The organism is Halobacillus andaensis, from assembly GCF_014636475.1.
Classification (GTDB): domain Bacteria; phylum Bacillota; class Bacilli; order Bacillales; family Halobacillaceae; genus Halobacillus_A; species Halobacillus_A andaensis.
In genome coordinates this window covers 114,333-172,003 of record NZ_BMEL01000003.1, presented here as the reverse complement: position 1 = coordinate 172,003, position 57,671 = coordinate 114,333, and the positions used below count along the sequence as shown (strand labels likewise).

Sequence of the window (57,671 nt, the reverse complement as noted above, 5' to 3'; positions counted from 1 at the left end):
CTCTATTTACCAGAAGCGGCTGAAGTTGAACATTATTCTTTTGCTGACTCTTTACGAAACACGCCAAATAAAGCAGGACTTATAGCAGAAGTGAAAAAAGCCTCCCCTTCAAAAGGAATTATTCGTGATGACTTTAACCACGTAATGGTAGGTAAACAATACAATGACGCTGGTGTAGAAGCGATTTCTGTCTTAACCGATCAGCATTTCTTCCAAGGACATCGTGATTTTTTAACCGACATTAAAAAGTTTGTTCAGGTTCCTGTGATGCGTAAGGATTTCATTATTGATCCTTTGCAAGTGGAGGAAAGCAAGCTAATGGGAGCGGACGCTATTCTTCTAATTGGAGAAGCGCTGGAACCTAAGAAGCTGCACGAATTGTACCTTCAAGCGTATGAATCTGGGTTAGAGGTACTTGTAGAAGTTCACAGTGAAGCTGTTTTAGAAGGTGTATTGAATGAATTTACCCCAGAAGTACTAGGTATTAACAATCGCAACCTTCATACGTTTGAAACGAAGCTTGAGCAAACGGAAAGAATGGCAAAGCAGGCACCGAAGGAATCACTGCTCGTATCAGAAAGCGGCATTTTCACGTATGAAGATATTGAGAAAGTAGTCGACTATGGGGCACAGGCGGTATTAGTTGGCGAGTCATTGATGCGCCAAAACAATATTAAAAAAGCGGTGAAGGATTTAGTAAACGGGGTGAATGTATAATGCGTGAACCTCTAGTCAAGCTGTGTGGAAATCGTTCGGCTAGTGATGTGGAAAAGAGTGCAAACTCAAATGCTACACACCTTGGGTTTATTTTTGTAAGAAGAACGAAGCGGTATGTCCGCCCTGAACGCGTCGGGCAGTGGATTCGCCGCACGCAGCCTAAGCAGAAACTAGTCGGTGTATTCGTAAATCCAACCGTCGAACAATTAGAAGAAGTCCTCACCTTTGTCTCCCTGGATGTGATCCAGCTTCACGGCAGCGAAACCGTTTCTGAGATTTTAAAAATCAAAGAAGCCTTTGGCCTTCCAGTATGGAAAGTGGTCCATCATAGTGAAGATGCACTGGAGAAAATGGAGGTGTTTAAAGGAGTAGCGGACGGATATGTTATCGATTCAAAAGTGAAAGGTGCGCACGGCGGCACCGGAGTAAGCTTCGATTGGAGCACAGTGGAAGACTACGTGCGCGTATCGAATGAACAAAACGTTACTTGCTTTATTGCAGGAGGAATTACGCCGGAGAACGTCGATCAGCTGCTCGATCATGAGCCAGAAGGCATTGACATTTCCAGCGGTATTGAAACGAACGAACAGAAAGATCTATATAAAATTCAAGCGATCATGAAAGAGGTGGGCCGACATGTTGCAAGCATTTCCTGATATAAAAGGGCGCTTTGGAGATTTTGGCGGAAAATACGTCCCTGAAACGTTAATGGGACCTTTACAAGAGCTAGAAGCAGCGCTCGATGAAGCTATGAACGATCAAGCATTTTTAGATGAATATCATCACGTACTAAAAGAATATGCGGGCCGCCCGACGTCTTTAAGCTACGCTGACCAGCTAAGTGAACACCTTGGAGGCGCGAAAGTTTACTTGAAGCGTGAAGATTTAAACCACACGGGTGCGCATAAGCTTAACAATGCCATTGGCCAAGGTTTATTAGCTAAACGCATGGGCAAAAAGAAAATCATTGCAGAAACGGGCGCCGGTCAGCACGGGGTCGCTTCGGCCACTGTAGCTGCTAAGTTCGGACTGGAATGTAAAGTGTTTATGGGGGAAGAAGACATTCGCCGTCAGGAGCTTAACGTCTTTCGAATGAAGCTGTTAGGCGCAGAAGTGATTTCTGTGTCCAGCGGAAACGGGACGTTAAAAGATGCAACAAACGAAGCGATTCGTTACTGGGTAGCGAATTGCGAAGACCATTTCTATTTAATTGGATCTGTCGTAGGTCCTCATCCTTATCCACGTATGGTGCGGGACTTCCAGCGAGTGATCGGCGACGAGTCGAAGAAGCAGTTTTTAGAAGTAGAAGATGAACTGCCTGACCGTATCTATGCATGTGTAGGCGGAGGAAGTAACGCAATGGGAATCTTTTATCCATTCTTAGAGGATACTTCTGAGCTGATCGGAGTGGAAGCAGCAGGAAAAGGGATTGACACCCCAGAACACGCAGCTACCTTAACAAAAGGTACGCCAGGTGTCATTCACGGCTCCATGACGTATTTAATGCAGGATGTGAACGGACAAATCACGGAGCCTTACTCCATTTCTGCAGGACTTGATTACCCTGGAATAGGACCCGAGCACGCGCACCTTTTTCAGACAAAACAAGTACGTTATGAATCCATTACAGATAAAGAAGCATTAGATGCACTGAAGCTGTTAACGGAGCAAGAAGGGATTATCCCAGCAATTGAGAGTGCGCACGCATTGGCTCAAGCATTTAAAGAAGCTGGTGAAATGTCTTCTGACCAGACGATACTCATCAATCTATCAGGACGCGGTGATAAAGATATGGCGACGTTGATGGAACACTTTCAGGAGGAGGACTAATATGCTGACGCAAACATCATTTCAAGGGAAGCTGACAAAAACAGAAGACTTGTTCATCCCGTTTGTCGTAGCGGGCGATCCAACTCCTGAATTAACGATTCAATTTGCTTTAAAGCTGCAGGAAGCCGGTGCGGATATTCTTGAATTAGGTGTCCCTTATTCAGATCCGCTGGCTGACGGCCCAACGATACAGCGTGCGGCACAGCGTGCATTAAAGCAAGGCATGTCACTGACGAAAGCCATTGAGCTTGTACCTAAGCTGCGTGAAGCGGGAGTGAAGATTCCTGTAGTCATTTTTACGTATTATAACCCCGTGCTGCAGCTAGGCTATGACCGTTTCTTTGAAATACTTGAGGAGAACGGAGCAGAGGGTGTACTCATCCCTGACCTTCCTTACGAAGAAAGCGAAGAAATTCGCGGACTGGCTGAAGAAAAAGGGGTCGAGTTTATTTCACTTGTGGCTCCTAATTCTGATACGCGTATTAAGCAAATCGCCGAGCATGCCAAAGGGTTTCTATATTGCGTATCGACCCTAGGCGTTACAGGTGGAAGCAACCAAATGTCCGCTGAAACGTTATCGTTTATTAAAAAAGTAAAAGAACACAGTAATGTTCCGGTTGCCGTAGGATTCGGCGTCTCAACAAACGAGGACGTACAGCTTGTTAGAGATCATTCCGACGGTGTCATTATCGGAAGTAAAATCATTCGACTAATTGAAGGTGAGCTAGAAGCGTTTGAGAATGGAAAAGAAGAGGAAGCTCTCGAACGTTTTTATCAAGAGATTCATGAACTCGTAAAATGAATCTAGAGTAGAGGAGCTGAGCAGAGTGATTTATATGATCGACCACTACGATTCCTTCACCTACAACCTTGTCCAGTACTTAGGTGAGCTAGGAGAAGAAGTGATTGTAAGACGGAATGATGAAGTAACATTTGAAGAGATCGACGAACGGCAGCCAGATCTTTTGTTTCTATCCCCAGGGCCTTGTTCCCCGGATGAAACAGGAATTACGCTGGATGTGATTGATCGATATAAGACAAGTATTCCGATGTTTGGTGTGTGCTTAGGTCATCAGTCGATCGCTCAAGTTTTCGGAGGCAAAGTTGTACGTGCTGACCGCCTGATGCACGGCAAGAGCTCGGAGATCTTTCATGACGGACGCTCGATTTACAAAGATCTTAACAACCCAATGGAAGCGATGCGCTATCACTCCTTAATCGTCGACAAACAAGACGTCCCGGAGTGCTTTGAAATCACAGCAGCGACCGTCGAAGGAGAAATTATGGGCATTCGCCACTTGGAATACCCTATTGAAGGCGTCCAATTTCATCCTGAATCCATCGGCACAAATGATGGGATGCAGCTGTTGAAAAATTTAGTGGATCAGCTGAAGGAAGAAAAAGAAGAAGTGGCAGCGGATTAGACCGCATAAAAGAAGTCTATCATTGGATCTCTTATTGTTATGAAGAGGTCCTCTGGTAGGCTTTTTTGTGGATGAGAGGGAAAGGTGAAATGTCAGAATAAACTGCCCAAATGTCAGAAAAATAGCTTGAAATGTCGGAATAACTAAGTCAAATGTCAGAAAAACACGGTGAAATGTAAGAAATAATTTCTGAAATGTTATAATTAATTTTTAAAAGTATTGAACAGAAGAATGAAAAGCGATATAATAATTCTTGTCCAAAAAAATTATATATGGGGCATTAGCTCAGCTGGGAGAGCGCTACACTGGCAGTGTAGAGGTCAGCGGTTCGAGCCCGCTATGCTCCACTAATACAGAACACGAAAAACCCTTGCTATGCAGGGGTTTTTCTTATGTTTACAAATAGTACAGTCACCGTTTGTAATGGTGGTACAGCAGATTTGGGGACGAATTGGGGACAGTTTCAAAAAAAGTGATATTTTGTTGGTAAGAGATCCACTCATAATAAAAAATTCCCACTCTTAAGAATGTATCTGCAGCAAGCACTATTACTAGATTGATCATATATATAATGAATGCAATAAATTACTAACTAAACTGCCTTCATTTTAATAGTGGCATTAGTAGGGGGTTATTTACTCTCTTTTTTAGATAGAAAGTAAAGAATACTGTCACTTGCGTCACTACCGTCACCGTTGTTCTCTCACAAGAGGTTTAAAGGTGACGGTTATATTTTAGGAACGTCACCGAAGTCACCTTACAGTCAGAATATTAGTTGTTACATACAAGGGCAGGAGTGCTGAATATTTGATTTCGAGATAATTTATACCTTGGAAGATGTAGAGTTATACTTCCTACAACAAATGTTATTAAAAGAAAAAGGACATTTCCCACATTTTATCGAATTAATAATATAGATAAATTGGAGGGATAATTATGAGGAAATTGCATTGTGAAGCACTGATAGAGGATCTTGAAGAAATGATTCCTGAGATTAAAAATAAAACAGATTTACATGTTCAATCAAGTGAACCTGAAGTTATCATACCGAGAGTAAAAAGCTTTTTTGAGCATAATAGGAGTGTTTTAGAGTATTGTGCAAATGATGTATTTGAGTTATTGGTGAGTAAAGAAAATAGAACGAAAAAATTAAAAAGTCGATACAAAAATGTATATTTTCCTTATGGAGAAACAAAGGAGATATTTGAGCGAAATTTTAATAATAATTTACCGGGGTTAAGTCAACAAAACCATTCTATATACAAACTTATTTCAGGACTACAGGATTTTAACAGAAGGGATGATAAAAAGTTTTTAAACTACATGTGCAGAGTGACAAACAAAAACAAGCATGATCAACTCTCTACACAAGAAAGAAGAAGTGAGAAAACAGTTAACATTGGAAATTTTATAAGCTCAACAAACAGTAACGTAACAATTTCTGGTGGTACTTATAATGGACTTCCTATGGGAGATTTCAAGATTACTACTGATGGTGAAATAATTGGTAAAATTAATTTGCAACTCTTAAAAGAAACCGTAATTATTGAAAATGGTTTCTTAATATTTAAGGATTCTGGAAAAAAGGTTTTACCTTTCTTAGAGTTGTGCAAGGAAGAAGTAAAATCATTCTATATAGAATTATATAAATTATTAAACGATGCTGTAGAAAAGAACTAAAGGATAGTTTGAGATTTCATCATAGATATCTCGAACTCAGGTATTTTATATAGGGACAGGTTTGTTTAAGAGTGCAATCTGATTAACTTTTATGGGAGCAGAGTGATGATTAAGAAATAGAGAATACTGTACTATACTAAAATTGCTTATTAAACTCTCGTGATTATGCACTATTCATTTTGTAGGGAGTGGAAGAATATCTAGCTCATAAGATCTTTAGCCCTCGACTCGTCCAAATTCGTTCTTCTCTTAATTTTAAAATGTTATTTGAACCAATACCCACTTATGTAAAGAAGCTGTTTTAGACCGAGATATAACCTAAGAATTACCCTATTATAGAATTTAATTAGCGGGGAGGTTAATACAATGCCAAGAGCTGTAACATCAGATCACGTATTATTTAACGAATGTATTCCGATATTTCGTCCGAAAGAAATCAAGATGACTGAAAATGGTAATACCACTATCGGTTATTTACTACTAGATTTTAGACTTGATGAAGAGTTAGATTTTGAATATTTTAAGATTGATCCAACCTATGAAGTAAGACTTTCAGGAGCATATGCAAGTTTTATTGCACCTGTTCACTTACCTAAATGGTTTGAGTGGGAGCATAATACACATCTATTTACTATTGCTCTTGCGTCGGTTTTTTCTTTTGCTACGAGAAGACCGGTAAAAGCACCTCGTGATGGGTATATATCAAGAAGAGCGAATTTAGATGAGAGTTCACTTAACGAATTAGCTATTCAATTTCCAGTGTTAACTGCAGGACCAGGGGCACATGAAACCAGTATATCTAAAGAAACATTAAATAGGATGTATGAAAAATTAAAAGAAACATTCAAAATGCTTTATGGTATACCTTATGAATTCTATGAAAATTCAATGCAATCTATAAGACTTGTCCATTTATCCCATCTTAATAAAAGGGATGATTTCGGATTAGCATACTATCTCTTGGTTTCATCAATGGAGACTATAGCAAAAAAGGCTGTAAAGAGAAAGAGGTTTGTAATCAAACACCCAAAAGAAGATAAGTGGAAGGAAATGGCCAAGACAAATAAGGACATTGAAGATTTACTAAGGTTGTACAAGGAAGAACGTGGTAAATCCCAGTTTTTGGGTAAGAGAGTTGTAGAATTTATTATGAAATATTGCCCACCTGAGCAATGGCTAGACTTAGAACACCCAAGAGCGAATATGGCGAGTTATATAGAAGAACTTACCGGTCGCAAGGAAGAGTGGTATTTACAGAAACAATGGTATGAGAAATACCCTCAAGATTTTACTGAGGATGAGATAAGGAAAATTCTTAATGACCTCTATGTTCACAGATCAAAGTTTACGCATGAAGGTAAAAATCCTCCTCATCAAAATCCGGATAGTAGTAACAGATTTTTTGATATTCAAACATTGGTTACAGAAAAAAAGGATGAATATATAATTGAAGATATAACGTTACCTAATTTTCAACTTGTATCCTTTATTGCAAATCGCACAATACAAAATTATTTAAAGGATAAAGTTAATCCCTAATTTTTAAGAGATATGTAGATTTTGATGCAGAGTATAGGAATGAGTTTATAGTTGTTTCTAGTCTATTGCTGTTCTTAGGTTCTATTACTGTAATTGGGACTATTGTTTACCAGGTTATGGTTGAGAATGGCAGTGTAAATCATACTGTACTTGATATCACAAACGCAATATGGGGGGGTCTTATAGTATCCTTTTTTAGCTTAAAGTTAACATTTATATTTGTCTCATTTTTAATTTTCTTTAATAATAAAGAAGAAAAAGAGGAAAAAGTGGTCACCCCCAAATTAAAGGAAAATGATAACTTTTAATAAAGAACGATAGAAGGAGTTTTATAAAAAACTGTTATAAGCTTTTAATTATTGGGTATTTCCCGTTGAGAGGGAGTAGGTAGAAAATGGAGATACACTTACATGATAATTATAATTTAGGAGAAAACGAAATCGCTTTGAATAAGGATATAAAAGATGAAATAAGCGATTTTTTCATTAAATATATTCAAAATTTGACTCAGACTGAAAAGAATTTCGACTTATCATTGTTAAAACACATCTATGTTCCTAATGACTATACTACTGAATTATATGAATTTCAAAGGGCTCAAGGTTTGAGAGAAGGTCACACAAAGAACGAAAAAGCTGAAGGACAAGCTATGGTGCTTACTTATGATGTGGAAAATGATAAGAAACTGGCAATTTTTATAAGAGCAGAAATGTTTTTCGGAGTCTTCACCTCTTTAACGTCAGTAAGTAATGAATTTCCTGATGAGACTGCAATGTGTTTAAACGTGTTTTATCACGAGCTTGTCCATGTTAGTGATGATTTTGTGCTTGATAAAGTAATCGATTTTAAGTCTATTCAAAATAATGGGATTTTAAATTCCACATTAACAATTGAATCCTTAAAGGTTTGGCAAGAGTATTATGCCTATAGAAAAGCAGCCCAACGTTATCCATACGGAGATATTCAGAGCTCCCATTTAAAAGAAATAAGTGATTGGATTATTGATGAGACAGAAAGTCTTAAAGAACAATTTCAAGTAGATAATGATATGGAAAAATTCATGGAATACTTCACATATAAAACTAGGTACTTTTTAAGAGTGCTTGTTTCAGTAGTTGGAAATATACAAGGACTTAATATTAGCCAAGAAAGAAAAGGAGAAATGCTGGATCTTATCAAAGAAAAAGCAATAAATAGTAAATTTGCTTCCTTAATTGATGAGCTTGATCGAATAATGAATGAACTTTTTAATTCCTATCCTCAAAAATGGAGGGGTAACCACGTTTTAAATGACTTAATTAAATTCATATCAGATTTTTGGAATAAATTGGATGTATATCCTTCTGAAATCTCTGATAGCGAAGTATATGTGGGTATTGATTAACTGTAACCTGGATTATTAACATTATAAAAAGGAGAAGGGTTATATGCTTCCCTTCTCCTTTTTTTGTTCAAGTATAGCCATGTTTCAATGAATACTATTAGGCGAGGGTTGGAATAAGCTATTTAGTTTATCTGCTGCTTCTTCATCTGCTTGCCGTACATAGTGGCCATAAATATTCATGGTGGTTTTAATGTCTGCATGGCCTAGACGCTCAGAAATGACCTTTGCATGAACTCCCTGATTGATTAGTAAAGTAGCAGCTGTGTGGCGTAGATCGTGAAAGCGAATATGTTTGAATCCTGTTCGTTTAATAAATCTTCTCCACCAAGTGCCTGGCACAGTAGGGTAGAGGGGCTTTCCATTCCAAGTAGAGAAAACAAAGCTATGATTACCGCCTTCCCAATGTTCTGCAACTTGTAGACGTTCTTTATTTTTCACATGCTTATATTCTTTTAATTCCTCAATGAGATGAATAGGGGCAACTACTGTACGTAAAGAACTCTTTGTTTTCGGCTTTCTTAATTGAAACCCTTCTTCCTTAATATGCTGCAATGTGTGATTCACCTCAATTGTACGCTTATCAAAGTCAATATCCTCCCATTGAAGCCCCAGGAGCTCTCCTCGTCTTAACCCAGTAGTAATGGCCAATTTAATTATTAAACTTTGGTGAATAGGTTGGTTTTCAAGCATACTAAATAATTGTTGTACTTCATCTTGAGTATAAACCTCCGTTTTTTTGCTTTCTATTTTTGGCCGCTTTACTGTTTTAACTGGACTTTCTTTAATCAGTTTCCATTCCGCGGCTCTATTAAATATATCTTCAAGAATTCGATAATGGTATAAAATACTGGTGGAAGCCAAGCCGCCCTCTTTTCCGTCTTTCCGAACACCATCATGTCCTAACGAGTCCAAGTAATTAATAATACGAATTGGTTTAATTTCATCTAGTTTTAGTTGGCCAAATGTAGGTATCAGATAGTTTCTTAATGGATAACTATAAGTTTCAATCGTTTTCGGTGCTAAGTGTTTCTTTGCATACTTCTCTTTCCATTCAGAAACAAACGATTCAAACTTCATTTTTGATGGATCAATATATGCTCCAGCTTCTATTTCTGTAACGAATTCAGCAAGCAGCTTTTTAGCCTCAGTTTTATTCTTGGCTTTTACAGTTCTTGTTTTCTTAACCCGCTTTCCTGCTTGGTCATATCCCATGCTATAAATTAACCGCCAAGAATTGTTACCACGCTTCTCTATACTACCCGCCATGGTTAACTATCTCCTTTTTTTTGCTTCTTTTTCATTCGGTTGTAAGCCATCTCGCAGCTACTTCTTTTTCTAAACGGCAGTGGTGGACAAAAGCGACGCCCTTCAAAGTCAACTTCAAATACATGATTGCAATATTCACACTTTCTTAATTCTGAATTATTCATCAAAGCATTTAACATTTGAAAGTATGCGTACTCAAAAAGATCTTTGAAAAATATTTTAGGAATAATTTTACCATCTTCAAAATCAGGGAGAATTTGCAAAGCTCTATGGTTATTGTGGAAATGTTCAGTTAACAATTCTTTAGCAGAATAAATCAAAGAATCATCATGTTCAATAGCAATTGAAAAAGCTGTTGTAATGTTATCAATTGTTGTATTAGACATTTGGGCAATAATATTATGGTGTCTTTCTAGCAAACTTTTTATTTTATTAGTGTCTTCGAAGATAATGGCTTCAAATAACGAAAAGTAGTACCTATATATAGTTAATTCATAAAATAGATAGTAAATATCAGTAAATGGTATTTGTACGTTAATGTCCGGGGAAGAGTGCTGTTCCAGAATATCTTCCTGAAGACCATAAGGAAGGCCAAAAACCTTTGAGAACTTAATCAAACTTTTGAAGTCAAACGGAGTTAACTTAGCTAATTCAGTATAAAGTGATTTTGCGGTTTCAAATTTGTAATTTTTAGTCTGAGAAGTGCTTTTCTCATTAATTCCAATAATTAACGGATCTTTTGTAATCAACTCCTCATAACTAAGCGTTCTATCAAACAGTTTAACTTCTAACTCTTCCAAAGGTAATTCCAAATAATTAGCCCATAGCTCTAAATCAGATCTTAGTGAATTAAAAGTTAAATCTAGTGATAATTCTTTGAAGTCTTTTTCAATACCTCTTTTTTCCAATAATCTCCCTATCATCTCTCCATTATTATTACCAAGTGAAAGACCCTTAATCTTAGTTGCGTCCTTGTAAATATGGTAGCCATCAAAAACGACAACTTCTTGTTTTGTTTTGAAGTCATTTAAAAAATTTTTTCGCATTGTAGTTTTTCCTTTCCGAAGAGTATTATTTTTTTGGTTCTTTTAGGATATAGCCCGCTACAATCAAATTAAATATGTTGAATTTAAATAAAAACAACATGTTTTTGGGTTTAAAAATAAAAAATATGTCGTTTTTTACTTTACATATAAAGAGAGGTCTATTATATTTATGTTAAAGGTATCATCAATAACAACATAATACAAATTGATTTAAGTCTATTTATGTAGTTTAGGAGGGATTGTATGAAGAATAAGGATATTAGAGAAGCAATTAGTAAAGCTGGATTGAGACATTGGCAAGTTGCTGAAGCTTATGGAATACATGAAGGTAATTTCAGTCGTTTGTTACGCAAAGAACTTAGTCCAGATCAGAAAGAAAAAGTGTTCCTAGTCATACAGAAATTAAAATAGGAAAGTGTGTAAGTTTTTTTAAACAAAATAGAAGGTTTTAAAGCATTTAATAATAATTGGGGAGGTTTTTAATATGGAGAAAACAACATTAACCACGCAAGAGGTAGCAGATTATATAGGTGTTTCCAAAGATTTAGTATATGCAATGGTAAGGAAAAAAGAGGTTCCACATGTCCGAGTAGGAACAAGGCTTTTATTTAAGAAGGATTCAATAGAAAGATGGTTGACCACCAAAGAAGAAGAGAGCATAAAAAATACGCCTTAGATAAACAAAGGCGTAGAAAGGTGGTTAATAAAATTGTCTAAACCTATTATACCAAAAAATGAAACTGAGAAAACAAAAATGCTAGAATCCGCAATTGCTTATGCCAGGTTTTTTCATTGGTCTGTTTTTCCGCTTCATTCTATTGTAAAAGGTCAATGTACTTGTGGCCGTTTGAACTGTGGAAGCCCAGGAAAGCATCCAAGAGTTAAAAGTGGTGTCAAGGAAGCGACTACAGACGAAGGTGTTATAAAAAATTGGTTTACTAAGTGGCCAAACAGCAATATAGGAGCTGCTACAGGAGAGAAAAGTGGATTTATAGCTGTAGATATTGACCCTAGACATGGTGGTGAAGCTTCATTAGATGAGTGGATTAGTGAGTATGGCCACTTTAAAACCGTTGAAGCAATCACAGGAAGTAAAGGGAAGCATATACTTTTCAATTATCCTGGTCAGTTAGGGAATCGAGCCAATGTAAAACCAGGAATAGATATTAGAGGGGACGGGGGCTATATTGTCCTGGCTCCCAGCAATCATATAAGTGGCAATCAGTATGAATGGGAATTGTCTAGTCGACCAGGAGAGGTTCGATTATCCGATATGCCTGAATGGCTACTAAAAGAACTGCAAGAAACAACAAAATCAACTATTAAAAAACCTTCAAGCCATTGGTCACACATAATCCAAGGTGTGGGAGAGGGAGAAAGAAATAATTCAGCTGCTTCTCTTGCTGGATATCTGCTAAGAAGACGATTAGATGCGAGTGTGGCTTACGAAATTATGCTTATGTGGAATGACCGAAATAATCCCCCTATGTCTCAGGATGATCTGGACAAAACTTACATGTCGATTTTAAAAAAAGAAGTCGATCGACTAGGAAGGGGGTAAGCAAATGAACACCATGAATGACTTGATGGAGCAATTTCAGGAACTCACTGAAAAGAAATCTACTGAACAGAATGAAAAGAAAACGCAATCACAGCTCTTATTAGAAATGGCAAGTCATATAGAGCTCTTTCATACACCTGATGATGAAGCTTATGCGCTTATCCCAGTCCATGGCCATAAAGAAGTTAGAAAAGTGAGAAGTCGGAATTTTAAACGATGGTTACAGCACAAGTATTATGACAAATTTAAGAAAGCAGCTGGCAGCCAGGCTGTAGAGGATACATTAAGTGCTCTGGAAGGTAAGGCCTTGTTTGAAGGTGAGGAGCACGATGTTCATTTAAGAGTAGCTGAATATGAGGACTCTATCTACATTGATCTGTGTAACAAGGACTGGCAGGCTATTCAAGTTCATTCAGGAGGATGGAATATAATAGATCAGCCCCCTGTTTACTTTAAACGCACAAACAACATGAGGCCTCTCCCAATACCTCAAAAAGGAGGGAGAGTTGACGATTTAAAACCCTTCTTGAATTACAAAGATGATACGCAATGGAAAATGATAACAGCTTGGCTGTTAGCCTCTATTCGCCCTAACTCTCCTTACCCAATTCTTACTGTTCAAGGTGAGCAAGGAAGCGCGAAGAGTACAACTACTAAAGCATTAAGGGCATTAATTGACCCTTCAGAGATGCCGTTACGTACTTTACCTAAAGATGAAAAAGAATTGTCTTTAGCTGCAAATAGTACATGGGTATTAGCTTTTGATAATTTAAGTGGCGTTTCCAATGTACTGAGTGATGGCTTATGCAAGATATCCACAGGAGGTGGATTGGCTACAAGGAAGCTATATACAGATGATGAAGAAGCTACTTTTAATGTCATGCGTCCCACCATACTCAATGGTATTGACGATATAGCAAAGAGACAGGATTTATTAGACCGTTCGATTGTTTTATTTCTTCCTTCTATTCCCGAAGATGAGAGAAGTGATGAAAAGACCTTTTGGGCGAGTTTTGAACAAGTAAAACCTCAGATCATGGGAGCTCTTTTGGATGCTATCAGTGGAGCTCTAAGTGAGATTAGCAACACTTATTTAGATAGCAAGCCTCGATTAGCGGACTTTGCATTATGGGCAACCGCTGCAGAACGAACGTTGGGTTGGTATAAAGGGGAATTCATGGACGTTTATAACCGAAACCGTAGTGATGCAATTGAACAAGGATTGGAGAGTAATCCTCTTGCTGTGGCTGTATTGGAGTTTATGGAGTATAGATCAGTCTGGGAAGCTACTTCATCTGAAACTTTAGCAAATCTTTCTAATTATGCAGGGGATGAACGAGTTAAGAAGAGTAAAGCTTGGCCATCAGTTAACAAGTTAAAAGAATGGTTAAGACGAATAGCCCCAGGATTAAAAACTAAAGGAATTATAATTACTGAACTTCCAAGAACGAAAAAACATAGAGGGTTAATTCGTATAGAAAATCTAATAAATACAGATGAAGATGACAGCTCTAAAAATAGGGGTGACATAGTGAATAATCCAACCGTCATCAATGAACCTAGTCATAGAAGGGATAGTGACGGTGGTGACACATTTAACAGTCATAAAGGTAGTCTTTCTAAAAATGCCTATAAGGATGTGGAGATATGAGCGTAGCTCACCAAATTATTCAAGAAGTCCATAAGTCAGGATGTGAATTATGGCCGCTTCAAGGAAAGTTAAAAATTTTAGAAGGAGAACGGCTGAATCCCCACCTCATTAATAAAGTTAGAGCTCATAAGGCAGACATTTTAGAATTATTTAAGTATGACGAGCAGGTAAAGCAGCTAGGCATGATCGTAGCAATATCTGGAGAATTATATACCTGGACAGTGAGTCCATTCAGCACGGCTTATATGGAGCGTACAGACAATGAATGGACAGCATGGCGTGAATCATATCAAAGAGGGACAAAAACAGCTACCCATGTAAAGATCATAGCAGAAAAAGACAACTTTCAGAATGTACTAGGTCGAACGGCAAAATATATAAACTTTATTGAGGAAAAAAGGGGGATTTAATTATGACGGGGGAGCAAATAGCACTCGCTAGGAAAGCTAAAGGATGGACGCAGCTTAACCTTTCTATGAAAGTGCCTCTTTCAAGAGAATGCATATCTAAGTATGAATCAGGTGCACGAAAGATTCCACAAGACGTAATTTTACTAATGGAAGAGCTATTTGAAAAGCATGGTTTATTTATTAAGGAGGATTAGTAATGGATCAAGATACCTCACAAGCCTGGGAGAATCTCATAATTAGCTTGATAAATGCTACTAATTGCTACGATGTTGAATGTTCAGGAAAGGGAGCTATGGACGTGTGGAGTGAATTGTTAAGTAGTTTATCAGCAGAGACTTTAAAAGACTTAACTACTAAATTCAGTGATACAGAACCACAAGGGTTATTAAGTGATGTGAGGACGGCTGTATATGAAGAAATTGAGGAACGAAGCAATATTTTGACATAGATTCATAATCTCAGTCCAGGAAGATTCTTCTCCATTAAAAGAATATATGGGGGTGGTTTTATTGGAGAAAATATGAGTTATGTAATAGCACCTAATGAATACCTGAAATACTATGGTTACAATATTATAGAAAGGAAAATTGGATTTAATTTATTGCAGCTGCATTACTTGAATACTGGATCGTATGAGAGAGGGATTCGTTCACAATATATAGATGATGAGGGAATCCAGTATAACGGAATGCGAACGGATCAGTTAGCCATTTGGATTATTGAAGGGAAGGAAGCATGTATTGAGAATGTATCATTTTATCATGGCGTGCTAGGGGTGCAGAGGGTGAATACAAGAGAAGATCTAGAGCGTTATATTGATACAAGTAAATTGTCAGATCGAGAAGTTCAAACGTTATTACTACAGGTGAATGATACCAATAACAGGGGGATGAAGCATAAATGACAACAGTTCAGGAATTCTATAAATTTAAGAAAAATGGTAAAGATCGGATAGAGGAGTTAGAGAAGAAAATTAAAGATGGGGAAAAGCACTTACCTATAATGAGAGAGCAATACAAGCAATTAGTTTCTGATGGAGATGATAATAAAGCGGATAATTTATATCCTCAGATAAAAGAGCTGGAAGAAAGTCTAGAAGCAAATAGGTATAAGCTTTCTACAGTTAAAGAGGTTAATTCGAATGTTATAAGAGAGAAAGCTGGGGAGGTAGTAAAGCAGGCTCCTGCCATCTTGAATAAACATCAACTGTTAATAGATGATTTTGTAAAAGAACTGCAAGCAGATCGACAAGAATACGCTCAAAAAGTATTAAAACTCTATGATTTAAAGAGTGATTATGAAAGTGAAATAAGGAAATATGAAGGTATTTTCAACATGATTGATTGGGATAAATCCGAGCTTAATAAATATGGCGGCCATCAAGTTAGAGCAGTGTTAGATCGCTACTTTCATGGTGGGGAATTAAAATTGCATATCAATGATCTTGCTATAACAGCAAACAGCTTTAACAGTATCGCTAAAGGAGAGGTTTAATAATGAGTATTGACGTAGATAATGTAATCCAACAAATCCTAAAAGAAAGCTATCTTGATGATAAGACCTTAGAGGTAATACGTACTTCCCTGAATGAAGCTAATGAGGAAACAAAAAATAATAAGGAAGTCATTAAAGCTATCAATGAAGTAAAGGATGAGGTTAAAGAAAAACCAAAAAGCCGCTTAGAAATGGCAAGGAATGCTCGTATTATTAAGTAAATATAACGAGGGGATGGGAGGTGTTTCAAAACACCCCCTCTTTTTATTTGGATAAATGTAATGGAGTACTTTCCGTGTATTTACAAAACAAACGAAACAAACACAAAACAACCCGAATACTTGATTAAAGTGGCTTCATTACAAGAGTTGTGACTTTAAAACGCTCCTAAAAAGGGTGCAGCAAAAGGAGCGTTTTGCACTCATTTAATAATGTTTGATGCTAACAAAAGCTAACATTCTTATGCTTAATTTTGTAGGAAGGAGAGTATTGGTATAATTAAGGTGTTGTCACTATTAAGAGGAGGAATTAAATGAGTGTAGGTATAATTTTAAAATTTGTAGATAGCCAGTTTACTGAATCTACTTTAGATGGAGAGTTATTCTTTTGTCGTAGTGGATATTTTATAGATTTGGAAAAAAAAGAAAACAATAAAGGAATTGGAGATTCAAGAGAAGGTTCTTGGAGTGATAAAATGGGTGACAATAGTATGATATTAATAGAAACTGAAAATGGTGAGAAAATACCGCCTTTAATGGTAAGTTCTGGAGCATTTTTTAGAAGCTATGAAGGAATTAGAGGTATACCTATATGTTGCTTTGTTTACTTAACAATGGAGAATGACTTTTATGAGGAAAATGGGTTCAGAAAAATCAAACCTGAAATAGTTGATGAACTAGAAAAACAGTTTGGTGACAAAGATGTAATTTTTATAAATCCATCTCAATTTGCTGAGCGTCTTGATAAAGCTATAAAGGATGCTGGTTTTTCTATGAAAAGGGGGTTAGTTCATTACTATGATGAACGGAAAGAACCTCATCCTCTTGCTTTAGAGGACTATGAAAAAGATCCAGCAGATGCTTTATTCTATAAAAGAAAGTCTTTTGAATTTCAAAAAGAATTTAGAGTGGTTCTTAAGAGTATAGAAGAAAATGATGTGTTCATAAATTTAGGAGATATAAGGGATATTGCAAGGAAAATTGATAAGGATAAAATATCTACTTTGAGAATGAAGAAGGTTAATTACGAGTAAAACTGTTAGATCCTTACATGAATACTGAAATTCAATGCGAGAATATTACTTGTACGATTATTACCATACAATTAGAAATGTTGGAAAATGTGAGAGTGAAATTATATATAGTGACTCTGGCGCTGTCCCCTTAATAGTTGCAAATGTGAGCAATGAATTAGTTTTATAGGCTGTTGAAGAATGTTGAATTACATACGCGCGTAGTTATGGGGATCGGCTGTTAAACTTAATCATCCTTACATTTCTTACACCCTAAAAGGAAACTTCTGTAAAAGAACAACCAGGATATTAGAGAAGGACATATTAAGAGATAGTTGTGGTAATAAAAATGAATGGAGACTATTGGGGACGACATGGGGACGATTTCACACATTTCGTCCCCAATAATATAAAATGAAGCAGACGAGATAATAAAGTAGTTACTGTTATATCAACAATAATAAGTCGAAACTGTTATAGTCATATGTATTAACTCACTCTGGCAGTGTAGAGGTCAGCGGTTCGAGCCCGCTATGCTCCACTAATAAAACCCTTGCGGCGCAAGGGTTTTTCTTATGTCTTTTTTTACTACCTGTCTCGCTCAACATAAAACATCAGTGGAATTTGCTGGTATTATTATGTGTATAGACCTTATCGCTAAGCACCATACTAAACCCAATCTAAACAAGAGGCGGGGTGTACATGTGAACATAGCGATCATGGGTGCAGGGCTATCAGGACTTGCTTGTGCTCTGACTTTGGAAAAATACGGATATGAAGCGGATATTTATGAAAAGCGGAGTATGGTCGGAGATCGTTTTGTCATTGCAGAGGCGATGTTTTCCATGTTTCATACACCGTTTGATGATGCGGTTAAATTTCTGTCTGAAAATCACGATATTCACCTTAAACCCTCAAGTAACATTCAAAAACTGTACGTTTATTCAGAGAAAGAAACTTCTTGCCTTGAAGGACACTTAGGCTTTACTAATATGAGGGGGAAGCATCCTGAATCTTATGAGAAGCAGCTTGCCAGCCAGCTTAAAGGCAGCATAACATATAATCAGAATGCTAGTTATGATGAGATTTCCAAAGGTTACACTCATGTGGTTATGGCTACGGGAGACGCGTTGGATACGAAGAAGTTACAGCCGTATGATGTAGCTTTCAAGGCTAGTTTTAGAGGGGCAGTCATTGAGGGGGATTTTGATAAGACCGAAGTCCATGTTTTTTTTAACAACGATTATGCTCCAAAAGGAATGGGGTATATACTTCCCCATTCTGATCAAGAAGCGACAATTGTATTAGTGTACCCTCAGTATCCAGAAAATGAAGGGCTGGACAAAGAGCAATTGTGGGGAAAGTTTTTAGCTGAATGCTCAAGAAGGCTGGATCAGGATTTTAAAATTATTAATGACTATTCTCTTGAAGATTATCGAATAGGAACTACAAAGACTGCAAGGATTGGGAATACATTTTTTGTTGGGAATTGTTGGGGAGCGATTAAGCCTGTTTTTGGTTTTGGACAATTCGAATCGATGCTGACGGGAATTTATGCGGCTCATGACATCGCTGGGATAGGTAGCTATGAGAAACTTGTTCAGCCTTTGTATCAGTCTTATCATGACTCTCTTACCCTTCGCAGAGCGATCGAAAAAATGGATAACAAACAATTGGACCGTCTCAATAAGTCATTAGACCATGCATTGGTGGCTGACTTGATTACGAGTAAAAAGATTAACTTATTTAAAATTTTGAGTAGAGTGCTCCATCCTTTCAGTCGGCAGACCTAGGGAGATAAGACGTATATATGGTGGAAACTTTTTTTGCACCGTAAAGAAACTTTAGGTACAGCATCCTAGTATTGTGAAGAGACCTGACCCTAGGAGAAAAGTTTGTGGTGATTCCCGCACAGAGAGAATTACCTAAACCTGTAAGTCTTATCATGGGGTTAATAGATAAACTGTGATACAATTAAAGTTATAGTCATACTATTCGCTGAAGTTTATTAGCATAGAAGTGACAGGAGTTTTAAAAAATATAGTCGTATGTAAATAGAAGCGTAGTTCAAGGATTGAGCTGCCAGTTTTGATATCAATGGACGCTTTCGGGAAGATGGGGAGCGTCTTTTTTGTTGGGCTGAAACAAGTAAGTCGTTCTGTTTTGGACGAATCGACTGATTTAATAAATACAGGTGGTAAGGTTTTTCGGTTTTCATAAGGAGGACTTCTCAAATGAAGCAAATCTATGCTTTTGAAACAAAAGAAGAATATGGCAAGTACCGAGATGTAATTGAAAGGTTTAGCGGGAAATTAGAAGAGTACCAACACATTTTGGAAGATAAATATTCCTTAACCAATTTACCAAAAGGAGTTGTTTGGACATCAGAAGATATAGCGACCACTGTATTTTCTGATCTTCCAGTCCCGGCCTATACGAATAGGGATGTCATTTATGTTTCACCTGATTTACCTGCGTGGCGAAAGTTACTAATCAACCAAATAGAGGAACACAACATTCCTGAAATTAAAAGTTTTTATGAGAATTGTTCCGAGGACTATTTATTTACGATATTGGCTCATCAGTTAACCAGGTATTCAAATGTATTCGTGGATAAAGATAAAGTTGAAAAAGTGGACAATAGTTGGTTCGAAGAAGGAATGTGTGAGTATTTATCGAGGAAATTAGTCTTAAGTGAAGAGGAGTTTAAAGAAATAACAACGATTGAATTGGAATTAGTGGAAGTTTACAAGGAGCAATATGGCACCCACTCTTTAGAAGAGTTCGGTAGAGGTGCTTATCAAGGGAATGACTTAATCAATAAAATGTTCGATTATTGGCGAAGTTACCTTGCCGTTGAATTCCTGGTAGAAGTTCGAGCGAATAACGATGTAGATTGGATTTTAAATGAATATCAGGATTGGGATCGAGAAGGTAGAGTTCTCCCTTTAACAGAACATTTTGAGATGGAAAATTTCTTTAATTAAAAACTCAACGCTTCTAATCAGTCAGGTATGATGAGTTCCATGAATGAATCGATACGAATCCGGTAAGTATCTGTGTTATGATGGTTTATAGGAATTAATCGAAACCCCTTGCGCAATGCAGGGGTTTTTACTATGAGTAAAGCTCTCAATAATTATGTGGTTGTGTGCGTTAATTGTTACTTATAATAAGCTTTACTCAAAACAGTCGATAGAAAGAGGGAAAGAAGTTGAAGCTGCAAAGTTTTATTGAACACCCCTTGTTTTCAAGGTTCATTTTAGCCATTATATTGATTAATGCTGTGCTTATCGGATTAGGCACTAATCTTTCTTTATACGAAAACTATGAAACTATTTTTTTAGGGCTGGATGTATTTATCCTGGCCATTTTCACAATCGAAATTGTCTTGAAGCTCTACGTGTATCGCCAGCACTTCTTTAAAGATGGGTGGAACATATTTGACTTTGTTATTGTAGCGGGAAGTTTAGTTTTATATAATACTCACTTAGTAAGTGTGTTACGGATTCTACGAGTGCTGAGGGTCCTTCGAACGATCTCCATTGTGCCTTCGTTGCGCAGGCTGACCGCAGCTCTATTCCTGGCTGTTCCTGCCATTGGCTCTGTCACGATTTTGATGGGGATTATCTTTTATGTGTATGCCATTATTGGAACAAACTTTTTTAGGGAGTTGGCTCCTGAGTATTTTGGCAGTGTTGGTTTAAGTACGTTAACTTTATTTCAGGTTTTCACTTTAGAAAGCTGGGCGAGTGGGATCTTTCGTCCGGTTTTCGCTGAAGTGGCGTGGTCGTGGCTTTATTTTGTGTCGTTTATTATTATTTCAACGTTCATCATTTTAAATTTAATTGTTGGTGAAATCGTAAATAATGCCCAAAAGCTCTCTGAACATTCTGAGCAAGAGAGTGAGGACACACGTAAAATAATGAAAGAGTTGAATGAGTTAAAGCAAATGATTAACGACAAAGAACATAAATGAATGATATAAAGACTAACCCTTTGCAGCCAATGCAAGGGTTTTTTTGTTATAAGCCCCTTGCCTTTCTACATATATTAGTAAAGTGTGTAGCTTATAACAGGGGTGAATTTCATGAAAAATTATGAGGAAAGTGCTGCATTTGAGCATTCTTTTTGGCTGCAGGTATTAGGGGACCATGCAAGGTTTATTAGGGACTCTTTGTATCCTGATGAACGGGAAGCGATTCACCAGGCGAAGAACTACGCGAAGACATTTAATGATTACTTAAATATGGTGAAAAGTGAAGATGCAAGCGATATACTACGGTTTACGAGGAATGTAAAAGATGTCGTTCATCAGTTCAAGCTATTTAAATTGTCACTCTTAGAGAGACAATTACAAGGTACCATTCGTATTCATTTATCTCCTACTTTTATTAATCATATGGTGAATGAGATAGAAGAGTATTTATTAGTCATAGACTATTTAGCTAGAGGGGAGGTGCCGCCGGTTTTTCATGAATTGCATCACCATATGCTGTGGTTGTTGGATGCCAGCGGTCATGCCGGTGCCATTAATGACGAATTGGATGGAGTAGAGAAGCGCTTAAAGAAAAAAAGTGATGAATTTGCGACACACTTTGAACAGTTTTATTTAAAAGCGGTTGAGTTAACGGGCTATTTGCGCACTAACCTTGAGAGTTTCCCAGCTTTAGCGAGATTTAACAATGACGTAGAAGTGGAGATGCAATTGTTTATGGGGTTCTTACATGAACTTGAAGAGATGGAATTATCCGAAGAGGTATTAAGTACATTCTCAGCTTTAATGGCAGATCATATGGCGAGGGAAGAATGCTATTATTTATATAAGCTTGCTGAATCTACCCAAGGAGAATATCCGGCATGTGACCCTGCAAAGCCAAGAATTGATCATCCTGACTAAGCATCCATTTACGCATGGATGCTCTGCTCTTATTGAAATCGATTTCATTTTTTCTAAACGAAGGATAGACATCTTCCATAAAAGTGGTAGAATTTAAATAGAGTACCTGTAAGGGAGCTATTTCTATGAAACTTTGGATTAGAAAAATATTCGTTGTCTTAATCGCTATCATGACTCTAGGTTTATACATTCCTCCTACAGACGTGGAGATGAATGCTTCTGAGAAGAAAGAGGTTTCTTCGAAAGAAGATCAAGCTGGGTTGAATTTTACGACGCAAGAGGCAGTGGAGCCTGAAGCTGTTGAATCGATTCAGGCACCTGACGATTATGTACATACTATAACAGAACAGGCAAAAGACCAGATGATTTCAAAAATGGGTCCTAAAATATTAAATAAAGTAGAAGATGACTTTGAAAAAGATATTTTCCCTAAAGTGGAAACTGCTATAGAAATGATCGTAAGTGATGCCGGGGAAGAGGAAGTTCCTTATTATGAAATTACAGAGGAATTGACGGCAGGATATGGAGAAAAGATTTTTACGATTTATGATGTTCGTACGAAAGAAGAGGTTGCTCGTTTCGATGTAAGACGTGACAATCGCCCGGGCGAAGGGTATTGGTTTAATTTTCATTATCACTTGAATGAAGACCAGTTTGAAGAACATCATTCGATTGGTGAAATTTACTGGGATAAAAACACGCCTCCTAAATGGATGTCATAAACGAAAGCACCTTTTCCTGACAAAGGAAGAGGTGCTTTTTCATTACTTATGAGTTTTTGAATTTTCAGATATAATTAAGATTTACCATTGACATTTACAGGTGAACTACATAAACTTATAAATAACAACGTTGTTACATTCCCTCTTTTCCCCAATAAATATTTTTTTAATCTAAAATAACAACGTTGTTATTTTTAAGCATAAGGAGTGTGATGACATTCATGCCTTCATTAAATAAAGCTAATGTTTCCGACCTGCCAAACATCAATCAAACAGATCAAACCTTAATCAATAAACAACTGCCTGAACGTGCGATCCAGTTTGGAGAAGGGAATTTCCTTCGTGCCTATATTAATTGGATGCTGCAGCAGATGAATAAGCAAGACTTGTTTAATGGAAGAACCGTTGCTATTCAGCCGACCCCTCATGGCAAGGTCGTGCCAAAGCTTAATAAGCAGGACGGACTTTTCACAACCATTCTTCAAGGAATTGAAGATGGGGAGGAGAAGCAGGACATTGAAATAAACTCCTCCATTTCAAGGAGCATTAATCCATACGAAGATTTGGAAGAGTTGTTAAAGCTAGCTGAATCAGAATACATTGAGTTTATTTTTTCAAATACAACAGAAGCGGGTCTTGTTTATATGGAAGAAGCCTTCCCTGAAACAGAATCCCCTCTATCTTTTCCCGGGAAATTAACGGCTTTACTTTACCGTCGTTTTACTTATCGAAATGGAGACCCGGAGTCCGGGTTTACAATCATTCCATGTGAGCTCGTCGAAAATAATGGAAACCTTCTTCAATCGATTGTTCTTCGTTTAGCAAAAGAATGGGAGCTGCCGGCAGCTTTCTGTGAATGGGTGGAAAATGATAATACCTTTTGCAATACGCTCGTTGACCGAATCGTCCCTGGCTACCCAAAAGATACAGTGGGGGACTGGGAGCAAAAATTAGGTTATAAAGACACGCTAATGGCCGTTGGAGAACCCTTTCACCTTTTCGTTATCGAATCAGGACAACCTTTAGAGAAGAAACTTCCATTTCAAAAAGCCGGGCTGAATGTGAAGTGGGATCAAGTAAAACCGTACCGTGATTTAAAGGTAAGCTTACTGAATGCCCCTCACACACTTCTATTTAGCGTAGGATTCATTTCGGGACTGAATACGGTGAGGGAAGTGATGGAGGATGAAGTGGTTTCTTCCTATGTTCGTCGAGTGATCTACGAGGATATACTGCCCCACCTTTCATTCAACCGAAAAGAGAAAGAGTCCTTTGCTGATTCCGTTATTGAAAGATTTCAAAATCCTTTCGTTAAGCACCAGCTGGCTGATCTAGGATTAAATGCCGTACAAAAATTAAAGAGCCGTGTTTTTCCATTATTGAATCAGCAAGGTAATGTTCCATCAACAATTAGCTTTTCTCTTGCTTCTTTAATTCACTACTACAAGCCTTACTCCATTCACGAGGGGCATTTTATGGGACTACACGAAGGCAGACAATATAAAGTCCGCGATAATGAAGTTGTTCTAGAAACATTCATTGATTTTTGGAGAAAAGATCAACACACCGAGGAAGACGTCGCAAGACTATTGAGTATTCAAAAGCTTTGGGAGCGAGATTTATCGCATCTTACTGAATGCGTCTTTGAATATTTTAAGAGCATTGATCGACAAGGGGCGAAAGCAGCGACTCAGCAAATGCTTGAAAACGTGTTACCAGTTGAAAATCAAAAGTAAAAGGATGGGATACGATGAAAAATTTTATGGATGAAACATTTCTATTAAACAGTGAAACGGCTGAACGATTGTACAACAATTATGCGAAGGATATGCCGATTATTGATTATCACTGCCACCTTAGCCCTAAAGAAATTTATGAAAATAAAGCGTATAAAACGATTACGGATATTTGGCTGGATGGCGACCACTACAAGTGGAGGTTAATGAGAGCCAATGGTATTGATGAGAATCTGATTACGGGCGATGCTGATCCTTATGAGAAGTTTCTGGCATGGGCTCGGACGGTACCAATGTCGATTGGGAACCCTGTTTACACGTGGACACACTTGGAATTGCAGCGATATTTTAATATTTATATCGCGCTGAACGAAGATACAGCACCAGAGATTTGGGAGCGCGTGAATGAGCAGTTAAACAAAGAAGATTTCGGTGTTCGTGACTTAATTAAAGCTTCAAATGTAAAAGTAATCTGTACGACAGATGATCCAGTCGATACGTTGGAATATCACAAGCAGCTTAAAAACAGTGATTTTGAAACGCACGTGCTGCCTAGTTTCCGTCCAGATAAAGGGCTTGAAATTAACCGAGAAGGCTACCTGAGCTGGGTCGAGAAACTAGAGGAGGCTTCAAGTGTTTCCATTAATAGCTATGAAGACTTTCTTGCTGCTCTCGATGCACGGGCTAAGTACTTCCACGAGGTCGGGGGAAGAGTTTCTGACCACGCTTTAGATGAAGTGGTCTACGAAGCAGCGACGATGGAGGAAGTTTCTAAGATTTTCAAAAAAGCGAAAAGTGGTGAAAAGGTCAGCCAATTAGAAGAAGCAAAATATAAATCGTTTACATTAACCTTTTTAGGTCACATTTATGCGGAACTTGGCTGGGTGATGCAGTACCACATTAGCGCACAGCGAAACAATAATACGAAGATGTTTCATAAATTAGGACCTGATACAGGGTATGACAGTATGAATGACGGACAAATTGCACAGCCGCTTTGTCAGTTGCTGAATGCGCTCGACCAGGAGGATGCATTGCCCAAAACCGTTCTTTACTCTTTAAATCCTAAAGATAATCCAGTACTTGCGACAATTGCAGGGAGCTTTCAAGAAGGCGGCGTTCCAGGGAAAATGCAGTTTGGTACAGCGTGGTGGTTTAACGATACGAAAGAAGGTATGCTGGCACAAATGAAAACGCTTGCAGATATGGGCCTGCTCAGCCAGTTTATTGGAATGTTGACGGATTCCCGAAGCTTCCTATCCTATACGAGACACGAGTACTTTAGAAGAATCTTGTGTGATTTGATCGCTACATGGGTGAACAATGGTGAAGTTCCAAATGATGATGAGTTGCTTGAGCCGATTATTAAAGGAATCTCTTATAAAAATGCCGTGCAATATTTAGGATTTCAACAACAGTCCGAGTATCTGAAGGTGTAACGGCTGCGAGGAGGATAAACCGTGGAAGATTTTCTAAAGATTAATGAACACGACAATGTCGCGGTGGCACTCAAAGATTTGCCACAAGGGACGAGAATCAATGTGGATGACGTGGAAATTGAATTGAGTTCGAATATTCCAAGAGGTCACAAAATTGCACTTAAACCTATGGATGAGGGCACGGATGTTTTAAAATATGGCTTTCCCATTGGACATTTGAAAAAGGAAGTACAGCCTGGGGACTGGGTGCATACAGAAAATACGAAGACGAACCTGGAGGGCGTGCAGGAATATCAGTATGAACCAAATTTTTCTGAGAACCCTTTTAAAAATGAAAATTTAACTTTTCAAGGCTTCAACCGCCAGGATGGAAGGGTTGGCATTCGCAATGAGCTGTGGATCGTTCCAACAGTAGGCTGTGTGAATGGGATTGCTGAACAAATTATTAAGATCTTCCAATCTGAAGTCGGAGATATAGCCCCTTTTGATAACATCCAAGTTTTAAAGCATAACTACGGATGTTCGCAGTTAGGCGATGATCATGTCAATACGCGGACGATTTTAGGTAATGCTGTGAAGCACCCGAACGCAGGCGGAGTTCTCGTTTTAGGACTCGGCTGTGAGAATAATAGCGTGAACGAATTTGAACAGTCCTTAGGTGATTACGATCAAAGCAGGATTAAGTTTCTTACTTCTCAAGATGTGATGAATGAGATGGAGGAAGGTGTCAAACTGCTTCATGAAATCTATCAATCGGCTAAAGATGATCGTCGTGAAGAAGTGCCGCTGTCAGAACTAAAAGTAGGACTAAAGTGCGGTGGATCAGATGGGTTTTCAGGAATTACGGCTAATCCACTTCTCGGACGGTTATCCGATTATCTCGTTGCTCAAAACGGAACGACCGTTTTAACAGAAGTCCCAGAAATGTTTGGAGCTGAGAAGCTGCTCATGGAGCGAGCCATAAACGAGGACGTCTTCCATAAAACGGTAGACCTCATTAACGACTTTAAACAATATTTCATTAAACATGACCAGCCGATTTATGAGAATCCGTCTCCAGGGAACAAGGACGGCGGCATTACAACGCTGGAGGATAAGTCGCTCGGCTGTACGCAAAAAGCCGGAACGTCCGTGGTAACCGATGTGCTTAAATATGGGGAAAGACTTGATACGAAGGGCCTGAACTTGCTCAGTTCTCCTGGAAATGATTTAGTCGCTTCAACCGCACTTGCGGCGGCAGGGTGCCAAGTTGTTCTTTTCACGACAGGCAGAGGAACGCCATTTGGCTCGTTTGTCCCGACGGTGAAAATTTCTACGAATACTCAAATCTATGAAAATAAAAAGCACTGGATCGACTTTAATGCAGGCAGCTTGCTTGAAGGGCAAGCACCAGATGAAGTTTTGCAAGATTTCATCAACTACATTGTCAGTGTCGCCAATGGAGAGCTTGTGAACAACGAGAAAAATGATTTCCGTGAGATTGCCATATTTAAATCGGGAGTCACGCTCTAACAAAGGAGGAACTATAGCATGGATCAGACGATGGACCAGCTTTTAAACAATAAAAAAATTATTGCCATTATTAGAGGCATCCCATCAGGCACGGGGCATGACGTTGCTCAAGCCTTATACGATGGCGGCGTACGATTTCTAGAAATTACCTTGAATACAGGAGGTGCCCTCGAAATGATTTCCGAACTCAAGGAAGCGTTTCAAGGAAAGTTACGTGTTGGGGCAGGCACTGTATTGAATGTGGAGGATGCTAAAGCTTCGATTGAAGCGGGGGCGGAATACGTCGTATCGCCTCATTTTGACGAAGAAGTCGTCACTTATTGTCTCTCCCAAGGTGTACCCGTATGGCCTGGCACGATGACACCGACGGAAATGATGCGTGCCACCAATTTAGGAGCTCCTGCGGTTAAAGTTTTTCCTGTTGGGGCACTTGGCGTGAAATATATTAAGGACGTTCGCGGACCGCTCAACCATATTAAAATGATTGCCACTGGCGGAGTGAATTTAGATAATATTCAAGATGTCATTACCTACGGAGTTACAGCTGTTGGCTTAGGAGGCAACCTCGTAAACAATCAATTGATTGCTCAAGGGAAGTACAACGAGATTACAGAATTAGCAAGAGCATATGCAGCTAAGGTAGAGGAGGTTGTTGTCCATGGGTAACTATGCTGATGTCGTTACAATTGGTGAAAGCATGGTTCTCTTTCAACCTTATAATGGGGGCGGAATTAAGTATGCCCCTCTTATATCTAAATCTGTAGGAGGGGCAGAATCTAACCTTGCGTTTGGGTTATCACGTTTAGGAAAACGTGTGAGGTGGATCAGCCGGGTTGGGAATGATCCGTTCGGTGAACTGATTCTATCCACACTTGCTGGAGAAGAAATCGATGTTTCTCATACGGAAAAAGACCCGAATGAAGCAACAGCTCTTTACTTTAAAGAAGCGAAAACTCCGGGAGATCCAAGTGTGTATTATTATCGAAGACATTCGGCTGCGAGTCAATTTTCTAAAGAGCATATTCAGCCGGAGTGGTTTGAACAGGCCAGACATCTTCACGTGACGGGAATTACTCCTGCTTTAGGGGAGAATACGGTGGAGTTTATGAAAGTAGCCATGCAGCAAGCCCGGGAGCAAGGATTAACGATTTCCTTTGACCCCAATTTGCGAAGAAAACTGTGGGATGACCAAACGGCTAGAGAAGTGCTGCTCGAATTAATTCCTCTATGTGATATCTTTTTGCCTGGATTGGAAGAGGCTGAATTCTTATTAGGTGAGCAGTCTGTGACCTCTTATGGAGCAGCTTTTCTGAAGATGGGGCCAGCTGTGGTAGCTATGAAACTAGGTGAACAGGGCTCAGTTGGGTTTATGAAAAATGGAGTCTTTGAGGAAGAGGCTTATAAAGTGAGTCAGGTCGTGGATACGGTGGGGGCAGGAGATGCGTATGCAGCTGGTTTTCTGTCGGCTCTGTTAGATGAAGATCATTATTTAAGCGAGAATACTCTAGCTGAAGCTCTGCCAAAAGCATTAAAGCGTGCAAATGTTACCGGAGCATTGGCTACTCAGTTTCACGGGGATTGGGAAGGCGCTCCGACGCTGGACGAGGTCAATCATCTCATGAACGATCATCAAGTGATTACTCGATAAGAATAATATAAGCCTTGCTTCAGAGATGAAGAGAAGGCTTATTAACCATTAAGAAAGAATGGAGGTTTTTGAAATGAGTGTAGGGGTACTGGCCCATTTATTTGGAAAGATGTCTTATAAGCAGACCGCTTACAAAGTGGGAGAGAAGGGATTTGACCATATACAGCTTGCCCTATGGAAAGCGTTTAATGATTATGATTTTAGCAACCCAGGGTTACTAAGTCCTGGACTCGCAGAAGACATTGGGGAGGAATTTAATAAGCATAATGTGTCGATTTCCGTTTTGGCCTGCTATCTTCACTTTTTTCATGAAAATGTTACTGTACGCCGGGAGAATATTGACCGGTTTAAAGAGCTGATTCGTCATGCGAAGTTTTTCGGTGCACCTATGGTCGCTTGTGAGGTTGGGAAACTGCAGTCTGAAGAATGGACAGGGGATGAATGGTTAATTTTAAAGACGACGCTTGAGGAACTGGTGGAAGAAGCGGAAAAGTGGGGGGTGTATATCGGTATAGAACCCGCAAATGACCATTTAATTGGAAATGCTAAGTCTTTAAAGTACATGCTTGAGGAAGTGCCGTCATCGAACATTGGCGTCGTGTTGGACCCAGGTAATCTCATGCATGCGACTAATTTTTTCAATCAAGATGAAGTGATTAGAGAAGCTTTTGATCTGTTGGGATCACGAATTATTGCCTGTCATGCAAAGGATCGAATCCTTGGAGAAAATGGCAGAATCGAAACCGTTGTTCCAGGCAAAGGTGATTTAAATTATGAGTTGTATATGGAACTGTTAGAACAATATAAACCGCAGGTGAAGATTATTATGGAAGCCGCTAAAGATTACCAAATGCTTGAGGCGAAAAGTTATATAGAAAAGGTTCGAGAACAGGCCAGAGTGAAGGCTTCAGTTACCCAAACATTAACAAAATAGATAAAGGGTTTTTTAGTGGGGGGCATTAAAAAAGGAGAGGTTTATTTTATGAAGAGATGGATGAGACATTGGGCGATCGCTATGATATTCGTCATGATTTTGACCAGTTTTAATATTTCGGCTTTCGCTCAAGAGGGGCCTGGTGAAGACTCCGAAGATTGGAAGTTTGGTGCTTTTGGATCAAATACGAGTGAAAGTAATAACCCTGAACCCACGTTTAATGATGATGGTTCTGTGACAGTAGAAGCGGCAGGTGGAAAAATAGCCAGCAGTGAAGAGGGGCTCTCCTATTATTATACGAAACTGCCAGCGGAAGCTAATTTTGAGATCAAAACGACGGCTTATGCTGATGCCTACAGCCCTGACAGCCAACGCTCTTTCGGGTTAATGGTTAGAGATGGAGTTGGGGAAAATGGGGACAGTGGAAAGCAAGCAGCTAACTATGTCGCCGTCGGTGCGTTAGATGATGCAATGAGGGGATTTTATAGTCAGGGGGGATTGAGTAAGCTCGATGTATTCTCAGAAAATACAGCTCCCGGTCCAGGCGAGACATATGACTTGTCTATTAAAAAATCAGGTGATACGTTTGTCATCACCTCAAATGGTCAAAGTGAGACCGTGTCATTAGATGAAGCCTTCTCAGACGACATTTATTTAGGGTTTTACGTGGCACGTAATGGAACAGTGACATTCAGTGATACGAATGTCGAGCAGTCAGCAGAGGTTTCTGATATAGAAGTGAATGCAGAGAATATGAAGACAGAATACTTAATTGACGAACCTTTAGATTTAGACGGACTAGAGGTTAAGGCAGTCCAGGAAGATGGCAGCACGGAGACGTTAACGGAGGAAGATTATATTGTTACAGGGTTTGACAGTAGTGAACCTGGTACAAATACCATAACAATCAGTTATAACGGCATTGAAAAAGAAATTGACTTAACCATTACAGAACTGCAGTTAACTGATATGTACATCAATTATTACCCCGCAAAAACGGATTATTATGTAGACGATCATTTTGACCCAGAGGGGCTGGAAGTGATCGGAGAATATGAAGACGGTTATCAGGAAGAAGTGTTGACGAGGGATCAGTACTCTTTTTTCATTGATGGTGAAGAAATGGAAGAGGGTGCGCAGTTAACGGAACCAGGGACTAAATCAGTCACTATTCAATCTACACAGGACTCTGACGTGTCCGCTTCATTTGACATTGAAGTCAAGGATGAACAGGTTTCAGCACTTGAGGTCATTCAAGTACCTACTAAAACTCAGTATTTTATAGGTGATGAGCTTGACCTGGATGGTCTTTCGGTCGAGGCAGTTTATAGTGAAGGAACGACAGAACGATTAACAAAAGATCAGCTTGATGTCTCTGAACTCGATACAAGTACAAAAGGTGACAAAGAAGTTACCCTGTCCTATAAAGGGCAAGAGACTACGTTTGTTGTGAATGTGAAAGAAAAAGAGTCAGAGGGAATAAAAGTTACCGATTATCCTAAGACGACATACGACCTCGAAGAAGAATTTGATGCGGAGGGGCTCGGAATTTCTAAAGTCTATGATAATGGGGATGAAGAACCTTTAGACGAGTCTGAATACGAGCTTTCTGCTTCTGAATTTAATTCTTCTGAAGAGGGTGTGTATCCAATTACCGTCACGCCTGCTGCAGAGTCAATTGAACCCATTACGTTTGATGTAACGGTTCGAGATCAAGGGGAAGTGGATTGGCAGACGATTCAATTCGGCCAGTCTACCGGTAGTGATACTAATTACATTACAGAAGAAGACGGGACAGTCCGAATTGTAGCTGAACCAGGGGCTGGTAAAATTACCGGTGACCATGATGGAATTACCTATTATTATACTGAGATTGATGCGGAAGAAGACAACTTTGAACTTTCGGCTGATATTAAAGTGAATGAATACGCGAAGAGTCCAAATCACGATGGGCAGGAATCGTTTGGCATTATGGCGCGTGACGCAATAGGGGAAGAAGATAACTCAAGTGTATTTGCGTCTAACATTGCTGCTGTCGGTGGCTTTAGCGGAGGAACTCAGGAAAAGAATGGAACCCAGCTGTTCATTCGTGATGGAGTAGAATCTCCAGATGGTGCTGGCAGCCAGGGAATCCAAAAGACGATGCTGAATGATGAGAAGCCTGAAGCAGGCAACACATACCCGGAACAGGATTATCGTTTAACTTTATCTAAAACGAACAGTGGCTACACTGGCAAGCTGAACGATGGGGATGAAGAGATTTTCTTTGAACCGGACATTTTAAATGTACAGGATTCCAAAATATATGTAGGATTTTATACAGCTCGGCTTGCTGATATTGAAGTGAGCAATATAGATTATTCAGTGACAGCTCAAGAAACGGACCCTCCTAAGGTTGAAGCACCTGAAGAGCCTGTTGTGCCTGAATTTAGTATAGAGTCCAGGAATAAAACGTCTGAATCAGAATATGACCTGCTGCTGGACTCCAACGTAGATGGTGTCGTAAGCGTTAAGCAGGGTAGTGAAGAAATTGTAAGTAATGAATCAGTTGAACAAGGAGAATTGACAAGTGTTCCAGCTGAGTTAGCCACTAATGATGATACGAATTTCAGCATTACTTTCCTTCCCGATGATACGCAGAATTTGACTTCATACGGGAAACAAGTCAAAAACTTTACCGTTTCGATGAAAACGTTCAATGAAGAGGGGGATATCCATGTCACCCCTTCAGCAGCAGGTGACGGAGACGGGACAGAGGAAAATCCGGTGGATCTCGATACTGCCGTAGAATATGTTCTGCCTGGTCAGAAAATCGTACTGAGTGAAGGCGACTATGTCCGGGACTCTAAATTGGAAATCGCAAAGTACAACGATGGAACAAAAGACAACATGAAATATTTAGTGGCAGAAGACGGGGCCCGCCCTGTAATCGATTTTGACAAAAGGTCTGAAGGTGTTGTACTTAGCGGTGATTATTGGCACGTTAAAGGAATCGACTTTGCTCGTTCTGCCGGTAACACAAAAGGATTTACCGTAGGTGGTAATGATAACATTGTTGAGGAAAGCCGCTTCTATGAACATGGTGATACAGGACTGCAAATCAGTCGTACTGACAGTGATGCACCAAAAGAGGAATGGCCTTCGAACAACTTAATTTTAAATAGTGAGTCGTTTGATAACCGTGATCCTTCCGATAACAATGCCGATGGATTTGCAGCCAAACTAACGTCAGGGGAGAACAATGTATTCCTTGGCTGTATTGCCCACCATAACATTGATGATGGCTGGGACTTGTATACAAAAGCAGGGACTGGTGCGATTGGATCTGTTTTAATTGAGGACAGTATTGCTTATGAGAACGGCTCCCTTACAGATGGTACGGTCGGTGATGGTGATAAGAACGGCTTTAAGCTTGGAGGAGAAGGGATTCATGTTCCTCATATTCTTCGAGATAGCTTAGCATTTAACAACGGAGCGGATGGAATTACTAGTAATAGTAACCCAGGTGTTATTGCTGAAAACAATGTTTCTTACAATAATGCCGGGCGAAACCTTTCCTTTACGACGTATTCCAATATTGAAGAAGATTTTACAATCGATCAATTTATTTCTTATCAAACGGATTATTCGGGTGCGGATCAATACCCAGAGGAAGCAGCATCTGATGAGAACTTCTTCTTTAATGGAAGTGTAAGTCAAAATGAATCAGGAACGGAATTAACAGATGATAATTTTGTGAGTCTGACACCTGATCTGCCTTACGAAAGAGATGAGAATGGAAACATTATAAAAGGAGGTTTCCTTAAGTTCCAGGTTTCTGCTGATGCCAAATGGGAGCCTGAAACTATTAAAAAAAGAGAAAAAGGGAAAAAGCATAATGATCATAGAGGACCGAAAGCTCAGGCTTATTTAACTCTGCAGGACGGATTTGAACTAGCCGATATAGATATAGAAACGGTTCAAGTAAATGGTGAACTTGAACCAATATCAAAGCAGATTGCTGACTTTGATGAAGATGGAACTGATGAATACGAGATCCAATTCTCACGTGATCAGTTAGCTTCGATTCTTCAAATAGGAGAGCAGGAAGTGGTACTTACAGGCAAGTTAAACTCTGGAGTTCCATTTCAAGCGGCTGCAGTGATTGAGGTGAAATAATCAAAAGAAGAGGGGGGGAGCCGAGCCCCTCTTCTTAACCTGTTGAACAAACATAGAAGGATATAATATGCGTTTACATGGTCCTTCTTTCGTGTTTTTGTCTGGTGAAAAGGAACAGGAAAAAGCGCCTCTTTCCGTGTGGCTTCTCTTGTCTGCTCGTTAAGCAGGAATTGTCATTTGTTCAGTTCCTTTGAGCTAGTGATCTATTATTGCAAAAGGGTTTTAGGAAACGGCGAGACTCCTATGGGAGATACGAATAAGGTGTGACCACGGAGGGCTTTAAAGTCCGAGGAGGCACACCATTCGCCCATGGAAAAGGGAGTTGTTTCCTAAAACCCTTTATTCTATTTTTTATAATGTGGTGGATTAAACAGAAAGAAGGAATCAACGTGAATGCTAGAGATGGTCGTTTAACTTACAAGCAGCTTAGTGCATTTTTTATCCCTTTAGGATTTTCTGCCAGTTTAACCTCCATTACGCATGTCATCATTAATGGAACATTAAGCCGAGGAGAAAATGCAGCTTTCATTATAGCTTGTTATGCCGTAGCCTTTGCTTTATTCGGGATTATTGAAAGGCCCATCATTGTATTTAGACAGACCTGTTCTGCTCTTGTTAAGGATATTCAGTCGTTTAAGGTGCTTTCTTTATTTATGATCTTTCCAATGGGCATCATTATGGGCTTTTGCTTGTTAATGGTCTATAGTTCGTTTGGTGACTGGGTTTATATAAACTTATTTAATGCGGATGAAAACATGGTGCACACGATTTCTGATACCTTTGCGATTATTTTGTTTGTTATTATTTTTTCAGGAATTCGCGGGATTTATCAAGGAATTATTATTAATCATTTGGAAACCAAGTGGTTGACGATCATGGTTGTCATTCGTTTAATGATCATGTTTCTTGTCGCCTACTTATTTGTTTATTTTGATTTTGTCACGAGTGCAAGTGGTGCGATTTTATTTTTAACGGGGATGTTCATCGAGTGCATCATTAGTGTTTGGAAGGGCCATCGGATTTTAAAAGAAGCTTATCATAAGCAAGTAACCAAGCTGCGAAAAGCGGAAATCGCAAACTTTTATTTGCCTTTAGCGTTTTATTTTGTAATTCAAACGATCCTCGTCCCTGTTATTTATATATTTTTAGCTAAAACAAATAATATTGAAATCGGAATTGCCTCCTTCGCTTTAGCCTTTAGCATTACCCAGATGCTGTTAAGCTTTTTCATGTATACCCATCAGCTTGTACTGCAGCTTTATGAAGAGAACAGGCAAAAGGTTATAAAGTTTATCGTTCTCATCAGTCTGCTTCCTACATTAACTCTTGTTGTTTTATGTTATACGCCAGTAGGATTCTGGTTTATGGAAGTAGTGATGGGAGCAGATGACGAGCTGGCGATGACAACAATTGCCGTACTGAAATTTTTTATGATCAAGACATTAGTCTTTCCATGGGTCGATTTCTTAAATGGATTCCTCATGCTGCACCGAAAGACGAAGCGGATGGCTGTCGCTCAAATCGTAAATTTAATGACAGTGATTGGGTCGGTGTCTCTTTTAGTTAACTATTTTCCATCGTGGAATGGCATAAACGGTTCCATCGCTGCTTCACTCGGTGAACTAGTTGGACTTGTTGTTGTATTAAGTGTGGTGTATAACATGAGGTCGCAAAAGGATAAAAAGGTAAGAGCTTCCGCTTAAAGACAAGCGTTATAGTAATAATTTACATTTAAAATTTAGAAAATTATGATATAATTCGATTTAAAAAGACAGGGGGAGGGAAATAATGAAGGTTAAGCCTTTTTATAGCAACTTCAAAATTAAAGATAAAATATTTTCTGTTTCTCTCCTCCTTTTAATGATTTTTGGTTTGCTGGGCCTGATCACGTATCATTACTTTACATCTTTATATGAGGAACGAATATATGATGAGTCCGCAGATATGTTACGTTTGTCTTCTTCTGTCGTTGATAAAGAGTTAAATATGATTGAGGACCTTTCTTTTCAAGTCAGTACCGATGGCGTGGTCCAAAGGTATATAGACACCATTAATAATGAAAAGTATACGTTTGAGGCTTATGAAACAGAAAGCCGCTTGCTTGAGCGGCTGCTTACCTACGCTTCCATCAGACGGTATATTTCTTCTATGCAAGTCATCGATCGATACGGTGAAAAGCACACGACGGGATTTGATACTGAAATTGAAAATGATTCATTAAAAATCAGAAGGCTTTTAGCCGACACTGAAGGGGCTAATGTATGGACCCCGGTGGACGGTGAAAATGCCATTTCATCTGCTCGTCTGATTAGAAAAAAAGAAAACCTCAGCTTACAGAACTTAGGAACGTTAATTATTTCAATCGATATGGATGAGTTTGTGAAAGAGACGCTTAATTTCTCCCCTGATAATAAGGATTTTGTTATTACGAGTGATAACGAAATATTCTACCAAAGTAATGAAGGAGAATGGGAAATTGAGGATTTTTCTAATGAAGGAGATGGAAGCGGTTACACTACAACCGAAATTGATGGCAAAGAATATTTATTGTCTTACTCTCACTCCCAGTTTTCCCAGTTAACCTATCATCATTTGCTTCCATATGACAACATTAGTAAGCAAACAGACGCCATAAAGCTTATCATGATTGTATGTTTCTTACTTATGCTGACTTTGACTATATTGTTAAGCAGGCGTGCCGCTAACAATATTTCCAAACCGTTAGAGTCTTTATCAGCCCGTATGAAAAAAGTGCAGGAAGGGGACTTCGATGAATCCATTCCTGAAGAGTATTACAATGATGAGATTGGAGAATTACACGATAATTTTCGTTTGATGCTTAATCGTATCAATGAATTGATTAAGGAGAATTATACGAAGCAGTTAATGATTAAAGAGACGGAATATAAAGCATTGCAAGCTCAAATCAATCCGCACTTCTTATACAATACGTTAGACTCGATCAATTGGCTGGCAAAGATTAATAAACAAGAAAAAATCTCTGTAATGGCGGATGCTCTTGGAAATATGATGAGAAATATTATTAGTAAGAAAGCTCCGATGATCACCATTAAAGAAGAGCTGGAGATCGTACGCAATTATATTACGATTCAAAAATATCGTTATGACCAGCGTTTGGTTTTTTCACTTGATATCCCAATGGACTATCACGAGAGTAAGATCCCTAAGCTCTCGATTCAGCCTATTGTAGAAAATGCGATTCAGCATGGCCTCGAAGAAATGATCGATGAATGTCGTATCTCCGTGGACATCACAGAAGTAGGAGAGGATCTAGAGATCACCGTAACCGATAATGGGCCGGGAATTGAAGAAGATAAGCTCGAAGGCATTTACCGTGGAAAAATTCATTCGAAAAGCTCAGGCATCGGGTTAAGTAATATTAATGAGCGGATAAAAATGATGTTTGGCGATGCTTATGGAATTACAATCGACAGCACAATTGGGGAAGGCACGAAGGTCAGAATTTTATTACCTTTTATGACGGAGTGAGGCACTGTGTATAAAGTACTGTTAGTCGATGACGAGATCAATATATTAGAGGGGATCGCGGCTATTGTTAATTGGGAGGAGTGCGGAACCGAGTTAGCTGCTAAAGCTAATCACGGTCAAATGGCTTTTGAAATGATTGTTGAGCATCAGCCGGATATTGTAATCACAGATATTAAAATGCCGGGCCTAAATGGCGTCCAATTGATCCAAAAAGTGCACAAGCTCTATCTTGATATTCGGTTTATCGTTCTTTCAGGTCACGATGAATTTGAATTTGCGAAGACCGCGATGGAGTGTAATGTAAAGCATTACCTTCTTAAACCAAGCAATGAGCAGAAAATAGAAAAGGCGTTACGGGAAGTTGTAGGGGATTTAGACGAAGAACAGGATAAGGCCGAGTTTTTGCAAAATATGAAAGACCATCTGAAACAAGTGATGCCAAAAGCGAAAGAGCAATTTTTAAAAGACTACATTACGAATAAGAAATATGGGGTGCAGGATTGGGAGCACTACAGTCAATTATTTGAGATTGATACGAATTCACAGGAGTTCCGGCTTCTCGTTATTAAAATGGATGATCCGTATGAATACGAGCACTTATTAGCTCTTAAAAAGGTGATGGTTGAGAAAATAGGGGAGCATTCGATTCCATTAGAAACGACGATAGGAGATAAAATTGTCATACTCACCGAGTTCACCTCTCTAGAAGAAGTAATAGAAAAGTTAAAAGAAGCAAAAACGTCGTTTACAAGCTTTTATCCAATGGATTATACGGTGGCTGTTAGCGATTTAGGAAGCATTAGTCAGCTGCGCCACTTATATAATGAAACCTTGAATTGTTTGACGCAGCGTTTTTATGTGACTGGTGGAAGTATTATTACGATGAAGGATTTGAAAAAAGATCAAACAAGTATAGAAGAATTGCAATATGATCATGAGGACTTAATTTATGCGATTCGGAGCGGCAATACAGAAATGGTTCTCCACTATTTAAATGATTTTTTTGAAGAAGTTTGGCAGGAAAAGTATGAAGTGAGTCTCGTACAATCTCATTGTTTAGAGCTGTTCATGTCCGTTATTCGACAATCCAGCAAAGAAGATATGGATCAATATTTTAAGCAAATCATTGTCTTCCAGGAATATGATAACTTCCACGAAATGAGGCAGTTTTTAGAGAAGGTAGCTACTGAAATTTCTCAGCACCATTACGAGCGGACGAAGCAAACTCAAAGTAACATCATTAACCGTGTCGTCGAGTTCGTCGAGAAAAATCTTGGGGATCAAGAACTTTCTTTATCTCACATTGCGTCCGATGTCCTCTATATGAATTCGGATTATTTAGGAAAATTATTTAAGAAGGAAAAAGGAGAACGATTTTCTAACTTTCTTATTAATCGACGGATTGAAAAGGCGATTGAACTCATAGAGGAATCGGACGAGGTCAAGATTTTTGAAGTAGCGGAAGCTGTAGGTTTTGGAAACAACCCGCGTTATTTTGGACAAGTTTTCAAGAAATATACAGGAGTAACACCGACCAACTACATCAATAATAAGAAGAAGGAGTAGCTTATAGAGACCGTCTCTATAAGCTTTTTTCTGATAGTAACCTGCTATTTTCGATCAATATTCTACATATGTCTGTTTTTTATACATCTATATCTGAAAATTTTATTTATTAAAAAATCGATAAACTTTATGATGGATTCATGAAACAGAAAGCGCTTTCAAAAAATGCTAGGGAGGTCTTTAAGAAGTGAAGAAAAAACTGTTAGCTTTTAGTTTAATGGCAATTATGTTGATTAGTGTTCTTGCGGCTTGTTCAGGATCAGATGATGCATCAGGAGAGGACGACGGTGGTGAAGACGGCGATGTAACCACACTAAGAATGACATGGTGGGGCTCTCAAAGCCGACACGACCAAACCCAGGAAATCATTAAGAAATTTGAAGAAGAAAACCCAGACATTAAAATTGAATCCGAATTTACCGGTTTCGATGGATACTTTGAAAAAATGGCAGCCTCTGCTTCAGGGAATAACCTGCCAGACATCATGCAGCAAAACTTCGGTGAATACTTAAATCAATACGCTGATAAAGAGTTACTGGCTGACCTTACAGAATTTGTAGAAGATGGAACGATCGATGTTGAAGGTGTAGACGATACCATCATGGAATCAGGAAAGAAAAATGATAAGTTGTTAGGTATTCCAACTGGTACGAACGCTTTAACTGCTTTTTATAATCAGGACATGCTTGATGAAGCAGGGGTAGACATTTCTGATGGTGAGTGGAGCTGGGAAGATTATGAAGAGTACGCAGCTCAAATTAGTGATGCTACTGGTGAGTATGGAGCAAGACTAATGGAACCTCAGAACTTGTTTGAATACTATCTAAGAGAAAAAGGCGAAAAGCTGTTTAATGAAGATGGTACTGACTTAGGGTATGAAGATGATCAATTATTAGTGGATTATTTTGAAAGAAACTTAGAGTTGAAAGAAAAAGGTGCTGTTCCAGGTTATGAAACCATTCAGCAAATTAAAGGGGTGGAGGATGAGCTGATTGCTCGCGGTGAAGCAGCTTTTGATTTCAGATGGTCTAACCAGGCTACTGCTCTTGACAGTGCAGCGGATGGAAAACCAATCGAAATGACACTTCTTCCTGGTTCGAATAATGATCAAGGGATGTACTTGAAGCCGGCTATGCTATGGTCTGTAAGTGAAAACTCTGAGCATAAAGAAGAAGCAGCTAAATTCATCGACTTCTTTGTGAACAATATCGAAGTATATGAAATCGGCGGCTCGGACCGTGGTGTTCCGATTAAAGAAGAAATTCGCGAAGAGTTATCTGCAGATTTAAGTGAAACAGACCAAAAAGTATTTGAGTACATTGAAATGGTAACTGAAAATAGCTCTCCAATTGATTCTAATTTCCCACCTGAATCTTCAGAGATCCTAGGAGAACTATCTAAAATTGATGAACGCGTGATGTATGGAGAACTTTCTGCTGAAGAAGGAGCAGAACAGTTTAGGTCGACGGTAGAGTCAATCATTGCTCGATAATATTTTGAGGGGAGGTGGCCCTGATGCTTAGAGCTCAGGGCCATTTTCTTATCATAAACGAATTGCGAAAGAGGTGAGTGCGATGATACCTGAAGAAAAAGCACATGAAAAGTTGGAGCCGCAGCATCCAGAGAAAAAACCTAAAGATAAGAAGCAAATGAAAGTAGTTCCTCCAAATAGAAAGATTAAATCAGATAATAAAAACGTGACCGGTTATTTATTTATATCGCCCTTTCTAATTGGATTCTTATCTTTGACTCTTTTTCCTATCCTTTACTCTCTCTACTTGTCATTTACTGATTTTGATTTAATGGGTACGCCAAACTGGATCGGACTTGAAAACTACGAACGAATGTTTACAAACGATCCAACGTTCTGGCAGGCGATGAAGGTAACCTTCTTCTACGCAGGAATTGCCGTTCCTGTCCGACTGGTTTTTGCTTTATTGGTGGCATTGGCACTAAATAAAGTAGTTGAAATGGTTGGGTTGTACCGTACGCTTCTCTATTTGCCTTCAGTTGTAGGCGGAAGTATTGCCGTATCGATCATGTGGCGCCAACTATTTGGTGATGATGGGGCATTTAACTCATTACTTGCTACTTTAGGAATACCTACCCATTCGTGGTTAGGAGATCCTGATACTGCGATTTGGACATTAATTGTTCTATACGGCTGGCAATTTGGGTCCTCCATGCTGATTTTCCTTGCAGGGCTGCGGAACATTCCAAAAACGTTTTATGAAGCTTCAAGTGTGGATGGGGCGGGTCCTTTACGTCAGTTTTTCATCATTACCATCCCACTTTTGACACCGGTTATTTTGTTCAACACCATTATGCAGGTCATTCAAGGTTTTATGGCCTTTACTCCAAGTTTTGTTGTGACGAATGGCGGACCTGTAGACAGCACCCTTCTATATGTTCTTTATATGTATAGACGTGCCTTTGAATATTTCGATATGGGGTATGCTTCAGCAATGGCATGGGTCATGCTTGTCATTATTGCCATATTCACAGCGATTATCTTCAAGAGCTCTGAACACTGGGTTCACTACGAGGCGGATAATAAGTAAAGAAAGGAGAAGGCAGAATGAAAAGAAACAAAGCGACAAAAAAAATTATACAGCACGTGTTGATGGGGACATTTGCCCTGATCATGATTTATCCGCTCATTTGGATGGTGAGCAGTTCTTTAAAAGAAAGCTCAAGTGTATTCGTCGATTCTCACTCACTTATTCCTAAAGGCTTTCACATCGAAAACTACATCGAAGGCTGGAATGGCTTTGCAGGCATTACATTCAGCACTTTCTTTTGGAACTCGACAGTCATTACCGTCATCGCTACGGTAGGAAGTATTGCTTCTTCGACTCTCATTGCGTACGGTTTTGCAAGAATTAAGTTTGCCGGTAAAAAGATTTGGTTCATCTGTATGATGCTCACGATGATGCTTCCATTTGAAATGGTTATGATTCCTCAATACATTATGTTCAATAAGTTTGGGTGGATCGATACGTATCTGCCATTAATTTTACCAACATTCTTTGGCATCCCGTTTTTCATTTTCCTGATTATGCAGTTTATTCGAACGATTCCTATGGAGTTGGATGAAGCGGCGAAGATTGATGGATGTAACACCTTTGATATCTTTTTCAGGATTATTGTTCCTCTTATCATACCAGCGATGATGACATCAGCGATTTTCTCCTTCTACTGGAGATGGGATGATTTTATGGGACCTCTAATCTATCTATCTACTCCTGAGAAGTACCCTGTATCGCTGGCTTTGAAACTATTCTCAGATCCTAACTCTGTTACGAACTGGGGCGCCATGTTTGCGATGTCTACGTTAAGCATTCTGCCGATCTTTATCATTTTCTTTGTCTTCCAGCGTTACATTGTGGATGGTATAAGTTCGACAGGAATGAAAGCTTAAAAAAGATAACTTTACTTTTAAAAGGAGAGAACGTGTATGGTATCAGATCAAAGAACAGCTGTGAATGAAAAATTGAAAACACCACTAGATTGGGGAAAAGCGGCGTGTGACTCCTTAATGGCCACATATGAACCTTCAGAGCTGCCGCCTGATGGACGGTGGCACTACCACCAGGGAGTATTCTTAGAAAGCATGCGTCAGCTTAGAGAAATCGTAGGCTGCGATGATTATTTAAATTATATTAAAGCCTATGTGGACCATAACATAGACGAACATGGCAACTTTTTATGGAATCGTAAAGAGTTAGATGCGATTCAAGCGGGTCTTCTTTTGTTTGAACTTGATGAAAAATATGAGGATACAAGGTATAGAAAAGCTGCGAGAAAGCTTAGAAATATGTTCCCTACGTTAAATACCACGTCAGACGGGGGCTTTTGGCATAAGGATCACTACCCGTACCAAATGTGGCTCGATGGTTTATATATGGGCGGAGTGTTCTCTATGAACTATGCGAAAGCTTACAATGAACCGGAGTTATTGGAAATGGTACTCGAACAGGATCGTTTAATGAGAAAGCATACACTGGATGAAGAAACAGGATTGTACCACCATGCATGGGATGAAAGCAAAGTGCAGGAGTGGGCGGACTCGGAAACAGGAAGATCTCCAGAATTTTGGGGCCGAGCCATCGGATGGTATGGCATTACGTATAATGAGATCTTAGACTTTTTACCAGAAAACCATAGCTCCCAAGAGGAGATTGCCGCAGCGCTAAAAACCTTAGTGGAAAGCCTAGTGAAGTATCAAGATGAGTCGAATGGACTTTGGTACCAAGTAGTCGATAAGCCGGAACGAAGTGATAACTGGATCGAAACGTCTTGTTCAGCCCTTTTTGTCTATACGATAGCAAGAGCGATTCGAGGCGGATATGTAGATGAAAGCTACAAAGAGCAGGCCGTTAAGGGATACAGAGGCTTGTTAGAACGCATGCAGTTTAACGAAGAAGGCCATTTTATTATGCCGGAAATCTGCATTGGCACAGGAGTAGGGGATTACGAGCATTATATTAATCGGCCAAAAACCGCGAACGACCTTCATGGAGTAGGTTCCTTTGTTTTAGCGAGTATTGAAATGCAGCACCTCTTGCCTAAACTCTGATGACGTAATAATTAATTAAAAATGGAGATGTAGCCATGAGGAAATTTGCAGTATGTGGTGTAAGTAAACGTGCGAATGATATGTTTATCCGACCGATGATCGAAACGTTCGGTGCGACGAGTGAACTGGTAGGACTGCTCGATTATGATCCGAAACGATTCGCTGTGTGTAAATCAGCATTTCCCAAGATCGAGCACGTGCCGGAATTTAATGAAAATGAGTTCGAAAAGATGGTTAAGGAAACGAATCCTGATACGATCATCGTGGCCAGCCGCGATGATACGCATGTCGACTATATTTTGAAAGCGCTCGAAAGTGATCTTGATGTCATTACGGAAAAACCAATGACAACGACGGCGCATGACAGCAGACGTGTGATGGAAGCTGAAAGAAAGAGTAAAGGAAAAGTAACGGTCACCTTTAACTATCGCTACAGCCCTTATCACATGAAGATCAAAGAGTTAATTTTATCAGGGAAAATCGGACGGGTCACTTCCGTTGATTTAAATTGGTATATCGATACGTATCACGGCTCCAGCTACTTTCAAAGGTGGAACCGGATGAGAGAGTTCTCAGGCGGACTATCCATCCATAAATCATCTCACCATTTTGACTTAATCAATTGGTGGCTGGATCAGAAGCCGGTAGAAGTTTTTGCTTTTGGAGCCTTGAATTATTACGGGCCGGAAAGCGAACATAACCCTTTAAAAGAAGACGGCCGTCATTGTAAAACGTGTCACGTCAAACATGACTGCTCTTACTATACAAGATGGAATTCACGGAGTAACAGCGCCATCGTTCAGGACGATCATATCGATTCAGATGAAGCGAGAAAAGATGGCTATACAAACTATCGTCCTGATCAGTGCGTATTTGATTCTGAAATCGAGATTGAAGATACGTACACAGCGACCATTCGCTATAACCAGGGAGCCCTTTTAAGCTACTCTATTAATTTTTCCTTACCTTACGAGGGATACAGACTCGCGATTAACGGATCGAAAGGACGTATTGAAACGACAGAATTTCATGCGCCTTCCAGGGTTCCGTTTCCCGTGCCGGAGCAAACGATTGATTTCTTTCCACTGTTTGGTTCAAAGGAAACGATACACGTCGTTAAACAAGAAGGCGGCCATGGAGGGGGCGATCCAATTATTCAAGAGGATATTTTTATGGGGGAAGACCCTGCCCGCCCATATCGAGTACTTTCCGGAAGTGAAGATGGGGCTTATGCAGTGACCACAGGAGAAGCTGTCTGGAGATCCGTGAAGGAAAAGCAGCCGATTACTATTGAAGATTTATTAAATCAGCCGACGTTTAGCAGTTCATAACAAAAGTAAGGGTTGAGGATCAGCCTTTCCAAGGAGGTTTTTTTCGATGCAGGCAGGACGTTTATTAACAGGAGTCTTAGCGTTATGTAATTGGGTAACTCACTTTGCTTTACTAAATTTATTGTGGATCGGATGTACTTTACTAGGTGGAATCATCTTCGGAATTGCGCCTAGCACGGCAGCCTTATTTTCGATTTCACGCAAAGCAGCCAGAGGGGAAAGTGACTATCGATTAGCTAAAACCTTTTTTCAGACGTTTCGAAAAGAATTTTTCCGAGCGAATGGCTTAGCCCTTACGTTAACGGTTATTGGAGTTGTTTGCTTTTATGACTTACATTTCTTCCGTCAGTTCGAAGGTGGTTTTTATGATTTTATGTCGACCGTGGCTTTAGTTTGCTGTTTAACCTTCCTTATTGTATTAATGTACATTTTTCCTGTATTTGTTCATTATGATCTGAACGTATTTCAAACGATTAAACAAGCACTGTTCATTGGATTTCTGAAGCCTAGTAACCTAATACTCATGGTAATTACGAGTCTTTCCACCTATTACTTTTTCATTTCGTTTCCAGGATTTATCCCGATTTTTGGGTTTACAATTTTCGCCCATTTAAATATGTGGATGGCTTTGAAATGCTTTGAAAATATTGAAGAGGTAAAAGTAACAGCTGAAGCGGCTTAACCAAGTATTCTTTATAGGGATTTTTTTACCTTAAGAGTGTAAACATTCCTTGCGTTAGGAAGAAGAAAGGATTTTAGGAAACGACTCCCTTTCCGTGGGCGAATGGTGTGCCTCCTCGGGCTATACGCCCTCCGGGGTCACACCTTATTCGCGTTTCCCACAGGAGTCTCGCCGTTTCCTAAAATCCTTTTTCCATAAAAGAACGGACAAATCAGACTGTGGAAAAAGCTTGGACGGGTGTAGATGTTAGTCTCACACGGTTTCCTCCGCTTTTGTCTGAAGAAAAGGAACAGGAAAAAGAGACGCTTACCGCGGGCATAACGGGAAGTCCCTGTCTGCTTGAACTGCAGGAGTATCTTTTTTCGTTTCTTTTTATAAAAATGAGATTTCGGTATCATTGATGCTTTGCAGAATCAAAGGGGACCATGTTTATTTAAATCTTAAGCCAATACCGCGGGGTGAATATAAAGTGGAAATCATTTTTATATTTCTTAACATTATCGTTCCTGTCTTTATTTTAATAGGGATCGGCGCAGCCATGCATAAAGCATTTAAACTGGATTTATTTACGCTGGCAAAGCTGAATATTTATTTCTTAAGCCCCGGTTTTGTTTTAGTGAATTTATATGAATCCTCTTTTTCCATCGACTTATTAGGGAAGGTCATTTTGTTTTTCGTTCTATTTATTTCTGTATTGTATGCTGTCGTTCAGCTCGTTGCAAGAATAGGAAGGTACAAGAAAAGTGTAAGAGGAGTATTTGCTAACAGTGTGCTGCTGTATAACTCTGGAAATTATGGTATCCCCGTGAACGATTTAGCTTTTAAACAAGATCCATTTGCAGCTACCATTCAAGTCATCGTAATGACGCTGCAAAATGTCTTCTCCTATACATTTGGAGTATTTTCACTGCGGGCTGTAGAAGAGGGGAAACTGAGAGCTTTCATAGGGTTATTAAGAATGCCGGCTATTTATGCTATGGCCATAGGGATTTTGTTAAATGTCAGTAACACGGATGTGCCAGCGTTTGTCATGAAACCGGGAGAGTATATTGCAGATGCCATGGTGGGAATTGCCTTAATCACATTAGGGGCTCAAGTTGCTCAACTTACGTTTAAGTTTAAACTGGTTATTGTTTATTTAAGTATGATCATCAGACTCGTGCTTGGCCCAGCGTTAGCTGTATTGATTATCTGGCTGTTAAATTATGAAGGGGTACTAGCTCAAGCTCTATTAATTTCCTCAGGTATGCCGAGCTCTGTGAACAGCGCCATCATTTCACAGGAGTACAGAAATGAACCTGAGCTAGCCGCACAAATCGTATTAGCTTCAACGATTTTCAGTATGATTACAGTGACACTTACCATCTATTTCTCTCAGCTGTTATTTTAAATTTTTACGTAATGGGACAATGCAGCTGGCATATTAGCAATAGAGGCAGCAACGATTCGGGCGATTTCCTTAGCCCCTCCTTCGGTAAAGTGAGTATCATCCTGAACACCATCTGGAAAATTAGCAGAAGCGTTCTTATTTAGCCACATAAAAAGATGCTTGGATTCTTCAGGCCCTAAACGGTTGAGGAGATGTGACGTCAGTTCAGTCATATCAATGAGATGAACAGACTCTTTTTGTGCGAGTTGTCTCATGGCTTCAGGAAAATCACCATGCGTTTGCTCAAGGGCACCGTCTGCACTGAATTTCCGTCTTTGAACGGGGGTCAGCAATACGGGGGTGGCCTTGTTTGAGCGCGCTGTATCAATGTACTCTGCTAAATATTTCTGATAAGTGGAAAATGGGTCGGTACGTCTTGCTGCCTCAGGTTTGCTGTCATTATGTCCAAACTGGATGAGCAAGTAATCATTTTCACGAATCTCTTCGCTAATTTCAGTTAAGCGTCCCTCTTCAATAAAGCTTTTAGAACTCCTGCCATTCATCGCTTTATTATGAATAGCGGCTCCTTCTGAAAAGAAAAAAGGGAGCAGCTGGCCCCAGCCAGCTTGAGGGGCACTTGAAGGCTCATAGTTGGCTGCTGTAGAATCGCCTGCTATAAAAATCTGGACTTTCTTCATTCGTTAACCTCCATTAATTGATTGGCATGATTCCGTAATCTTTAACTCAGGTTCCAAATAGATACTATGATCAATTTCTTCTTCGTTGATGACAGCCATTAATACTTCGGCAAGCTTCTCCGTAATTAACTGCAGCGGGACACCCACTGTTGATAAAGGAATGTCAAAGTTCTCTGTAGCGGGGATATTATCATAGCTAATGATGGATAGATCGTCAGGGATGGAAAGACCATTTTCATAAACGGCTCGTAAAATGCCTTTCGTTAAATCGTGACTTCCGCTGATGAGCGCGGTTGGTCGTTCCGGATCATTTAAAAGTTTTTTCGCAGCCTGATAGCCATCGTATTGTTCTAAATCAGTTACGGAGACGATACGTGAATAATAAGGATCTAAATCGAACTCATGAATCGCCTGTTTAAAGCCATTCACCTTTTCTTCTTGAAGCCGATCCTCTTGAAGCAAGTCGCCGATGTAATTAATTTTTTTATGTCCGATCGAAGTCAAGTATTCCACTGCTGAACGGATGGCCTGCTTTCGGTTAACGTCAACTGTTGGAAAAAGGGACGTGTCATCAGCAATACCATACGTAACGATGGGAACGGTTGAATTAGCTGGTTCTTTGGAATTTCTTTCATCAAAAGCAACGATGGCATCGACTTGATAACGATTAAACGTGTTGATCGCAAACTCCATCTCATTAATAGATATTAAGGTTGTATATGAAAGCTCTTCTAATTGTTTGTTTAATCCCGTAATTAAGGCTGAATGAGTGACCCGTTCTATGGTGGGCCAAACAACTCCAATCGTATGGGATTTCTTTGATACTAAACTTCTTGCCGCTGCGTTCGGCTGATAACCCAGCTGTTTAGCAATCTGTATGATTCTTTCTTTCGTAGGCTCTTTCACAAGTGGACTATCCCGTAAGGCTTTTGAAACCGTAGAGTAGCTGACGCCGGCTGTTTTAGCGATATCTTTTATTGTAACTCCCATAAGTGCACCTCCATCTTTTATCAATTATAAATAATATGAAGTGGGAAAACAACGTTGTTTTTCTATTAGAATAAATTAATATGCTGTTTTATAGGAACATCGTTGACAAAGTAAGCCTTTACATTTACAATAATAACAACGTTGTTATTAAAGTTGAATACTTAATTAGGAAAGTGAAATAAAGGTAACCAAGGAGGCGTTTATTTCAAATGAATTCACTATTTTCTTTAGAAGGTAAGATTGCTCTCGTAACAGGTGCCAGTCGAGGACTGGGGCAAGGCATTGCTGTCGGCCTCGCAAAAGCTGGAGCCGAAGTGATTGGGGTCGGGACGAGAAGCTTAGAGGATACAAAGAAAGAAGTAGAAGGTGTTGGCGGAACTTTTCACGAACTGATCTCTGATTTAAGCAAAGAAGGAGCAGCAGAAAAGTTAGCTGCTGACGCTATAGCGATTAATGGACGTGTAGATATACTCGTCAACAATGCCGGAATCATAAGAAGGTCAGAGGCTGAGAATTTCTCGAACCAGGATTGGTTCGATGTGATTAACGTCAATCAACACGCCGTATTTCAATTAAGCCGGGAAATTGGGAAACATATGTTAGAAAATGAATCTGGAAAAATCATTAACATCGCTTCCATGCTTTCCTATCAAGGAGGCTTGAAAGTTCCTGCTTATACAGCGAGTAAGCATGCAGTTGCAGGACTGACGAAATCCTTAGCGAATGAGTGGAGCAGTAAAGGAGTTAACGTTAATGCGATTGCACCAGGTTATATGGCTACCGACAATACAGCGCCTATTCGTGAAAATGAAGAAAGAAACGCCTACATTACTTCAAGAATTCCTCAAGGACGCTGGGGAACGCCAGAGGATTTACAAGGAGCAGCCGTTTTTCTAGCTTCAGATGCTTCTAACTATGTGAATGGTCATGTGTTAAATGTCGATGGCGGATGGATGAGTTCTTAATATAATCGTTATCATTAGAGAGGAGAATGGAAATGGAAGTACGTTACGCAACGAATCCAACTGATTTTAAAAACTATGATGGGGAACGTTTGAGAAGCGAGTTCTTAGTAGAATCCTTATTTGTCGAAGGCGAACTGAATATGGTCTACTCTCACTATGATCGTGTCATTACAGGGGGAGCTGTTCCAACTGTCAAACCATTAAAGCTTGAAGACCAGGATACATTGAAAACTGAGTTTTTCCTTGAACGAAGAGAAATAGGAATCATCAACATTTCAGAAGGAAAAGGACTTGTGAAAGTAGATGGAGAAACCTATGAACTAAACAAACGCGACTGCCTCTATGTTGGATTAGGAAACCGCGATGTTACGTTAGAAAGTGATGATGCTTCGAAGCCGGCAAGGTTTTACATGGCCTCAGCAACGGCTCATAAACAATACCCGACGAAAAAGCTTCCCATTGATGACGCGACACCTACTAAGCTAGGTTCCGATGCGGAGTCAAACAACCGTACCATTTATAAATACATTCACGCTGATGGCCTGCAAAGCTGCCAGCTCATGATGGGTATGACCTTGCTTGCTCCAAACAATATGTGGAACACCATGCCTCCGCATGTACATGATCGCCGCATGGAAGCCTACCTGTACTTCGATATGGATGAAGACTCCCGCGTATTTCACTTTATGGGCAAACCGGATGACACCCGACACATGGTCGTGAAAAACGAACAAGTGGTATTGTCACCTCCTTGGTCCATCCACTCAGGAGTCGGGACAAATAACTATACGTTTATTTGGGCGATGGCAGGAGAAAACTACACATTTACCGATATGGATCACGTGAAAATGGAAAACCTTAAATAAGGCCGGGCCGATTCGACAGGGAGATATGCTGTGGGGTCGGCTTTTTTGGTGGTATTGAAAATCGTTCATAACTGCTGACTTAGGGAGAGTTGAGGATGACAGAAATCGATCGTTACCTTGTTAGATTATATAAAGAGTCTATCGAAAAACAAATGATAAATAAGAGTGCGATACGGAAGGAAGTTACTCGTCTACTAGGCTGTTTTGAGTCGCCTGTTTGCAGGGGAGTGCAGGCTGTGGAAGAGCCCGTGCACGAAGATGGTTATACTCGCGAGCACTTTCAGTTTTATACGACAGGCGATTTAACGGCAAGGATGTATGTGTTAACCCCTGCTGTTAAACCTTCTAAAAAGTATCCGGGAGTGCTGGCGTTACATGGACATGGAAAAGGGTATAAAGAGATGGTTGGAATTGAGAAGGGAAGCACCGGACACCACTGTTTTGCTTTAGATCTAGTGAAAAGAGGATTTAAAGTTTTTGTCCCGGAAATGATCGGATTCGGAGACCGTATGCTGAAAAAAGATAAAGAAGGAGGGGTGTCTAACTCGTGCTTTCCTCTCGCTGCCCATTTACTGATGAGCGGCAAAACGCTTGCTGGGTTAAGAGTATATGAAGCGCGGCGTGTACTCGACATAATGGAAAATTGGAGCGAACAGCGATTCGGAGTGGTCGGCTTCTCAGGAGGCGGTATGATTGCCGCATTCACAGCCATGCTTGATAGAAGAGTGCAGGCAACCGTTTTGAGTGGGTTTGCCAATACGTTTAAAGGAAGCATACTGGCTGCTGATCATTGCCTCGATAATTATATTCCCGGCTTATTGAAAGTTGGTGAACTGCCGGCACTGCTTGGATTAATTACGCCAAAACCGCTTTTTATTGAAGCGGGACTGCATGATCAAGTCTTTCCGATTGAACCAGCACAGCAAACGATACAAAAGCTCACCTTACTCTACAAAGAGCTTGGAGTAGGTTCGCAGTTTTCTTATGATCTATTTGATGGAGGCCATGAGGTGAAAGGAGAGCAATCATTCGACTGGTTAAGCCAACATCTTCATCTAACATAAGAAAATACCAAAAAGTTCGGGAAAGGTATGATCTGGTTTCGCTGTTTCCTTTATTTTTGATTCAAACAAGGTTTCGGTACGAATAAAATATGGAACCTGTTGAAGAGGAAAGCCAGTCTATAACATGTTCTAGTAATCTTTCACCTATAAAGAAAAGTCTTTTTCGGTGAAGAGCGGTCGAATACCAAGAGACTCCTGCGGAAAAACGGGCGCTCCGAGACCCCGGAGCGTGGGTTTCGCGAGGAGGCTCGGGCGTTCGTCCGCGGAAAGCGATTGGTACTCGACCGCTCGTGCATACAAATACTTTAAAAAACCCAAGGATTTTTGCAAGCTGAAAGTCAGGCCTTAATAAGTCCTGACTTTTTTATTAAAAAGATACATAATCACCTTGATTAATATTCATTTGTTTAATGGTCCCTTCCGGCAATTCAAGAGTAGAAACAGCCTGCGGGACAGCAGGAACAACTCTCCACGGTTTTAAGCCTGCCACCGATTTCACCACTTTACGTTCGTTGTCGAGAAATAATACATCAATGGGAAACTTCATGAAAAACATATGAATGCTTTTGCATTGATCGAACCACATGCCTTCTTCGGAAATCGGCTTTCGTTTGTTCGTTAAACCGATCAAACGCTTTGTAAATGTGTCTGCGGAGTCAATCTGATAAGGGATTGTATGGGCCGCCATCTCATCACCTCCTATAGTAGATCTATTAATTAAGTTCATTATAGAGTATGAAAATGTTTTTTAAAAAGAACGAAATTGTGAGAATAAAGGAGAAAATAGCCAAAAAACCCAGTATTATATCCTCTAATTCGCCATAACGAACAAATTTGCAATTTTCGTTATAAAGAACGACGTACTATAATGTGATTAAGTTCTTAGAAGAGAACAAAATCAAAGGAGGAATTACTTATGGAAATGATGAAACGACTATGGCAGGAAGAAGAAGGACAGGCAATGGCGGAATATGGATTAATTTTAGCTTTGATTGCAGTATTTGTTGTCACTGCACTAACAGCTTTAGGTGGACAAATTGAAACAGTTTTCAAAAATATTACAACAGAACTTGGTGGAACTAGTGGTGGCGGTGATGCTAGTCAATAATAAATAGAAACTAAAAAATTGTTTTAAGCCCTGCTTTTTCTAAAAGGCAGGGCTACTTTTAAAAAGAGAGGAGATCTCTTATGGAAATCATCCTATTACTTACCGTCCTCACCATATGCGTCATCACAGACATACGCTCCCGGAAAATATATAACGTCCTTACTGTCCCCACCGTACTTATCGCAATCCTATTCCACACGATTTTGGGTGGCTGGCAAGGGTTCTTGTTTAGCAGCTTGGGACTTCTTGCCGGCTTAGGATTATTATTTATTCCGTTTATTATGGGAGTGATGGGAGCGGGAGACGTAAAGCTGATGGGGGCAATTGGCGCACTGATGGGGGCGTCTTTCGTATTTTATACGTTTCTGTACGCCGCGATTATAGGGGGACTAGTAGCCGCTGTGCTGCTCTATCGAAGACGTGCCCTCGGGTTCGTTGTTAAAAAGTTGTTTTTTTCCTTTCTTGTCTTTAAAGGTCAGGCCGGCTCTTTATCGATTGACCAGCAGCCGGGAGCAGCCACCTTTCCTTATGGAGTAGCGATTGGACTGGGGGCTGGGCTTTCTCTGTTTTTGGAGGGAATGCTATGAAATCAGAAAAGGGTCAGGCTCTTGTAGAGATGGCACTGGTGCTTCCTATCCTTCTTATGCTTGTGTTTGGCATTATGGATTTTGGCCGAATTTTTCATGCGTACTTAACGATTGACCATGCTGGAAGGGAAGGGGCCCGGGCCGCAAGCGTCGGCGGGGACGATGCTCACATTCGAGCCGTTATTGAGGATACTGCGTCCGGGTTGAATGATTCAAGTTTAAATATAGCTATTTCCCCTGAAGGAGACCGTGACAGCGGTTCAGAGGTGAGGATTATATTAGATTACGATATTGATTTCCTTACTCCGGTCGTAGGTTCGCTCGCCTCCCCTTTCAACTTATCTGATACGACAGTTATGAGGGTGGAATAAGATGAGAAGGCGAATAAGAGAGTTATTTAATAGAGAAGACGGTAACGCCTTAGTGTTTACGGCTTTATGTTTATTTGTTTTTTGTGGTTTTGTCGCTCTTGTCGTAGATGGAGGAAGCCTTTTTCTTGAAAAAAGCAAGCTCCAGAAAGGGGTGGACGCTTCGGCTTTAGCTGGAGTTCAGGAAGTGCTGACCAGTCTAAGTGAAGCGGAAGCAATAGCGAAAGAATATGGACAGAAAAACGGATATACCTTAGCGGGAGCAGAAGTTCTAACGGGGGACAATTTTGTGGAGGTTGAGAAAGTGAGCGAGGTACCGTTAACATTTGCTAAGGTTCTTGGTTTTGATCTAACTGAAGTCCGTGCTTTTTCTCGTGCTGAAATTAGTGGGACGTTGAAAAAGAGAGAAGGGATTGTCCCGATCGGGATTAAGCAAGAGGAGTTTAATCCAAGTGATTCATTCACCATGCATTTTCAGCCTGGTAATGGAGAAAATGCATCGGTTAAAGGAAACTTTGGATTTTTAGACATTGACCACCCAGAGCACAACACACTTCGGGACAAGATAAAGTATGGGGTAACAATGGAAATATCAGATGACATTTATGAGAGCACGGAAACAGGATTTAAATGGGGGCATGTTAAGCAGTCTATAGATTACAGAATCAACGCAGACGCTTCTGAACCTCACTGTCAATCCTACGAAACAGCGGATGATTCCTGTGAGCGGGTGATCATTGTACCCATTGTAGAAACTTATAGTGATGTCAACGGGAAGTCGCAAGTGAAAATTATAGGATTTGCTGCCTTCTGGATTGAATCTTTAGAGAAGCACGAAATCAAGGGCCGCTTTATTGAAACGATAACTTACGGAGAGTTTTCCGAAGAAGGAGAAGAGAGCGATTACGGTGTGTACGGCGTCCGTTTAGTTCAATAGGAGAGTGAGGGGTGGAGAATGAAGACGAAGAAGTTGTGGATCTGGTCGTTAGTCTTTGGGCTTTTTGCTACAGGAGCGCTTTATTTCTATTTACAAGATGTGCAGCAGTCCAATCAGCCGGTGAATGCGAGTGAAGATGAGAAAGAAGAGCCGGAGGAAGAACCTGAGGAAGAGCTTGAAAGTGAAGAAGAATACGCGAACGACCTTGAAGAAATAGAAGAAGGGAAGCGGGCGATGACGGTAGAGGTTACCGATCCTCAAGGGGTCGCTGGTTTTGTTGAAGCAGGATCTTACATTGACGTAGTGGCTAGTTTGGTGGCTCCTGAAGAGGGGGAGAAAGAGCAGCATGATGCAGGATCCATTGTTTTACAAAATGTGAAGGTGTTAGCAATTGGCCATGCAGCGGATGCGGAAGAAGAGAGGGACCGTTATCAAATGATTACGGTGGAGGTTACTCCTAAAGAGGGTTTGGCACTAGGTTTTGCATCGAAATATGAGCTATATATGATGCTCCGCGCTGAAGGAGACGATAAGAAAGAAGAAAAACACCTGCACATCCATGAAGATGAGCTGCATGAAGGAGTGTTTATTAAATGAAGTGGATGACGATGGCTCCCCAACTGACGATGGAACCGAGTATCCTTGATGTATTTAAAAAGCATGGACGTAAGCTCGAGTACGTTGAGAAAAAAAGTGCGTTAAAAAATTTGATGGATAAACAAGAGCACGGGGTCTTATTTTATGCGATGAGTGACGAGCAGGATGGGTACGATACATGCCGAAACTTTCAAGCGATTTATCCTAATCTAAGTGTCATTTTAATAGAGGCTGGCGTCAGGGTTGATCTTCGACAAGCGATGAGAGCTGGCGCTTTGGATGTGATTGCCCTTCCTTTTAGACCTGAGCAGGTGGAGCAATTAATTATAGAGAGAGAGCAGCACGTTGAACGAGCTAGCCAGGGAAATAAGGAAACTCACTATATTACAGTCTGCAGTACAAAGGGAGGCGTCGGGAAAACCACGTTTTCCGTCAACCTTGCTACCGCGTACAGCCAGAAACAGGAGTCTGTCCTTCTCGTGGATCTTGACCTCCAATTTGGTGATGTGAGTATGTTTTTAGACTGCGAACCGAAACGGTCCATTTATGAGTGGATGAAGGAAGCGAATCAGAAAGCCAACGCTCCAGTAAAGTCCTATATTACCGCTTATAATGAGTACTTGAACATCTTGTCGGCACCGCTCCGTCCTGAATTTGCTGAAGTATTCACTCCAGAACATATTCAGCGTCTTGTAGAAAAGGTAAGAGGGGATTATGATGTTGTGATTTTTGATACGGCTCCTTATATGGATGATATCGTTTTAACGGCCCTTGAACATTCAGATGAGATCTTTCTATTAACGATGCAGGATTTGCCTACCTTAAAGAATTGCCGCTTATTCCTCGAAACCTTGGAATCTTTGAATTTGAAGAACACGTTAAGAGTCGTATTAAATCGTGAGTCCAGAAAGAGAGGCGTCCCCTTAGCTACTGCGGAAAAAGTACTCGGCCTTCCAATCACAGTCCAGCTGCCAGAGGCCAGTAAGCTGGTGTGCAGGTCTGTAAACGAAGGACGACCATATGTAATCACAAATCCGAAAGCGAAAATTAGTAAAGAAACGATAAATGCCCTTCAGCTTCAAAAAGGAAAATCAGCCAAGAAATCACGTCCACTATTTAAGGCGCTGCCGGCAGGGAGGTAGAAACCATGTCATTACTAAAAAGGTTAGGTAAAGAAGAACTGATCGAAAATCAGCCTAAAAAGCAATCCTCTCCATTACTCTATAATCGTAAAGTCGTCGGAGATCAGCTGGAAAGTAAGCTTCATAATTTCTTAGTAGAAGAAATGAAGAAAATTGAAAATCTGCCTTCTGATGCCTATGAACCATTGATTGAACAGAAAGCAGAGGATTTTTTCCGTCAGGAAGGAAAAACCCTTTCCTTTGAAGATAAACAAATCGTTTTAAAACAGGCAAAAAATGAGTTGCTTGGGTTCGGACCGATTACTTCTTTGCTGGGCGATGAAATGGTCACGGAAGTCATGGTGAATGGTCCCCATGATGTGTATGTAGAGAAGGAAGGAAAAATTGAGCGTACGGACGTTTCCTTTAGAGATAACGATCACATAGTAAGACTAATTGAAAAAATCGTTCACCCGCTTGGTCGCCGGATTGATGAAAGCTCTCCAATGGTAGATGCTCGCCTTCCTGATGGTTCACGTGTGAATGCGATTATTCCACCTTTGTCTCTGCAAGGCCCTACCATTACCATTAGGAAATTTTCAGAACGTCCTTTTACCATTCAAGATTTCTTGAATTTTAATACGTTAAGTCCTGAAATGGCCGAGTTTATAGAGAAGTGTGTGAAATCTAAACTAAATATTTTTATAAGCGGTGGGACAGGTTCAGGAAAGACGTCAACTCTAAACGTTTTGTCTTCGTTTATCCCTGATGATGAGCGCATCATTACAATAGAGGATGCTGCCGAACTGAAGCTTTCACAGGACCATGTAGTCTCTCTTGAAGCTCGTCCGGCCAATTTAGAGGGAGAAGGAGCGATTACGATACGTGATCTTGTTAAAAACTCACTGAGGATGAGACCGGACCGTATTATTATCGGTGAGGTAAGGAGTGCCGAGGCTCTTGACATGCTTCAGGCTATGAACACCGGGCATGAAGGAAGTTTAGGCACTGGTCATGCAAACTCGCCGAGAGATTTACTGGCCCGCCTCGA

At 39.9% G+C, this 57,671-nt stretch carries 56 protein-coding genes and 1 tRNA gene (2 of these 57 cut by a window edge); 52 read left to right on the top strand and 5 right to left on the bottom strand.

Going from position 1 to position 57,671, the window contains the following annotated elements; translation table 11 throughout:
• From trpC to IEV27_RS12100, 9 genes are all read left to right on the top strand, one after another.
• On the top strand, positions 1 to 717 hold the 3' portion of the coding sequence (trpC, locus tag IEV27_RS12140) for an indole-3-glycerol phosphate synthase TrpC (protein WP_188377767.1). 45 nt of this gene lie to the left of the window's left edge; only the last 717 of its 762 coding nucleotides appear in the window; the start codon falls outside the window, past its left edge; it ends in the stop codon at positions 715 to 717.
• Positions 717 to 1,373 (top strand): phosphoribosylanthranilate isomerase, encoded by a 657-nt coding sequence (locus tag IEV27_RS12135; protein WP_188377766.1) that lies wholly within the window; start codon positions 717 to 719, stop codon positions 1,371 to 1,373. The genes trpC and IEV27_RS12135 overlap by 1 nt, the downstream gene beginning before the upstream one ends.
• Complete coding sequence (gene trpB, locus IEV27_RS12130) at positions 1,354 to 2,547, top strand: tryptophan synthase subunit beta (protein ID WP_188377765.1); 1,194 nt, start codon at positions 1,354 to 1,356, stop codon at positions 2,545 to 2,547. Before IEV27_RS12135 ends, trpB begins: the two co-directional genes overlap by 20 nt.
• A gap of 1 nt (position 2,548) precedes the next feature.
• Positions 2,549 to 3,349: a tryptophan synthase subunit alpha gene (trpA, locus tag IEV27_RS12125; RefSeq protein ID WP_188377764.1), complete on the top strand. Its 801-nt coding sequence runs from the start codon at positions 2,549 to 2,551 to the stop codon at positions 3,347 to 3,349.
• A 25-nt stretch (positions 3,350 to 3,374) separates the two neighbouring features.
• Positions 3,375 to 3,971: an anthranilate synthase component II gene (locus IEV27_RS12120; RefSeq protein ID WP_188377763.1), complete on the top strand. Its 597-nt coding sequence runs from the start codon at positions 3,375 to 3,377 to the stop codon at positions 3,969 to 3,971.
• A 274-nt stretch (positions 3,972 to 4,245) separates the two neighbouring features.
• Positions 4,246 to 4,318, top strand: a tRNA-Ala gene (locus tag IEV27_RS12115).
• A gap of 589 nt (positions 4,319 to 4,907) precedes the next feature.
• Positions 4,908 to 5,651: a hypothetical protein gene (locus IEV27_RS12110; RefSeq protein WP_188377762.1), complete on the top strand. Its 744-nt coding sequence runs from the start codon at positions 4,908 to 4,910 to the stop codon at positions 5,649 to 5,651.
• Between the two features lie 366 nt (positions 5,652 to 6,017).
• Positions 6,018 to 7,190, top strand: a complete 1,173-nt coding sequence (locus IEV27_RS12105; RefSeq protein ID WP_188377761.1) for a hypothetical protein — start codon at positions 6,018 to 6,020, stop codon at positions 7,188 to 7,190.
• A 394-nt stretch (positions 7,191 to 7,584) separates the two neighbouring features.
• Entirely contained in the window at positions 7,585 to 8,574 is a 990-nt protein-coding gene (locus IEV27_RS12100; RefSeq protein ID WP_188377760.1) for a hypothetical protein, read from the top strand.
• 84 nt (positions 8,575 to 8,658) lie between these two features.
• Here IEV27_RS12100 and IEV27_RS12095 read toward each other — a convergent pair whose 3' ends face one another.
• Positions 8,659 to 9,840, bottom strand: a complete 1,182-nt coding sequence (locus IEV27_RS12095) for a tyrosine-type recombinase/integrase (protein ID WP_188377759.1) — start codon at positions 9,838 to 9,840, stop codon at positions 8,659 to 8,661.
• 2 nt (positions 9,841 to 9,842) lie between these two features.
• Complete coding sequence (locus tag IEV27_RS12090; RefSeq protein WP_188377758.1) at positions 9,843 to 10,886, bottom strand: hypothetical protein; 1,044 nt, start codon at positions 10,884 to 10,886, stop codon at positions 9,843 to 9,845.
• Positions 10,887 to 11,129: 243 nt separating this feature from the next.
• Between IEV27_RS12090 and IEV27_RS12085 the strand changes: the two genes are divergently transcribed.
• The 33 genes from IEV27_RS12085 (at position 11,130) to IEV27_RS11925 (ending at position 47,340) form a co-directional block, all read left to right on the top strand.
• Positions 11,130 to 11,297, top strand: coding sequence for a glutamine synthetase (locus IEV27_RS12085; protein WP_188377757.1), 168 nt, complete (start codon positions 11,130 to 11,132; stop codon positions 11,295 to 11,297).
• 73 nt (positions 11,298 to 11,370) lie between these two features.
• Complete coding sequence (locus tag IEV27_RS12080; RefSeq protein ID WP_188377756.1) at positions 11,371 to 11,562, top strand: helix-turn-helix domain-containing protein; 192 nt, start codon at positions 11,371 to 11,373, stop codon at positions 11,560 to 11,562.
• Positions 11,563 to 11,595: 33 nt separating this feature from the next.
• Positions 11,596 to 12,447 (top strand): bifunctional DNA primase/polymerase, encoded by an 852-nt coding sequence (locus IEV27_RS12075; protein ID WP_209488431.1) that lies wholly within the window; start codon positions 11,596 to 11,598, stop codon positions 12,445 to 12,447.
• A 4-nt stretch (positions 12,448 to 12,451) separates the two neighbouring features.
• Positions 12,452 to 14,098, top strand: a complete 1,647-nt coding sequence (locus tag IEV27_RS12070; RefSeq protein WP_188377755.1) for an AICE element replication initiation protein — start codon at positions 12,452 to 12,454, stop codon at positions 14,096 to 14,098.
• Positions 14,095 to 14,508: a hypothetical protein gene (locus tag IEV27_RS12065; protein WP_188377754.1), complete on the top strand. Its 414-nt coding sequence runs from the start codon at positions 14,095 to 14,097 to the stop codon at positions 14,506 to 14,508. The genes IEV27_RS12070 and IEV27_RS12065 overlap by 4 nt, the downstream gene beginning before the upstream one ends.
• A gap of 2 nt (positions 14,509 to 14,510) precedes the next feature.
• The gene (locus IEV27_RS12060; RefSeq protein ID WP_188377753.1) at positions 14,511 to 14,702 is read left to right on the top strand and encodes a helix-turn-helix domain-containing protein; all 192 of its coding nucleotides are present in this window, start codon (positions 14,511 to 14,513) and stop codon (positions 14,700 to 14,702) included.
• Between the two features lie 2 nt (positions 14,703 to 14,704).
• The gene (locus tag IEV27_RS12055; RefSeq protein WP_188377752.1) at positions 14,705 to 14,956 is read left to right on the top strand and encodes a hypothetical protein; all 252 of its coding nucleotides are present in this window, start codon (positions 14,705 to 14,707) and stop codon (positions 14,954 to 14,956) included.
• 72 nt (positions 14,957 to 15,028) lie between these two features.
• Positions 15,029 to 15,412, top strand: a complete 384-nt coding sequence (locus tag IEV27_RS12050; protein WP_188377751.1) for a hypothetical protein — start codon at positions 15,029 to 15,031, stop codon at positions 15,410 to 15,412.
• The gene (locus tag IEV27_RS12045; RefSeq protein WP_188377750.1) at positions 15,409 to 16,002 is read left to right on the top strand and encodes a kinetochore Spc7 family protein; all 594 of its coding nucleotides are present in this window, start codon (positions 15,409 to 15,411) and stop codon (positions 16,000 to 16,002) included. The genes IEV27_RS12050 and IEV27_RS12045 overlap by 4 nt, the downstream gene beginning before the upstream one ends.
• 2 nt (positions 16,003 to 16,004) lie before the next feature.
• Positions 16,005 to 16,223: a hypothetical protein gene (locus IEV27_RS12040; RefSeq protein ID WP_188377749.1), complete on the top strand. Its 219-nt coding sequence runs from the start codon at positions 16,005 to 16,007 to the stop codon at positions 16,221 to 16,223.
• Between the two features lie 311 nt (positions 16,224 to 16,534).
• Positions 16,535 to 17,254 carry an eS7 family ribosomal protein gene (locus IEV27_RS12035; RefSeq protein ID WP_188377748.1) on the top strand — a complete coding sequence of 240 codons (720 nt, stop codon included), beginning with the start codon at positions 16,535 to 16,537 and terminating at the stop codon, positions 17,252 to 17,254.
• Between the two features lie 683 nt (positions 17,255 to 17,937).
• Positions 17,938 to 19,026 carry an NAD(P)/FAD-dependent oxidoreductase gene (locus IEV27_RS12030; RefSeq protein ID WP_188377747.1) on the top strand — a complete coding sequence of 363 codons (1,089 nt, stop codon included), beginning with the start codon at positions 17,938 to 17,940 and terminating at the stop codon, positions 19,024 to 19,026.
• A gap of 441 nt (positions 19,027 to 19,467) precedes the next feature.
• Complete coding sequence (locus IEV27_RS12025; RefSeq protein ID WP_188377746.1) at positions 19,468 to 20,220, top strand: hypothetical protein; 753 nt, start codon at positions 19,468 to 19,470, stop codon at positions 20,218 to 20,220.
• 227 nt (positions 20,221 to 20,447) lie between these two features.
• Positions 20,448 to 21,212 carry an ion transporter gene (locus IEV27_RS12020; RefSeq protein WP_188377745.1) on the top strand — a complete coding sequence of 255 codons (765 nt, stop codon included), beginning with the start codon at positions 20,448 to 20,450 and terminating at the stop codon, positions 21,210 to 21,212.
• 111 nt (positions 21,213 to 21,323) lie between these two features.
• Positions 21,324 to 22,133 carry a DUF2935 domain-containing protein gene (locus IEV27_RS12015; RefSeq protein ID WP_188377744.1) on the top strand — a complete coding sequence of 270 codons (810 nt, stop codon included), beginning with the start codon at positions 21,324 to 21,326 and terminating at the stop codon, positions 22,131 to 22,133.
• 125 nt (positions 22,134 to 22,258) lie between these two features.
• Positions 22,259 to 22,855: a YpjP family protein gene (locus IEV27_RS12010; protein ID WP_188377743.1), complete on the top strand. Its 597-nt coding sequence runs from the start codon at positions 22,259 to 22,261 to the stop codon at positions 22,853 to 22,855.
• 221 nt (positions 22,856 to 23,076) lie between these two features.
• Complete coding sequence (locus tag IEV27_RS12005) at positions 23,077 to 24,591, top strand: tagaturonate reductase (protein WP_188377742.1); 1,515 nt, start codon at positions 23,077 to 23,079, stop codon at positions 24,589 to 24,591.
• Between the two features lie 14 nt (positions 24,592 to 24,605).
• On the top strand, positions 24,606 to 26,030 hold the full coding sequence (gene uxaC, locus IEV27_RS12000) for a glucuronate isomerase (protein WP_188377741.1): 1,425 nt from the start codon (positions 24,606 to 24,608) through the stop codon (positions 26,028 to 26,030).
• 21 nt (positions 26,031 to 26,051) lie between these two features.
• The gene (locus IEV27_RS11995) at positions 26,052 to 27,542 is read left to right on the top strand and encodes a UxaA family hydrolase (RefSeq protein ID WP_188377740.1); all 1,491 of its coding nucleotides are present in this window, start codon (positions 26,052 to 26,054) and stop codon (positions 27,540 to 27,542) included.
• 18 nt (positions 27,543 to 27,560) lie between these two features.
• On the top strand, positions 27,561 to 28,208 hold the full coding sequence (locus IEV27_RS11990; RefSeq protein WP_188377739.1) for a bifunctional 4-hydroxy-2-oxoglutarate aldolase/2-dehydro-3-deoxy-phosphogluconate aldolase: 648 nt from the start codon (positions 27,561 to 27,563) through the stop codon (positions 28,206 to 28,208).
• Positions 28,201 to 29,190: a sugar kinase gene (locus tag IEV27_RS11985; RefSeq protein WP_188377738.1), complete on the top strand. Its 990-nt coding sequence runs from the start codon at positions 28,201 to 28,203 to the stop codon at positions 29,188 to 29,190. The genes IEV27_RS11990 and IEV27_RS11985 overlap by 8 nt, the downstream gene beginning before the upstream one ends.
• A gap of 73 nt (positions 29,191 to 29,263) precedes the next feature.
• Positions 29,264 to 30,124, top strand: a complete 861-nt coding sequence (locus IEV27_RS11980) for a sugar phosphate isomerase/epimerase family protein (RefSeq protein ID WP_188377737.1) — start codon at positions 29,264 to 29,266, stop codon at positions 30,122 to 30,124.
• Between the two features lie 48 nt (positions 30,125 to 30,172).
• Positions 30,173 to 34,282, top strand: coding sequence for a right-handed parallel beta-helix repeat-containing protein (locus tag IEV27_RS11975; protein ID WP_188377736.1), 4,110 nt, complete (start codon positions 30,173 to 30,175; stop codon positions 34,280 to 34,282).
• A 389-nt stretch (positions 34,283 to 34,671) separates the two neighbouring features.
• Positions 34,672 to 35,985 carry an MATE family efflux transporter gene (locus IEV27_RS11970; RefSeq protein WP_188377735.1) on the top strand — a complete coding sequence of 438 codons (1,314 nt, stop codon included), beginning with the start codon at positions 34,672 to 34,674 and terminating at the stop codon, positions 35,983 to 35,985.
• Between the two features lie 85 nt (positions 35,986 to 36,070).
• Positions 36,071 to 37,792, top strand: a complete 1,722-nt coding sequence (locus IEV27_RS11965) for a cache domain-containing sensor histidine kinase (protein ID WP_188377734.1) — start codon at positions 36,071 to 36,073, stop codon at positions 37,790 to 37,792.
• 6 nt (positions 37,793 to 37,798) lie between these two features.
• Entirely contained in the window at positions 37,799 to 39,358 is a 1,560-nt protein-coding gene (locus IEV27_RS11960; protein ID WP_188377733.1) for a response regulator transcription factor, read from the top strand.
• 187 nt (positions 39,359 to 39,545) lie between these two features.
• The gene (locus IEV27_RS11955) at positions 39,546 to 40,850 is read left to right on the top strand and encodes an ABC transporter substrate-binding protein (RefSeq protein WP_188377732.1); all 1,305 of its coding nucleotides are present in this window, start codon (positions 39,546 to 39,548) and stop codon (positions 40,848 to 40,850) included.
• A gap of 157 nt (positions 40,851 to 41,007) precedes the next feature.
• Positions 41,008 to 41,919, top strand: a complete 912-nt coding sequence (locus IEV27_RS11950) for a carbohydrate ABC transporter permease (protein WP_188378246.1) — start codon at positions 41,008 to 41,010, stop codon at positions 41,917 to 41,919.
• 17 nt (positions 41,920 to 41,936) lie between these two features.
• Positions 41,937 to 42,779, top strand: coding sequence for a carbohydrate ABC transporter permease (locus IEV27_RS11945; protein ID WP_188377731.1), 843 nt, complete (start codon positions 41,937 to 41,939; stop codon positions 42,777 to 42,779).
• A 36-nt stretch (positions 42,780 to 42,815) separates the two neighbouring features.
• On the top strand, positions 42,816 to 43,937 hold the full coding sequence (locus IEV27_RS11940) for a glycoside hydrolase family 88/105 protein (RefSeq protein ID WP_188377730.1): 1,122 nt from the start codon (positions 42,816 to 42,818) through the stop codon (positions 43,935 to 43,937).
• 35 nt (positions 43,938 to 43,972) lie between these two features.
• A complete protein-coding gene (locus IEV27_RS11935) occupies positions 43,973 to 45,268 on the top strand; it encodes a Gfo/Idh/MocA family protein (protein WP_188377729.1) in 1,296 nt (431 codons plus the stop codon).
• Positions 45,269 to 45,314: 46 nt separating this feature from the next.
• Entirely contained in the window at positions 45,315 to 45,950 is a 636-nt protein-coding gene (locus tag IEV27_RS11930) for a YesL family protein (protein ID WP_188377728.1), read from the top strand.
• A gap of 469 nt (positions 45,951 to 46,419) precedes the next feature.
• Positions 46,420 to 47,340, top strand: coding sequence for an AEC family transporter (locus IEV27_RS11925; RefSeq protein WP_229735259.1), 921 nt, complete (start codon positions 46,420 to 46,422; stop codon positions 47,338 to 47,340).
• Here the strand turns inward: IEV27_RS11925 and IEV27_RS11920 are convergent.
• Together IEV27_RS11920 and IEV27_RS11915 are read right to left on the bottom strand one after the other, a co-directional pair.
• Positions 47,337 to 48,017, bottom strand: coding sequence for a rhamnogalacturonan acetylesterase (locus IEV27_RS11920; protein WP_188377727.1), 681 nt, complete (start codon positions 48,015 to 48,017; stop codon positions 47,337 to 47,339). The genes IEV27_RS11925 and IEV27_RS11920 overlap by 4 nt on opposite strands.
• A gap of 3 nt (positions 48,018 to 48,020) precedes the next feature.
• On the bottom strand, positions 48,021 to 49,007 hold the full coding sequence (locus IEV27_RS11915) for a LacI family DNA-binding transcriptional regulator (protein ID WP_188377726.1): 987 nt from the start codon (positions 49,005 to 49,007) through the stop codon (positions 48,021 to 48,023).
• Between the two features lie 209 nt (positions 49,008 to 49,216).
• On the opposite strand from IEV27_RS11915, the gene kduD reads away from it, so the two are divergent.
• The 3 genes from kduD to IEV27_RS11900 all read left to right on the top strand — a co-directional run bounded on the left by kduD (position 49,217) and on the right by IEV27_RS11900 (position 51,902).
• The gene (kduD, locus tag IEV27_RS11910; RefSeq protein WP_188377725.1) at positions 49,217 to 49,972 is read left to right on the top strand and encodes a 2-dehydro-3-deoxy-D-gluconate 5-dehydrogenase KduD; all 756 of its coding nucleotides are present in this window, start codon (positions 49,217 to 49,219) and stop codon (positions 49,970 to 49,972) included.
• 32 nt (positions 49,973 to 50,004) lie between these two features.
• Positions 50,005 to 50,838, top strand: a complete 834-nt coding sequence (gene kduI / locus IEV27_RS11905) for a 5-dehydro-4-deoxy-D-glucuronate isomerase (RefSeq protein WP_188377724.1) — start codon at positions 50,005 to 50,007, stop codon at positions 50,836 to 50,838.
• A 95-nt stretch (positions 50,839 to 50,933) separates the two neighbouring features.
• A complete protein-coding gene (locus IEV27_RS11900) occupies positions 50,934 to 51,902 on the top strand; it encodes an alpha/beta hydrolase family protein (protein WP_188377723.1) in 969 nt (322 codons plus the stop codon).
• A gap of 367 nt (positions 51,903 to 52,269) precedes the next feature.
• Here the strand turns inward: IEV27_RS11900 and IEV27_RS11895 are convergent, their stop codons facing one another.
• Positions 52,270 to 52,590 (bottom strand): DUF192 domain-containing protein, encoded by a 321-nt coding sequence (locus IEV27_RS11895; RefSeq protein WP_188377722.1) that lies wholly within the window; start codon positions 52,588 to 52,590, stop codon positions 52,270 to 52,272.
• A gap of 228 nt (positions 52,591 to 52,818) precedes the next feature.
• On the opposite strand from IEV27_RS11895, the gene IEV27_RS11890 reads away from it, so the two are divergent.
• The 7 genes from IEV27_RS11890 to IEV27_RS11860 form a co-directional block, all read left to right on the top strand.
• On the top strand, positions 52,819 to 53,010 hold the full coding sequence (locus IEV27_RS11890) for a Flp family type IVb pilin (protein ID WP_188377721.1): 192 nt from the start codon (positions 52,819 to 52,821) through the stop codon (positions 53,008 to 53,010).
• Positions 53,011 to 53,090: 80 nt separating this feature from the next.
• A complete protein-coding gene (locus IEV27_RS11885) occupies positions 53,091 to 53,597 on the top strand; it encodes an A24 family peptidase (RefSeq protein WP_188377720.1) in 507 nt (168 codons plus the stop codon).
• Positions 53,594 to 53,968: a TadE/TadG family type IV pilus assembly protein gene (locus IEV27_RS11880; protein WP_188377719.1), complete on the top strand. Its 375-nt coding sequence runs from the start codon at positions 53,594 to 53,596 to the stop codon at positions 53,966 to 53,968. Before IEV27_RS11885 ends, IEV27_RS11880 begins: the two co-directional genes overlap by 4 nt.
• Position 53,969: 1 nt before the next feature.
• Positions 53,970 to 54,902, top strand: coding sequence for a pilus assembly protein TadG-related protein (locus IEV27_RS11875; protein WP_188377718.1), 933 nt, complete (start codon positions 53,970 to 53,972; stop codon positions 54,900 to 54,902).
• A gap of 18 nt (positions 54,903 to 54,920) precedes the next feature.
• Positions 54,921 to 55,499, top strand: a complete 579-nt coding sequence (cpaB, locus tag IEV27_RS11870; RefSeq protein ID WP_188377717.1) for a Flp pilus assembly protein CpaB — start codon at positions 54,921 to 54,923, stop codon at positions 55,497 to 55,499.
• Positions 55,496 to 56,641 (top strand): CpaE/TadZ family protein, encoded by a 1,146-nt coding sequence (locus IEV27_RS11865; RefSeq protein ID WP_188377716.1) that lies wholly within the window; start codon positions 55,496 to 55,498, stop codon positions 56,639 to 56,641. Before cpaB ends, IEV27_RS11865 begins: the two co-directional genes overlap by 4 nt.
• A gap of 5 nt (positions 56,642 to 56,646) precedes the next feature.
• Positions 56,647 to 57,671, top strand: partial view of a TadA family conjugal transfer-associated ATPase gene (locus IEV27_RS11860; RefSeq protein WP_188377715.1) — the 5' portion only. 325 nt of this gene lie beyond the right edge of the window; only the first 1,025 of its 1,350 coding nucleotides appear in the window; it begins with the start codon at positions 56,647 to 56,649; the stop codon falls past the right edge of the window.

Coding starts and splice junctions, on each gene's coding strand:
- IEV27_RS12135 (WP_188377766.1), top strand. CDS start 717: ATGCGTGAACCTCTAGTCAAGCTGTGTGGAAATCGTTCGGCTAGTGAT.
- trpB (WP_188377765.1), top strand. CDS start 1,354: ATGTTGCAAGCATTTCCTGATATAAAAGGGCGCTTTGGAGATTTTGGC.
- trpA (WP_188377764.1), top strand. CDS start 2,549: ATGCTGACGCAAACATCATTTCAAGGGAAGCTGACAAAAACAGAAGAC.
- IEV27_RS12110 (WP_188377762.1), top strand. CDS start 4,908: ATGAGGAAATTGCATTGTGAAGCACTGATAGAGGATCTTGAAGAAATG.
- IEV27_RS12105 (WP_188377761.1), top strand. CDS start 6,018: ATGCCAAGAGCTGTAACATCAGATCACGTATTATTTAACGAATGTATT.
- IEV27_RS12100 (WP_188377760.1), top strand. CDS start 7,585: ATGGAGATACACTTACATGATAATTATAATTTAGGAGAAAACGAAATC.
- IEV27_RS12095 (WP_188377759.1), bottom strand. CDS start 9,840: ATGGCGGGTAGTATAGAGAAGCGTGGTAACAATTCTTGGCGGTTAATT.
- IEV27_RS12090 (WP_188377758.1), bottom strand. CDS start 10,886: ATGCGAAAAAATTTTTTAAATGACTTCAAAACAAAACAAGAAGTTGTC.
- IEV27_RS12085 (WP_188377757.1), top strand. CDS start 11,130: ATGAAGAATAAGGATATTAGAGAAGCAATTAGTAAAGCTGGATTGAGA.
- IEV27_RS12080 (WP_188377756.1), top strand. CDS start 11,371: ATGGAGAAAACAACATTAACCACGCAAGAGGTAGCAGATTATATAGGT.
- IEV27_RS12070 (WP_188377755.1), top strand. CDS start 12,452: ATGAACACCATGAATGACTTGATGGAGCAATTTCAGGAACTCACTGAA.
- IEV27_RS12065 (WP_188377754.1), top strand. CDS start 14,095: ATGAGCGTAGCTCACCAAATTATTCAAGAAGTCCATAAGTCAGGATGT.
- IEV27_RS12060 (WP_188377753.1), top strand. CDS start 14,511: ATGACGGGGGAGCAAATAGCACTCGCTAGGAAAGCTAAAGGATGGACG.
- IEV27_RS12055 (WP_188377752.1), top strand. CDS start 14,705: ATGGATCAAGATACCTCACAAGCCTGGGAGAATCTCATAATTAGCTTG.
- IEV27_RS12050 (WP_188377751.1), top strand. CDS start 15,029: ATGAGTTATGTAATAGCACCTAATGAATACCTGAAATACTATGGTTAC.
- IEV27_RS12045 (WP_188377750.1), top strand. CDS start 15,409: ATGACAACAGTTCAGGAATTCTATAAATTTAAGAAAAATGGTAAAGAT.
- IEV27_RS12040 (WP_188377749.1), top strand. CDS start 16,005: ATGAGTATTGACGTAGATAATGTAATCCAACAAATCCTAAAAGAAAGC.
- IEV27_RS12035 (WP_188377748.1), top strand. CDS start 16,535: ATGAGTGTAGGTATAATTTTAAAATTTGTAGATAGCCAGTTTACTGAA.
- IEV27_RS12025 (WP_188377746.1), top strand. CDS start 19,468: ATGAAGCAAATCTATGCTTTTGAAACAAAAGAAGAATATGGCAAGTAC.
- IEV27_RS12015 (WP_188377744.1), top strand. CDS start 21,324: ATGAAAAATTATGAGGAAAGTGCTGCATTTGAGCATTCTTTTTGGCTG.
- IEV27_RS12010 (WP_188377743.1), top strand. CDS start 22,259: ATGAAACTTTGGATTAGAAAAATATTCGTTGTCTTAATCGCTATCATG.
- IEV27_RS12005 (WP_188377742.1), top strand. CDS start 23,077: ATGCCTTCATTAAATAAAGCTAATGTTTCCGACCTGCCAAACATCAAT.
- uxaC (WP_188377741.1), top strand. CDS start 24,606: ATGAAAAATTTTATGGATGAAACATTTCTATTAAACAGTGAAACGGCT.
- IEV27_RS11990 (WP_188377739.1), top strand. CDS start 27,561: ATGGATCAGACGATGGACCAGCTTTTAAACAATAAAAAAATTATTGCC.
- IEV27_RS11985 (WP_188377738.1), top strand. CDS start 28,201: ATGGGTAACTATGCTGATGTCGTTACAATTGGTGAAAGCATGGTTCTC.
- IEV27_RS11980 (WP_188377737.1), top strand. CDS start 29,264: ATGAGTGTAGGGGTACTGGCCCATTTATTTGGAAAGATGTCTTATAAG.
- IEV27_RS11975 (WP_188377736.1), top strand. CDS start 30,173: ATGAAGAGATGGATGAGACATTGGGCGATCGCTATGATATTCGTCATG.
- IEV27_RS11965 (WP_188377734.1), top strand. CDS start 36,071: ATGAAGGTTAAGCCTTTTTATAGCAACTTCAAAATTAAAGATAAAATA.
- IEV27_RS11950 (WP_188378246.1), top strand. CDS start 41,008: ATGAAAGTAGTTCCTCCAAATAGAAAGATTAAATCAGATAATAAAAAC.
- IEV27_RS11945 (WP_188377731.1), top strand. CDS start 41,937: ATGAAAAGAAACAAAGCGACAAAAAAAATTATACAGCACGTGTTGATG.
- IEV27_RS11940 (WP_188377730.1), top strand. CDS start 42,816: ATGGTATCAGATCAAAGAACAGCTGTGAATGAAAAATTGAAAACACCA.
- IEV27_RS11935 (WP_188377729.1), top strand. CDS start 43,973: ATGAGGAAATTTGCAGTATGTGGTGTAAGTAAACGTGCGAATGATATG.
- IEV27_RS11930 (WP_188377728.1), top strand. CDS start 45,315: ATGCAGGCAGGACGTTTATTAACAGGAGTCTTAGCGTTATGTAATTGG.
- IEV27_RS11920 (WP_188377727.1), bottom strand. CDS start 48,017: ATGAAGAAAGTCCAGATTTTTATAGCAGGCGATTCTACAGCAGCCAAC.
- IEV27_RS11915 (WP_188377726.1), bottom strand. CDS start 49,007: ATGGGAGTTACAATAAAAGATATCGCTAAAACAGCCGGCGTCAGCTAC.
- kduD (WP_188377725.1), top strand. CDS start 49,217: ATGAATTCACTATTTTCTTTAGAAGGTAAGATTGCTCTCGTAACAGGT.
- kduI (WP_188377724.1), top strand. CDS start 50,005: ATGGAAGTACGTTACGCAACGAATCCAACTGATTTTAAAAACTATGAT.
- IEV27_RS11900 (WP_188377723.1), top strand. CDS start 50,934: ATGACAGAAATCGATCGTTACCTTGTTAGATTATATAAAGAGTCTATC.
- IEV27_RS11895 (WP_188377722.1), bottom strand. CDS start 52,590: ATGGCGGCCCATACAATCCCTTATCAGATTGACTCCGCAGACACATTT.
- IEV27_RS11890 (WP_188377721.1), top strand. CDS start 52,819: ATGGAAATGATGAAACGACTATGGCAGGAAGAAGAAGGACAGGCAATG.
- IEV27_RS11885 (WP_188377720.1), top strand. CDS start 53,091: ATGGAAATCATCCTATTACTTACCGTCCTCACCATATGCGTCATCACA.
- IEV27_RS11880 (WP_188377719.1), top strand. CDS start 53,594: ATGAAATCAGAAAAGGGTCAGGCTCTTGTAGAGATGGCACTGGTGCTT.
- IEV27_RS11875 (WP_188377718.1), top strand. CDS start 53,970: ATGAGAAGGCGAATAAGAGAGTTATTTAATAGAGAAGACGGTAACGCC.
- cpaB (WP_188377717.1), top strand. CDS start 54,921: ATGAAGACGAAGAAGTTGTGGATCTGGTCGTTAGTCTTTGGGCTTTTT.
- IEV27_RS11865 (WP_188377716.1), top strand. CDS start 55,496: ATGAAGTGGATGACGATGGCTCCCCAACTGACGATGGAACCGAGTATC.